General features: G+C 63.4%; 51 protein-coding genes and 1 tRNA gene (1 of these 52 cut by a window edge). 33 read left to right on the top strand and 19 right to left on the bottom strand.

The features are described from left to right. On the bottom strand, positions 1–2,059 hold the 5' portion of the coding sequence (locus AQZ50_RS04730) for an outer membrane protein assembly factor BamB family protein (RefSeq protein WP_067743254.1). 107 nt of this gene lie to the left of the window's left edge; the window shows 2,059 of its 2,166 coding nt (coding positions 1–2,059); it begins with the start codon at positions 2,057–2,059; its stop codon lies off the left edge, out of view. After that, on the bottom strand, positions 2,056–2,937 hold the full coding sequence (locus AQZ50_RS04725) for a DUF8021 domain-containing protein (RefSeq protein ID WP_231730109.1): 882 nt from the start codon (positions 2,935–2,937) through the stop codon (positions 2,056–2,058). Before AQZ50_RS04725 ends, AQZ50_RS04730 begins: the two co-directional genes overlap by 4 nt. Positions 2,938–3,034: 97 nt before the next feature. On the opposite strand from AQZ50_RS04725, the gene AQZ50_RS04720 reads away from it, so the two are divergent. Both AQZ50_RS04720 and AQZ50_RS04715 read left to right on the top strand, forming a co-directional pair. Beyond that, complete coding sequence (locus AQZ50_RS04720) at positions 3,035–3,424, top strand: nuclear transport factor 2 family protein (protein ID WP_067743249.1); 390 nt, start codon at positions 3,035–3,037, stop codon at positions 3,422–3,424. A gap of 16 nt (positions 3,425–3,440) precedes the next feature. Continuing rightward, complete coding sequence (locus AQZ50_RS04715) at positions 3,441–4,181, top strand: SDR family NAD(P)-dependent oxidoreductase (RefSeq protein WP_067743247.1); 741 nt, start codon at positions 3,441–3,443, stop codon at positions 4,179–4,181. Here AQZ50_RS04715 and AQZ50_RS04710 read toward each other — a convergent pair. After that, positions 4,178–5,647, bottom strand: a complete 1,470-nt coding sequence (locus AQZ50_RS04710; protein ID WP_156427239.1) for an aldehyde dehydrogenase — start codon at positions 5,645–5,647, stop codon at positions 4,178–4,180. The genes AQZ50_RS04715 and AQZ50_RS04710 overlap by 4 nt on opposite strands. Positions 5,648–5,712: 65 nt before the next feature. Then, positions 5,713–8,208, bottom strand: a complete 2,496-nt coding sequence (locus AQZ50_RS04705) for a TonB-dependent receptor (protein ID WP_067743244.1) — start codon at positions 8,206–8,208, stop codon at positions 5,713–5,715. A 324-nt stretch (positions 8,209–8,532) separates the two neighbouring features. On the opposite strand from AQZ50_RS04705, the gene AQZ50_RS04700 reads away from it, so the two are divergent. From AQZ50_RS04700 to AQZ50_RS04685, 4 genes are all read left to right on the top strand, one after another. After that, a complete protein-coding gene (locus tag AQZ50_RS04700) occupies positions 8,533–10,047 on the top strand; it encodes an aldehyde dehydrogenase family protein (RefSeq protein WP_067743242.1) in 1,515 nt (504 codons plus the stop codon). 86 nt (positions 10,048–10,133) lie between these two features. Further along, entirely contained in the window at positions 10,134–11,006 is an 873-nt protein-coding gene (locus tag AQZ50_RS04695) for an amidohydrolase family protein (RefSeq protein WP_082703413.1), read from the top strand. Then, the gene (locus AQZ50_RS04690) at positions 10,999–11,808 is read left to right on the top strand and encodes a glutathione S-transferase family protein (protein WP_067743239.1); all 810 of its coding nucleotides are present in this window, start codon (positions 10,999–11,001) and stop codon (positions 11,806–11,808) included. Before AQZ50_RS04695 ends, AQZ50_RS04690 begins: the two co-directional genes overlap by 8 nt. 4 nt (positions 11,809–11,812) lie before the next feature. Beyond that, the gene (locus AQZ50_RS04685; RefSeq protein WP_067743237.1) at positions 11,813–12,535 is read left to right on the top strand and encodes an alpha/beta fold hydrolase; all 723 of its coding nucleotides are present in this window, start codon (positions 11,813–11,815) and stop codon (positions 12,533–12,535) included. Here the strand turns inward: AQZ50_RS04685 and purU are convergent, their stop codons facing one another. Continuing rightward, positions 12,536–13,405: a formyltetrahydrofolate deformylase gene (gene purU / locus AQZ50_RS04680; protein ID WP_067743864.1), complete on the bottom strand. Its 870-nt coding sequence runs from the start codon at positions 13,403–13,405 to the stop codon at positions 12,536–12,538. 118 nt (positions 13,406–13,523) lie between these two features. Between purU and AQZ50_RS04675 the strand changes: the two genes are divergently transcribed. Continuing rightward, on the top strand, positions 13,524–14,924 hold the full coding sequence (locus tag AQZ50_RS04675) for a vanillate/3-O-methylgallate O-demethylase (RefSeq protein WP_067743234.1): 1,401 nt from the start codon (positions 13,524–13,526) through the stop codon (positions 14,922–14,924). Between the two features lie 61 nt (positions 14,925–14,985). Next, a complete protein-coding gene (locus AQZ50_RS04670; protein WP_067743231.1) occupies positions 14,986–15,864 on the top strand; it encodes a methylenetetrahydrofolate reductase in 879 nt (292 codons plus the stop codon). 22 nt (positions 15,865–15,886) lie between these two features. Here the strand turns inward: AQZ50_RS04670 and AQZ50_RS04665 are convergent, their stop codons facing one another. Next, positions 15,887–16,807, bottom strand: coding sequence for an SDR family NAD(P)-dependent oxidoreductase (locus AQZ50_RS04665; protein WP_067743228.1), 921 nt, complete (start codon positions 16,805–16,807; stop codon positions 15,887–15,889). Continuing rightward, entirely contained in the window at positions 16,804–17,736 is a 933-nt protein-coding gene (locus tag AQZ50_RS04660) for an SDR family NAD(P)-dependent oxidoreductase (protein WP_067743225.1), read from the bottom strand. The genes AQZ50_RS04665 and AQZ50_RS04660 overlap by 4 nt, the downstream gene beginning before the upstream one ends. Before the next feature lie 179 nt (positions 17,737–17,915). Between AQZ50_RS04660 and AQZ50_RS04655 the strand changes: the two genes are divergently transcribed. Genes AQZ50_RS04655 through AQZ50_RS04640 form a run of 4 tightly spaced genes read left to right on the top strand, consistent with a single transcriptional unit; the run spans position 17,916 to position 23,351 of the window. Then, a complete protein-coding gene (locus tag AQZ50_RS04655) occupies positions 17,916–19,253 on the top strand; it encodes an MFS transporter (RefSeq protein WP_067743222.1) in 1,338 nt (445 codons plus the stop codon). Then, on the top strand, positions 19,253–20,683 hold the full coding sequence (locus tag AQZ50_RS04650) for an NAD-dependent succinate-semialdehyde dehydrogenase (RefSeq protein WP_067743219.1): 1,431 nt from the start codon (positions 19,253–19,255) through the stop codon (positions 20,681–20,683). Before AQZ50_RS04655 ends, AQZ50_RS04650 begins: the two co-directional genes overlap by 1 nt. Before the next feature lie 5 nt (positions 20,684–20,688). Beyond that, positions 20,689–21,744: an amidohydrolase family protein gene (locus AQZ50_RS04645; protein WP_067743862.1), complete on the top strand. Its 1,056-nt coding sequence runs from the start codon at positions 20,689–20,691 to the stop codon at positions 21,742–21,744. Then, positions 21,741–23,351, top strand: coding sequence for an MFS transporter (locus AQZ50_RS04640; protein ID WP_067743216.1), 1,611 nt, complete (start codon positions 21,741–21,743; stop codon positions 23,349–23,351). Before AQZ50_RS04645 ends, AQZ50_RS04640 begins: the two co-directional genes overlap by 4 nt. 80 nt (positions 23,352–23,431) lie before the next feature. On the opposite strand, the gene AQZ50_RS04635 is transcribed toward AQZ50_RS04640, so the two are convergent. Next, positions 23,432–24,901, bottom strand: coding sequence for a lignostilbene-alpha,beta-dioxygenase (locus AQZ50_RS04635; RefSeq protein WP_067743860.1), 1,470 nt, complete (start codon positions 24,899–24,901; stop codon positions 23,432–23,434). A 58-nt stretch (positions 24,902–24,959) separates the two neighbouring features. On the opposite strand from AQZ50_RS04635, the gene AQZ50_RS04630 reads away from it, so the two are divergent. Genes AQZ50_RS04630 through yghU form a run of 3 tightly spaced genes read left to right on the top strand, consistent with a single transcriptional unit; the run spans position 24,960 to position 27,806 of the window. Beyond that, positions 24,960–25,433 carry a Saro_0803 family transcriptional regulator gene (locus AQZ50_RS04630; protein WP_067743213.1) on the top strand — a complete coding sequence of 158 codons (474 nt, stop codon included), beginning with the start codon at positions 24,960–24,962 and terminating at the stop codon, positions 25,431–25,433. 55 nt (positions 25,434–25,488) lie between these two features. After that, complete coding sequence (locus AQZ50_RS04625; RefSeq protein ID WP_067743209.1) at positions 25,489–26,841, top strand: MFS transporter; 1,353 nt, start codon at positions 25,489–25,491, stop codon at positions 26,839–26,841. A 59-nt stretch (positions 26,842–26,900) separates the two neighbouring features. After that, entirely contained in the window at positions 26,901–27,806 is a 906-nt protein-coding gene (yghU, locus tag AQZ50_RS04620; protein ID WP_067743857.1) for a glutathione-dependent disulfide-bond oxidoreductase, read from the top strand. Between the two features lie 41 nt (positions 27,807–27,847). Here the strand turns inward: yghU and AQZ50_RS04615 are convergent, their stop codons facing one another. After that, positions 27,848–28,345, bottom strand: a complete 498-nt coding sequence (locus AQZ50_RS04615) for a MarR family winged helix-turn-helix transcriptional regulator (protein ID WP_067743206.1) — start codon at positions 28,343–28,345, stop codon at positions 27,848–27,850. Between the two features lie 205 nt (positions 28,346–28,550). Between AQZ50_RS04615 and AQZ50_RS04610 the strand changes: the two genes are divergently transcribed. The 4 genes from AQZ50_RS04610 to AQZ50_RS04595 all read left to right on the top strand — a co-directional run bounded on the left by AQZ50_RS04610 (position 28,551) and on the right by AQZ50_RS04595 (position 31,818). Further along, positions 28,551–29,945: a syringate O-demethylase gene (locus AQZ50_RS04610; RefSeq protein WP_067743203.1), complete on the top strand. Its 1,395-nt coding sequence runs from the start codon at positions 28,551–28,553 to the stop codon at positions 29,943–29,945. A gap of 128 nt (positions 29,946–30,073) precedes the next feature. Continuing rightward, positions 30,074–30,784, top strand: a complete 711-nt coding sequence (locus AQZ50_RS04605; protein ID WP_067743201.1) for a nuclear transport factor 2 family protein — start codon at positions 30,074–30,076, stop codon at positions 30,782–30,784. Positions 30,785–30,850: 66 nt separating this feature from the next. After that, on the top strand, positions 30,851–31,264 hold the full coding sequence (locus AQZ50_RS04600) for a nuclear transport factor 2 family protein (protein WP_231730108.1): 414 nt from the start codon (positions 30,851–30,853) through the stop codon (positions 31,262–31,264). A 41-nt stretch (positions 31,265–31,305) separates the two neighbouring features. Continuing rightward, positions 31,306–31,818, top strand: coding sequence for a DUF3237 domain-containing protein (locus tag AQZ50_RS04595; protein ID WP_067743199.1), 513 nt, complete (start codon positions 31,306–31,308; stop codon positions 31,816–31,818). A 1-nt stretch (position 31,819) separates the two neighbouring features. On the opposite strand, the gene AQZ50_RS04590 is transcribed toward AQZ50_RS04595, so the two are convergent. Both AQZ50_RS04590 and AQZ50_RS04585 read right to left on the bottom strand, forming a co-directional pair. Next, positions 31,820–32,758 carry an SDR family oxidoreductase gene (locus tag AQZ50_RS04590; protein ID WP_067743851.1) on the bottom strand — a complete coding sequence of 313 codons (939 nt, stop codon included), beginning with the start codon at positions 32,756–32,758 and terminating at the stop codon, positions 31,820–31,822. Next, positions 32,755–34,215 carry a lignostilbene-alpha,beta-dioxygenase NOV2 gene (locus AQZ50_RS04585; RefSeq protein WP_067743196.1) on the bottom strand — a complete coding sequence of 487 codons (1,461 nt, stop codon included), beginning with the start codon at positions 34,213–34,215 and terminating at the stop codon, positions 32,755–32,757. Before AQZ50_RS04585 ends, AQZ50_RS04590 begins: the two co-directional genes overlap by 4 nt. Before the next feature lie 462 nt (positions 34,216–34,677). Between AQZ50_RS04585 and AQZ50_RS04580 the strand changes: the two genes are divergently transcribed. The 6 genes from AQZ50_RS04580 to AQZ50_RS20330 all read left to right on the top strand — a co-directional run bounded on the left by AQZ50_RS04580 (position 34,678) and on the right by AQZ50_RS20330 (position 41,180). Further along, positions 34,678–36,120, top strand: coding sequence for a tyrosine-type recombinase/integrase (locus AQZ50_RS04580; RefSeq protein ID WP_067743193.1), 1,443 nt, complete (start codon positions 34,678–34,680; stop codon positions 36,118–36,120). 4 nt (positions 36,121–36,124) lie between these two features. Next, positions 36,125–36,883, top strand: coding sequence for a hypothetical protein (locus tag AQZ50_RS04575; protein WP_156427224.1), 759 nt, complete (start codon positions 36,125–36,127; stop codon positions 36,881–36,883). 67 nt (positions 36,884–36,950) lie between these two features. Then, positions 36,951–37,169 (top strand): helix-turn-helix transcriptional regulator, encoded by a 219-nt coding sequence (locus AQZ50_RS20335; protein WP_156427223.1) that lies wholly within the window; start codon positions 36,951–36,953, stop codon positions 37,167–37,169. A 3-nt stretch (positions 37,170–37,172) separates the two neighbouring features. Continuing rightward, positions 37,173–37,742 (top strand): hypothetical protein, encoded by a 570-nt coding sequence (locus AQZ50_RS04570; protein WP_156427222.1) that lies wholly within the window; start codon positions 37,173–37,175, stop codon positions 37,740–37,742. Positions 37,743–37,889: 147 nt separating this feature from the next. Further along, positions 37,890–39,956, top strand: coding sequence for an AAA family ATPase (locus AQZ50_RS04565; protein ID WP_067743184.1), 2,067 nt, complete (start codon positions 37,890–37,892; stop codon positions 39,954–39,956). A gap of 558 nt (positions 39,957–40,514) precedes the next feature. After that, a complete protein-coding gene (locus tag AQZ50_RS20330) occupies positions 40,515–41,180 on the top strand; it encodes a hypothetical protein (protein WP_156427221.1) in 666 nt (221 codons plus the stop codon). A 304-nt stretch (positions 41,181–41,484) separates the two neighbouring features. Here AQZ50_RS20330 and AQZ50_RS04560 read toward each other — a convergent pair whose 3' ends face one another. Continuing rightward, complete coding sequence (locus AQZ50_RS04560) at positions 41,485–41,763, bottom strand: hypothetical protein (protein ID WP_067743180.1); 279 nt, start codon at positions 41,761–41,763, stop codon at positions 41,485–41,487. A 672-nt stretch (positions 41,764–42,435) separates the two neighbouring features. On the opposite strand from AQZ50_RS04560, the gene AQZ50_RS20880 reads away from it, so the two are divergent. Next, positions 42,436–42,675, top strand: a complete 240-nt coding sequence (locus tag AQZ50_RS20880; RefSeq protein ID WP_156427220.1) for a hypothetical protein — start codon at positions 42,436–42,438, stop codon at positions 42,673–42,675. 331 nt (positions 42,676–43,006) lie between these two features. Here the strand turns inward: AQZ50_RS20880 and AQZ50_RS04555 are convergent. Continuing rightward, a tRNA-Pro gene (locus AQZ50_RS04555) sits at positions 43,007–43,083 on the bottom strand. A 228-nt stretch (positions 43,084–43,311) separates the two neighbouring features. On the opposite strand from AQZ50_RS04555, the gene yajC reads away from it, so the two are divergent. The 3 genes from yajC to secF are packed head-to-tail and all read left to right on the top strand — an operon-like array spanning position 43,312 to position 46,276. Then, positions 43,312–43,656, top strand: a complete 345-nt coding sequence (yajC, locus tag AQZ50_RS04550) for a preprotein translocase subunit YajC (RefSeq protein ID WP_067743178.1) — start codon at positions 43,312–43,314, stop codon at positions 43,654–43,656. Between the two features lie 30 nt (positions 43,657–43,686). Next, positions 43,687–45,291 carry a protein translocase subunit SecD gene (secD, locus tag AQZ50_RS04545; protein WP_067743176.1) on the top strand — a complete coding sequence of 535 codons (1,605 nt, stop codon included), beginning with the start codon at positions 43,687–43,689 and terminating at the stop codon, positions 45,289–45,291. Positions 45,292–45,307: 16 nt separating this feature from the next. Beyond that, complete coding sequence (secF, locus tag AQZ50_RS04540; RefSeq protein WP_067743174.1) at positions 45,308–46,276, top strand: protein translocase subunit SecF; 969 nt, start codon at positions 45,308–45,310, stop codon at positions 46,274–46,276. 30 nt (positions 46,277–46,306) lie between these two features. Here secF and AQZ50_RS04535 read toward each other — a convergent pair whose 3' ends face one another. The 3 genes from AQZ50_RS04535 to AQZ50_RS04525 form a co-directional block, all read right to left on the bottom strand. After that, positions 46,307–47,506 (bottom strand): glycosyltransferase, encoded by a 1,200-nt coding sequence (locus AQZ50_RS04535; RefSeq protein ID WP_067743172.1) that lies wholly within the window; start codon positions 47,504–47,506, stop codon positions 46,307–46,309. 5 nt (positions 47,507–47,511) lie between these two features. Beyond that, entirely contained in the window at positions 47,512–48,084 is a 573-nt protein-coding gene (locus AQZ50_RS04530; RefSeq protein ID WP_067743170.1) for a helix-turn-helix domain-containing protein, read from the bottom strand. 127 nt (positions 48,085–48,211) lie between these two features. After that, on the bottom strand, positions 48,212–50,020 hold the full coding sequence (locus tag AQZ50_RS04525; RefSeq protein WP_067743848.1) for an ABC-F family ATP-binding cassette domain-containing protein: 1,809 nt from the start codon (positions 50,018–50,020) through the stop codon (positions 48,212–48,214). A gap of 238 nt (positions 50,021–50,258) precedes the next feature. Between AQZ50_RS04525 and AQZ50_RS04520 the strand changes: the two genes are divergently transcribed. The 4 genes from AQZ50_RS04520 (at position 50,259) to AQZ50_RS04505 (ending at position 53,387) form a co-directional block, all read left to right on the top strand. Continuing rightward, positions 50,259–50,567 (top strand): PepSY domain-containing protein, encoded by a 309-nt coding sequence (locus AQZ50_RS04520; protein ID WP_067743168.1) that lies wholly within the window; start codon positions 50,259–50,261, stop codon positions 50,565–50,567. A gap of 117 nt (positions 50,568–50,684) precedes the next feature. Continuing rightward, positions 50,685–51,362 (top strand): response regulator transcription factor, encoded by a 678-nt coding sequence (locus tag AQZ50_RS04515; protein WP_067743165.1) that lies wholly within the window; start codon positions 50,685–50,687, stop codon positions 51,360–51,362. Between the two features lie 97 nt (positions 51,363–51,459). Beyond that, positions 51,460–52,785, top strand: a complete 1,326-nt coding sequence (locus AQZ50_RS04510) for a sensor histidine kinase (RefSeq protein ID WP_082703408.1) — start codon at positions 51,460–51,462, stop codon at positions 52,783–52,785. A 200-nt stretch (positions 52,786–52,985) separates the two neighbouring features. Beyond that, positions 52,986–53,387, top strand: a complete 402-nt coding sequence (locus AQZ50_RS04505; RefSeq protein ID WP_067743162.1) for a hypothetical protein — start codon at positions 52,986–52,988, stop codon at positions 53,385–53,387. Positions 53,388–53,923: 536 nt separating this feature from the next. On the opposite strand, the gene AQZ50_RS21235 is transcribed toward AQZ50_RS04505, so the two are convergent. From AQZ50_RS21235 to hemW, 3 genes are all read right to left on the bottom strand, one after another. Beyond that, a complete protein-coding gene (locus AQZ50_RS21235) occupies positions 53,924–54,262 on the bottom strand; it encodes a transposase (RefSeq protein WP_369801386.1) in 339 nt (112 codons plus the stop codon). Between the two features lie 143 nt (positions 54,263–54,405). Continuing rightward, positions 54,406–55,299, bottom strand: a complete 894-nt coding sequence (locus AQZ50_RS04500; RefSeq protein ID WP_067743160.1) for a tyrosine recombinase XerC — start codon at positions 55,297–55,299, stop codon at positions 54,406–54,408. Beyond that, a complete protein-coding gene (gene hemW / locus AQZ50_RS04495; protein ID WP_067743158.1) occupies positions 55,296–56,450 on the bottom strand; it encodes a radical SAM family heme chaperone HemW in 1,155 nt (384 codons plus the stop codon). Before hemW ends, AQZ50_RS04500 begins: the two co-directional genes overlap by 4 nt. Positions 56,451–56,466: the final 16 nt, after the last annotated feature.

The following is a 56,466-nucleotide window of genomic DNA, read 5'->3' as shown; positions in this document are numbered from 1 at the left end:
CATGGATCGCATCGGCATCTTCGGGCCGCAGCACGTCATCCCAGCGGGGCATTCCCGCCGATTGATAGAGCCCGTCGAGCACGATCCGGCGGAATGCGGTATGGGTCGCGGCGTCCATCCGGCGCAGATCGGGCGTGATCGAGCGCGGCTGATTGGCGTGGCACAGCGCGCAGCCGGTGGTGAAAAACAGCGCCTGTCCGCGCGCGATCGTTGCGGGCGTGACGCCTGTGGCCTGCGCCGGGGCAGGCGGCGCAACTTCCAGCGGCGGCAATGGCGGCGGCAGCGGAACCGGCGTGCCATCGAGCCGGAATACCAGCAGCCGCCCCGCATTGCCGCGCCGATAGGCCGCAGCATAGCGCGGGACATAGGGATAGCCGCCGCCGCCCCAGGCCGCCATGACCGCGATATATTGCACCCCGCGCACGGAATAGGTCATCGGCGCGGCAAGGATCGAGCTGCCGGTCTCGATCGCCTTGATCAGCCGCCCGTTGCGCGCATCGAGCACGCGCAATTCGCCCGACAGCGTGCCGTGAACGACAAGGCCCGAAGCCGTGGTCAAGACCCCGCCGCGATCCTGCCAGCCGCCGGTCGGATCGGCCCAGACCGTGCGCCCCGTCAGCGGGTCGATCGCGCGGATTTCGGCATGGGCCGGATTGGCGAGCACCTCCTGCCAGGCGGGCAGTGCCTTGACCGCCGTCTGGACCGGCGCAGGCAGAGTGGGCAACGCTTGCGCAAGGTCGGCGGTAAAGATCAGCGCCGCGCCGGTGTTGAGCCCTTTGGCGGCATAAGGCTTTGGTCCGGGCGGGACAAAGATCAGATTGCCCATGTCGAGCACCGCGCCGTACCACAGCCCGGTCGCCGGATTGTATGATCCCGGATGCCAGTTGCGCGCGCCCGGCGTTGCTGGAAAAACGATCTTGGGCCCTGCCGAAATGTCGGCGGCGGCGGGGTCGAGTTCGGGCAGGCCGGTTTTGAGGTCGATGCGCCGGGCCCAATTGACCCGCACGATCGGATTGGCGCGCAGGACTTCGCCCGTGGCCCGGTCGATCACATAGAGAAAGCCGTTTTTGGGCGCGTGCAGCACGACCGACCGGTCGCGGCCGTCGAGCGTCAGATGTGTCAGGATCATCGGCGCGGTGGCGTCGTAATCCCACTGATCCTCGGGGCTTTCCTGATAGAACCAGGCCATTCGCCCGGTTTTTGCATTGAGCGCGACGATCGAGGAAACATAGAGATTGCGCCCGCCTTTGGGGCTGCGCAAAGTCAGGCTGTAGGGCTCGGCATTGCCCGTTCCGACGAGCACGAGGCCGGTTTCGGGATCATAGGCGATCGCATCCCACGGCGATCCGCCCGCGCCCATGTCCCAGCGGCTCGCCGGGTCCCAGGTCTTGACCGCCGCATCGAGCTCGGGACTGTCCTGCGGCCCGAGCCGGGGATCGCGCGGCGTGATGTGAAACCGCCAGCGCAGCGCGCCGGTGCGCCGGTCATACGCGGTGACATAGCCGCGCGCGTCATAGTCCGATCCGGCATTGCCCAGCACGACCACATCACCGGCAATCTCTGGTGCGCCGGTCGAGCTGAGGCCGCGTGTGTGATCCTCGATGCTGTCGACTTTCCACACCACTTTGCCCGTCCGCGCATCGAGCGCGTAGAGCCAGCCGTCGAGCGCGCCGACATAGACGAGGCCCCCGGCAACAGCGACGCCGCGATTGGCCATGTCGCAACAGACCCAGCGGTTGACCTGCATGTCGATTTCGGGTTCGAAGCGCCAGATTTCGCGGCCTGTGGCAGCGTCGAACGCATAGACCCGGCCCGCAACGCCGCTGGTGTAAAGCGTGCCGTCGACCACGACCGGCGTCGCTTCGAGCACGCGGTCGGTGCCAAGATCGGCCTGCCAGGCAAGGCCCAGTCGCGCGGCATTGCCGGGATCGATTTGCGTGAGCGGCGAAAAATGCGTCTTGCCCGCATCGCCGCCCGGACTGGTCCAGTCGCCCGGCGCCGCGCCCAGCGGAGCGGCGGCCAGCGCCGTCAGGACCAGGGCGGTAAGTGCGCCTTTCATCGGCACGTTTCCCACGGGCTGGGCATGCGATAGGGCACCGTGATGAAATTGGCCTCGATCTGGCAGATCATGCCGTGATCGATCTTGAACAGTTCGGAAATGTAAAAGCTGTGCGGGCGGCGCACCGGGCTTTTGACCGTGCGCCCGTCGGTCAGTTGATAGGTGTCGAGCCGCCCCGAATGATCGATGAAGCCGAATGCCAGCACCAGCCCGCGCTCTTCGTCGACGAGGGGAAAGCGCCGCGCGCGCAAGGCATCGTCATAGCGATAATTGCCCATGCGGAACTGCGCCTCGCAGCCCAGCGCAGAGACCGGCACGATTTTGGCGAATTCGGGATTGCAGGTGGTCTGCACGCCGTTTTCGACGCGCTGGCAATCGGGGTGAAAGCGGGTGTGGATCGTCCCGTCGTTCAATTGTAGCGTATCGAAATAGCCGTTCGACAGGTGCACCATCTCGTCGCGCGGGCAGGGCGCGATTGCATCGGCCTCAAGGATCGGCTTGGTCCAGTAACGCGGGTTTTCAAACTTGATGCCGCTGTCCGATTGGCGAACGATGCACAGTTCCGCCTCGGTCACGGCGCCTGCAGCATCGACTTTGAGCCGCAGCGTCAGCCCGGATTCCTCGATCGCCTCGATCACCGTGCCGAAATAGCCGACCTGTCCGGTGCGCGTGTCGGCAAAGCGCAAGGCATAATCGCCAAGGCCGATGATCGTGCCCCAGACCCCGTCACCGATGTCGAGCATGACATTGTTTTCCGACGTCAGCGCGCCATCGGCCCAGTTGACCGCATCCGCGTTTCCGGATCGCAGCGCGTCCAGAAAGCCGTCGAGCACGGCGTAGAGCGCCTGCCGGTCCATGATCTCTCCCGAATGTGTCATTGAGGTCTTGTCCCGACCTTTGCGTTACCGTATCAAATGTTATAAATAGCGCAAGCGCCGATTGGCCTTGCGCGCAGGGAGAAAAGGGGCCCGCCGCATGAGCCGCACGCCGATCGAACAAGCCAATCTGGCGCATGTTCTTGCCATGTACGAGGCGGTGCTGATGCCGCTCGATTCGTCTGCGGTCGATCGTTTCATTGCGCAGCATTATGTGCAGCACAGCTCGCTTGCCGAACCGGGGCGAGACGCGCTCAAGCGCTGGCTCGATGATCGGCGTGCCGATTCGCCCGAGGCGCGCCAGACGATTCATCGCGCCTTTGTCGATGGCGACCATGTCGTCGTCCATGTCCATGTCGTGCGTTGGACGGGCGATCGGGGGCTCGCGGTGGCGGACATCTTTCGCCTCGAACGCGGAATGATCGTCGAACACTGGGATGTGATCCAGGAATTGCCCGAACACCCGGTCAATCCCAATCCGATGATTTGAACAAGGAACGCGGGCGATGCGCTTTGAGGACAAAGTGGTGGTGATTCTGGGCGGCAATGCCGGGATCGGTCTGGCGGCGGCGCGGCTGTTTGCAGCCGAAGGCGCGCGGCTGGCGCTGACCGGGCGCAATGCGCAAACGCTGGCGGCGGCGGCCGCAGAGACGGGCGCGCTGATCCGTGTGGCCGACATCGGCGATCCGGCGCAAAGCGCGGCGGTGCTCGGCGAAATTGCCGATGCGATGGGGCCGATCGACGTGTTGTTCTGCAACGCCGGGGTCGGAGGCTTTGCGCCGGTTGCCGATGTCACCGAGGCATTTTGGGACACCATTCATGCGGTCAATTTGCGCGGCGCGTTCTTTGCCTTGCAACAGGCGCTGCCGCTGATGCGCGATGGCGGGGCGATCGTGGTGACGGGCTCGATCGGTTCGGTCGCCGCGGTGCCCGGCAATGTGGCCTATGCTGCGGCCAAGGCGGGGCTTCGCGCGGTGGTGCGGATCGTTGCCAAGGAAGTGTTGGCGCGCCGCATCCGCGTCAACATGATCAGCCCGGGGCCGACCGACACCGAGATTTTCAAGCGCGACGCGCCCGAGGCCCGGATTGCCGCGATGCGCGCCATGCTGTCGGACGTGGTGCCGATCGGGCGCATGGGCGAGGCCGGGGAAGTCGCCCGCGCCGCGCTGTTCCTCGCCAGTGCCGAGGCCAGCTTCATCAACGGCGTCGATCTCTATGTCGACGGCGGCTGTCTGGAATTGCGCTAAACGCCAGCGGGAACCGCATCGAGCAGCATGGTTTTCATTTCGAGATAGGGGTGCAGCCCTTCGGGCCCGCCTTCGCGGCCGATGCCCGATTGCTTGAATCCGCCGAACGGCAGGCCGAAATCCATGCGCAGCCCGTTCTGGCCAAAGCCGCCGGTGCGCACGCGGCGACCGATCCGCCAGGCCGCGTCGGCATCGTGCGTCAGGACAGAGCCGTTGAGGCCATAGCGGCTGTCATTGGCGATGGCGATCGCGTGATTGTCGTCGTCGGCGGGGATCAGGCAGAGCACCGGGCCGAAGATTTCTTCTTGCGCAATGCGGCTGGCGTTGTCGACATGCGCGAACAGGGTGGGTTCGATGAAATAGCCGTGGTTGAGATGCGTCGGGCGCTGTCCGCCGGTAATCAGATCGGCGGTCTTGCGGCCTTCCTCGATAAAGCTTTCGACGCGCTCCAACTGCCGCTTCATGGCCAGAGGGCCCAATTGCGCCGCGCGATCGTCGCTGTGGCCAATGCGCACGGCGCGCATTTCGGCGGCGATCGCTTCGGCCAGTTCGTCATGCCGCGCGCGTGGCACGACGACACGGCTGAGCATGGCGCAGACTTGCCCGCTCATCATCGTGATCGTGCCGGTCAACAGCCGCGCGGCGTCGGCGATGGCAAAATCGTCGCGCACGATGGCTGCCGATTTGCCGCCCAGTTCGAGCGTGCAGCGCGCCATGCGTTCGGCGCAGACCATGCCGATGCGCTGCCCCGCCAGTGTCGATCCGGTAAAGCTGACTTTGTCGACGCCCGGATTGCACACGAGATGATCGCTGGCCTCGCGATGCGCAGGTACGAGATTGACGACACCCGGCGGAATGCCTGCCGCTTCGGCGGCTTCGGCCAGGATATAGGCCTCCAGCGGGGTCTCGGGCGAAGGCTTCATGATCACCGTACACCCGGTCAGCAGCGCATAGGCCAGCTTGTTGGCCATGATCCCGAACGGCGCATTCCACGGCGCGATGGCGGCGACCACGCCGACCGGTTCGTGAACCACCAAAGCGCAAGCGGCGGCCAGGCTGGGGCGCTGTTCGACAAAGGCAAACGCTTCGGCAAAACCGGCGATCTGATTCAGGGCGGCAAGGCTGCCCGCATGCATCGGCCCGGCAAATGCGGCCAGGCCACCCATCTGCGCGGTCCAGGCGCGCGCCAATTCGGGCACGCGCGGCTCGAGATGCGCGATCATGCGGCGGAATGCGGCAATCCGCTCGGCGGGCGCCATGTGCGGCCATGGGCCATGGTCAAAGGCGTGGCGCGCAGCGGCAACCGCGCGGTCCACGTCGACGTCATCGGCTTCGGCGACGCGCGCGATCACTTGTTCGGTGTCGGGCGAGATCAGGTCGATCAGCCGGTCGCTGTGTGGCGGCATCCATGCGCCGCCGATGAACACGCGTTCGGGATGGCGCAGCGAAACGCCGGTGGGCAGCAATGTCATGGAAAAATCAGGCCCCGCTGTGGCGGTCGGCGGGTGCATCGCTGCACCCGCCGATCTGTTCAGAACGATTTCTTGACTGTCACGGCCCATTCGCGCGGCCGCCCGGGCGATCCGGAAATGGCCCCGGCGCCTGCACCGGTCAGGTCGAACTTCGACGTGTAGTAGTATTTGTCGAACACGTTGGTAACGGCGAGCGCGATCGACAGACCCTTGGCCTTGTCGTGCCAGGTGATGCGCGCATTGGCGAGCGTATAGGCGCCTTCCTGGCCATAGAGCGCCGAGGGCGAACCCGCTGCCGCGGCGAGCACGTTGCCGATCTGGCTGCCCTGATAGCTGATGTCGAAACGCGGGGTCAGCGTGCCCGCCTTGCCGAGGTCTGCCTCATATTGCGCGCCGACGTTCCATTTCCATTGTTCCATGCCGGGAGGCATCTTGCTGATCAGGTCGATGACCGAAGGATCCGACGAACAGGCCCCGGCGCCGAGGCCGACCACTTGCGGATTGACGCAAGTCCATTTCCAGTCCTGATACGACAGCGAACCGTCGATCTGCAGCCCGGCGACCGGGCGCAGCAGGACTTCGGCCTCGACCCCCTTGGAATGGGCATTGCCCGCGTTCTGCGGCAGGGCGCAAGGGCCTGGACCCCCGAATTGCGGGCATGACAGCAAGGTCAACTGCGCATTCTTGAAATCGAGATAGAACACATCGAGATTGAGCCGCAGCTTGCGGTCGAGCAAGTCGGTCTTGGCGCCCAATTCATACGAGGTAACGTTTTCCGGGCCAAAGCCAACGACTTGCGCGGCGTTGAACGGACGCGGATCAACCCCGCCGGCCTTGTATCCGGTCGCGACAGAGGCATAGACCATCGCTTCGGGCGAGAACCGGTAATTGACGGCAACGCGGTAATCGACCCGGCTCTTGGCGAACGTGTCGCCCAGCCCGTTGAACGGCAGAAACGGATTGGGCGTAACCCCGTCGAGTTCGAGCCGGTAGAACGTATAGCTTTTGGAGTCATGCGTGTAGCGCAGCCCGGCATTGATCGACAGCGCGCTCGTCGGCTGGAGATCGAGATTGCCATAGACCGCTTGCGACTTGGTGCGGATGGGGTCGTTCTGGATGAACTGCAAAGGTTCGACCGGCAGTGGTCCGGCTGCGACATAGCGGATGTCCTGCAGCGCGTAGTAATTGGCCTTTTCGTCCGAAACGAAGCCGCCGACGGTCAGATTGGTGATGCTGTTGATCTTTGCATTCAGGCGCAGTTCCTGGCTGAACGACCAGTCGGTGACATCGTTGGCGCCAAAGCCGACATTGGCCGGCGACAAGTCGTTGTCGACGCTGAAGGTGTTTTCAAACGAGCGATAGGCCGTGATCGATGTCAGCTTGATCGCATCGGTCAGGTTGTAGAGCACTTTGCCCGACACGCCCCAACTGGAATAAATGCTCAGTTCCGACCCCGATGTCGCCTGAAACGGGATGCCGTTGAGCGCCGGGATCAGACCGGCGACGAAGGTGCTCGCGCTTTGTCCGGTGGTGTCATAGTTGCAGAACGGCCCGCAGATGAAGCGGCTGTCATAGGGCAGGCCGTTGGATGTCTGCACATTGGGATTGGTGTTGTTGGCATAAAGCAGCACTTGCGCCGCATTGTGATGCTGATCCTTGGTATAATCGCCGCTGATCGTGACATCGAGCCGTTCATTGGGATTATAGCGCAAGATGCCGCGCACGGCTTTATAGCCGACATCGCCTTCCTTGTATTTCAGGCAATTGGTCCCGCCGGTCGTCGAGGGAACGCCGCTCGACGGGTTCATGCAGCCATAGTCATAGACGTTTACATAGCCGTCCTGATCGGCATAGGCGCCTGATACGCGGCCAAACAGGCCCTCGGCCAGCTTGAAATCGGCACTGGCGGAAAGATTGATGCGATGGCGGCTGCCATACGTCGCCGAGACATAGCCGTCGGTGTCGCCCGAGGGCGCCTTGGAAAAGAACTTGATCGCGCCGCCTTCGGAATTCTTGCCGGTCAATGTCCCCTGCGGCCCGCGCAGCACTTCGACGCGGTCGACATCCATCAGGTCGAGATTGGCGCCGGTCAGGCGCGGGAAATAGACGTCGTCGATATAGATGCCGACGCCCGGCTCCATCGCCGGGTCAAAGTCGCCCTGGCCAAGCCCGCGGATCGAGGCCACCACCGAATCGCCGAACGCCGCCGATGCCGGGCGCAGCACGACACTGGGCGCGCTGTCGGAAATGCTGGCAAGGCTGCTGGCGCTGCGCGCTTCCAGGCTGGCGCCGGTCAGCGCGGTGATCGCGATCGGCGTGTCCTGCAGTTTCTGCGAATGAAACTGCGCGGTGACGATGATTTCCTCGATAGACGCGGCTTTGGTGTCCGGGGCAGCCGGGGGGGCATCGCCCGCCTCTGCGGCGTATGCGGGCCCGGCGAGCAGCGTGCCGATCGCCAGCACGAGCAGCGACGAGCCCATCAGCGATGTCAGTCTGGTTTTGCATGGCGACAGCGAACAGCCGTCGGCGCTATGCAGCATCGTTTCAGCGTGCATCTTCAATTTCCTCTCCATCGCGGCGCCTCTTTGTTCAGGGCACCTGCTTTTTGTATGTAGCGCATACAACAATTCGCTTGGCAAGAGGCAGATCGAAGGGGCGCGGCATTGCGTGCGATTTTGCAGCAAAAAGATCACATATGATAGGGTCTGCGGTGCGCGCGAGCAGGGTCTGGCCATGGCGCGGCGCTCCGCGCCCCGGCGAATCGGGGTTTGGACCCGGGACATGATTCGCGGTTGCAACGATCCGTGAAGTTTGTATGCATTGCCTACAAATCACGTGTCGCGCACCAAGCGCGGACGAAGCCTGAAAGAGGATGACCGATGAACGACATCGCCACCATCAGCTATGTCCAGCCCGCCTATTCGCCCGCCGCGGCCAAGGCACTGGCGCGCAAGCCGCAGCTGTTCATCAACAACCAGTGGGTCGATTCGAGCCATGGCGCACTGATCGAAGTCGAAGACCCCTCGACCGGGCGGATCGTGTCGCATGTGGTCGATGCGTCCCCCGCCGATGTCGACCGCGCAGTTGCCGCCGCGCGCGCCGCCTTTGACGACGGGCGCTGGTCGGGCCTGCCGCCGATGGCCCGCGAACGGATCATCAACCGGCTCGCCGACTTGCTCGAAGCGCATGCCGACGAATTTGCCGAACTGGAAGCGATCGACAACGGCAAGCCCAAGGCCATGGCGGGCGCCGTCGACATTCCCGGCGCGATCAGCCAGTTGCGCTTCATGGCCGGCTGGGCGAGCAAAGTCGCGGGCGAAACCACCGCGCCTTATGCGATGCCGGCGGGTACGGTGTTCAGCTATACCGTCAAGGAACCGGTCGGCGTCTGCGGCCAGATCGTGCCGTGGAATTTCCCGCTGTTGATGGCCACGCTGAAGATTGCTCCGGCGCTCGCGGCGGGCTGTACGCTGGTGCTCAAACCCGCCGAACAGACGTCGATCACCGCGCTGCGGCTGGCCGATCTGGTTGTCGAGGCGGGCTTCCCGGCGGGCGTGGTCAACGTGATTACCGGGCTCGGCCATATCTCGGGCGACCGACTGGTCAAGCATCCCGATGTCGACAAGATCGCCTTCACCGGATCGACCGAGATCGGCAAAGTAATCAACCGCAATGCCACCGAAACGATGAAACGCGTGACGCTCGAACTGGGCGGAAAGTCGCCGGTGGTGATTCTGTCCGATGTCGATGTGGCGCAAGTTGCCGCCGGCGCTGCGGGCGCGATCTTTTTCAATTCGGGCCAGGTCTGCGTCGCGGGATCGCGTCTGTTTGCGCACAAGTCGGTGTTCGACAGCGTGCTCGAAGGCATGGCGGCGACCGCGCCGTTCTGGGCGCCGCGCCCTGCGCTCGATCCTGCCGCGCACATGGGGCCGCTGGTCAGCAAGGAACAGCATGATCGCGTGATGGGCTATATCGCGGCGGGCAAGCGCGATGGCGCCAGCGTGGTCATGGGCGGCGACGCCCCGGCCACCGATGGCGGCTATTATGTCAATCCGACGATCCTTGCCAATGTGAACCCGCAAATGAGCGTGGTGCGCGAGGAAATCTTCGGGCCGGTCGTCGTGGCGCAGCGTTTCGACGATCTCGACGAAGTGGCGAAAATGGCCAACGATACCTGTTTTGGCCTTGGTGCCGGGATCTGGACGCGCGATGTTTCGGCGATGCACAAGCTCGCCGCGAAGATCAAATCGGGCACGGTCTGGGGCAATTGCCACGCCATTATCGACACCGCGCTGCCTTTTGGCGGCTACAAGCAATCGGGGCTCGGTCGCGAACAGGGCCGGGCGGGGGTCGAGGCCTATCTCGAAACCAAGACCGTGATTATCCAGATGTGAGCCCTGGACGGTCGGGGCGGGCTTGCGCTTGCCTCGACCGGGTGCTTGGTTGCCGGCATGGCCGCGCGTTTCCTGGAGTTTGCCTCATGCCGATCGATCTGTCCCGCATTTCCGCCATCGACGTCCATGTTCACGCCGAAGTGTCGTGCCACGATCCCGAAGACCCGGTGATGGGCCAGTATTTCGACGCGGCCAGCACCTATTTCAAGGCGCCCCGCGAACGGCCGAAAATCCCTGAAATCATCGAGCTTTACCGCGCACAGCAGATCGCATTTTGCCTGTTCACGGTCGATTGCGAAAGCGGGATCGGCGCCAAGCGCGTGTCGAACTACGAAGTCGCCGAATATGCCGCGGCCAACGATGACATCTGCATCCCGTTTGCCTCGATCGACCCGCACAAGGGCAAGCTCGGCGCGCGCGAGGCGCGCGATCTGATCGAAAACCATGGCGTGCGCGGCTTCAAGTTTCATCACATCATGCAGGATTGCCTGCCTGCCGACCGCATGGGCTATGCGATCTATGAAGTGATCAACCACTATAAATTGCCCGCGATTTTTCACACCGGGCATTCGGGTATCGGCACAGGAATGCGCGGCGGCGGCGGGGCGCGGCTGAAATATGGGCAGCCGATTCTGGTCGACGACGTTGCGGTCGATTTCCCCGACATGAAAATCATCCTGGCGCATCCGAGCTGGCCGTGGGTCGATGAAAGCCTGTCGATGGCGCTGCACAAGGAAAATGTGTTCATCGATCTGTCGGGATGGAGCCCGAAGTATTTCGCGCCGCAGATCATCCAGTATGCCAACACGCAATTGCGCAAGAAGATGCTGTTCGGCAGCGATTTTCCCCTGATCCATCCGGCCAAATGGATCGAGGCGGCGCGCGCTGTCGGGTTCAAGGAAGACGTGCTGCCGCTGATCATGAAAGACAATGCCGCGCGCGTGCTCGGGCTTGGCTGAAGGCCGGGCGCGCGACGACGGCACGGGAGAGGACAAGCCTGTGAGCCTGATCTATTACCACGCCGAACCGGCGGCCAATTCGCTGAAATCGATGATCTGCCTCAAGGAAAAGGGGCTCGATTTCGAAAGCGTCTATGTCGATCTGCACAAGTTCGAACAGCATTCCGACTGGTTTCTGGCGATCAATCCCGAAGGCCAGGTGCCGGTGCTCGTCCACGATGGCGCGGTGATCACCCAGACCACCGTGATCAACGAATATCTTGAAGACGTCTTTCCCGAAGTGCCGCTTCGCCCCGCCGACGCGGTGGGCAAGGCGCGCATGCGGTACTGGAACAAATTCGTCGACGAACATGTGATGAACTATGTCTCGATGCATGGCTGGCATCGCATGGTCGGGGTGATTGCGCGCGGCATCGAAAGCGGCGACTTTGAAAGGCTCGTCGAGCGCATTCCGCTGCCCGATCAGCGCAAGAAGTGGCAGACGGCGCGCTCGGGCTTTTCCGAAGCGGACCTGGCCCACGCCATGGACAAGATCGTCTATGCCTGCGCCAAAGTCGACAAGCAGCTCGAAACCAATGCCTGGATCGCGGGCGATATGGTCTCCACGGCAGACGCCAATTTCTACGCGATGTGCGGCATGATGGTCGAACGCATGTTTCCCGAACTGGAAGCGGCGAAAACCTGGCCCCGGCTGATCGACTGGCGCGATCGGATGACGGCGCGGCCGGGCGTGAAGGCGGCGCTGGAAATGCCCGATCATACCAATCCGGCATTGCGCACATTCACCGGCCACGCGCGGTAAAGCCATGGCGACATTCGTCCTTATCCATGGTTCGTGGCACGGCGGCTGGTGCTTTGACGGGCTGCGTCATCGGCTGGAAGCGGCGGGGCATGATGTCATCGCGCCCGATTTGCCCGGCATGGGCGGTGACGAGGCGGCGCTCGATGCGGTGACGCTTGACGGCTGGGCCGAATTCGCGGCCGGCCTGTGCCGGTCCGCGAGCCGGCGTCCGGTGATCCTTGCCGGACACAGCCGGGGCGGTCTGGTCATCAGCCAGGCCGCCGAAAAGGCGCCCGAGGCGATCGATACGCTGGTCTATATCTGCGCGATGATGCTGCCCGACGGCATGTCGCGCGCGCAGTTCAAGCAACTCGAAGGGCCGAACCCGGCCTTCGATGCGCTGATTTCGCCGACGTCCGGCGGGCATGGCACACGCATCACCGGCGCCGATCCGGCAGCCGTGTTTGCCCAGTTGGCACCGCCCGAGCTGGCCTCGGCCGCGATGGCGCGGCTGGTCGACGAACCGCACCGGCCGCGCTCCGTTCCGCTGCAACTGACGCCCGAACGCTATGGCCGGGTGCCGCGTGTCTATGTCGAATGCACCGACGATCGCACCATTCCGCTGGCGAGCCAGCGGCGCATGCAGCATCTGGTGCCCGGGGCGCGGGTCGAAACATTGTGGGCGGACCACAGCCCGTTTCTATCGCGCCCCGAAGCCTTGGCCGCCATTTTGCTCGCGCTGGCCTGATCAGTCGCGGAACACCACGGTCTTGGCGCCATTGACGAGCACGCGGTCTTCAAGATGCAGGCGCACCGCCTCGGCCAGTACGCGCCGTTCGATATCGCGACCGCGGCGCACCAGATCGTCGGGGCGATGGGCGTGGGTGATCGCTTCGACATCCTGATGGATGATCGGGCCTTCGTCGAGATCGCCGGTGACATAGTGCGCGGTTGCGCCGATCATCTTGACCCCGCGCGCGTGTGCCTGATGATAGGGCTTAGCGCCCTTGAATCCGGGCAGGAACGAATGGTGGATGTTGATGCAGCGCCCTGACAGGAATGCGGCCATTTCGTCCGAGAGGATCTGCATGTAGCGCGCCAGCACCACCAGTTCGGCGCCGGTTGCCGTGACCACGTCGCGGATGCGCGCTTCCTGTTCGGCCTTGGTGTCGCGGGTGATCGGGAAATGGTGATAGGGGATGGTATCGATCAGCGAGATCGCCAGCGCCTCGCGCGGGTGATTGCCGATGATGGCGACCACATCCATGTTCAGTTCGCCGATGCGATTGCGATAGAGCAAGTCGCCCAGGCAATGGTCGAATTTGCTGACCAGCAGCACGACCTTGCGCCGCGATGTCTTGTCGCGCAGCGTCCAGTGCATCCCATATTGCGCGGCAAGTGACGAAAATCCATCGCGAATCACATCAATTGCGACCCCGCGCGGATCATATTCGACGCGCATGAAGAACGAGCCTTCGTCCTGATCGTTGAACTGTTTCGCCTCGACGATGTTGGCGCCGGCTGCGGCGAGAAATCCGGTCACGGCGGCGGTTATTCCGGGCGTGTCGGCGCATGACAGCGCGAGAATTTGGTAGTCCGGGGCGGTATCCAGGCTCATTTTTTTGTACCTCTCCTTGCGACCCGCGCTGAGGATGGCGCGGCCACTTTCCATTTGCATGGGTGTCAATTTATAGTATGCGTTGCATACAAATTGCAACCGTACGGAGAGGGAAAACGTGTCCGCCACGAATCTTGATCAGCTGCTCGCGCAGCAGAGCAGCATTGTCGACATGCTGCGCAATTCGCAGCTCGGCGCCTATGTCTATCCGGTGGTCGCGCCCGAGTTCTCCAACTGGCGTTCGGAGCAGTGGGCCTGGCAGCACAGCGCGGTGCTGTTCGACCAGTCGCACCACATGGTAAACCTCTATATTCGCGGGCGCGACGCGGCGAAGCTCCTGTCCGACACGATGATCAATTCGTCCAAGGGCTGGACCGTCAACAAGGCCAAGCAATATGTGCCGACGACGCCCTATGGCCATGTCATCGGCGATGGCATCATCTTCTGGGAAGAGGCGGAATCGTTTACATACGTCGGCCGCGCGCCCGCTTCGAACTGGCTGCGCTATCATGCCGCGACCGGCGGCTATGACGTCGAGATCGAGCTTGATGACCGTTCGCCGATGCGTCTGATGGGCAAGCCTGCGCATCGCAAGGAATGGCGCTTTCAGATCCAGGGCCCGCAGGCCTGGAACGTGATCGAAAAGCTGCATGGTCGGCCGCTCGAACAGCTCAAGTTCTTCAACATGTCGACGATGCACATCGCCGGGCACACCGTGCGCACGCTGCGCCACGGCATGTCGGGTGCGCCGGGTCTCGAAATCTGGGGCCCCTATGACACGCAGGAAGAAATCCGCGCCGCGATTCTCGAAGCGGGCAAGGAATTCGGCCTGATCGCCTGCGGCAGCCGCGCCTATCCGTCGAACACGCTTGAATCGGGCTGGATTCCGTCGCCGTTGCCCGCGATCTATACCGGCGAGAAGCTGAAAGGCTTTCGCGAATGGCTGGGGCCCGACAGCTATGAAGCGACGGGTTCGATCGGTGGCTCGTTCGTGTCGAAATCGATCGAGGACTATTACCTCAATCCGTGGGAACTGGGCTATGGCCCGTTCGTCAAGTTCGACCATGATTTCCATGGGCGCGAGGCGCTCGAAGCTATCGATCCGGCGCAGCAGCGCAAAAAGGTGACGCTGGCGTGGAATCCGGAAGACCTTGCCAAAATCTGGGCTTCGCTGTTCAATCCCGATGGCGAACAGTACAAGTTCTTCGATGTGCCTTTGGCCAATTATGCCTCGTCGAATTACGACCGCGTGGTCGATGCCGGGGGCAAGACTGTCGGCCTGTCGATGTTCACCGGCTATTCCTACAATGAAAAGCAGGGGCTTTCGCTTGCCACGGTCGACCCGGAAATCCCGTTCGGGACCGAGCTGCGCGTGGTCTGGGGCGAAGAGAACGGCGGCACGCGCAAGACCACCGTCGAGCCGCACAAGCAGATCGAAGTGCGCGCGATCGTCAGCCCCGTGCCCTATTCGCGCGTCGCTCGCGAAACCTATCAGGGTGGCTGGCGCACCGGGCGCTGATATGGGCAAGCCCCGGTGCCGGCGCAAACACCGGGCCGGGGCTGCCGCACGAGAGGGTGCCATGGCTATTGTGCAGATCCATCCCAATTGGGACAAGCCGCCTGCGATCCTGACACACGGGTATTCGCTGGAAATGACGGCAAAGGACAAGCCGTCGTTGCAGGACGCCGCGCCGCTGATCCCTGCCGAAACGCCGATCGCGGTGACCTTTCTGCCGGGCGAGGACGCTGCCGCGCGCGTTGCCGCAACGGTTGCCGTGCGCGAACTGGGATTCGAGCCGATGCCGCATTTCTCGGCGCGGCGGATCACGTCCGAAGACGATTTCGAAGGCTATCTTCACGCGGTCGTGCGCGAAGCAGGCGTGCGCCGCTGCTTTGTCGTAGCGGGCGACCCGCCCGAGCCGCAGGGCCCCTATTTCGACACGATGGCGCTGATCGCGACGGGCGCGTTCGAGCGCGCCGGGATCAAGGCAATCGGCATCGGCGGCCATCCCGAAGGCCATCCCGAGATGACCGTCGAGCAATGCTGGGACGTCTTGACGCGCAAGGTTGCCGAAATCGAGGCGCGCGGCATGGCGCCGCTGGTGGTGACGCAATTCGGCTTTGACCCCGATGCCTTTCTCGAGTGGCTGGCCGAACTGCGCCGGCGCGGTATCGATGCGCCGGTGCGGCTCGGCGTGCCGGGGCCGGCGGGGATCAAGCGCCTGTTGTCGTTTGCCGCGCGTTGCGGCGTGGGCGCGTCGGCCAGCGTCTTGCGCAAATACGGCATTTCGGTCGCCAACCTGCTGGGCAGCGCCGGGCCGGACAAGCTGGTTGATGCATTTGCTGCAGGGATCGGGCCGCAGCACGGGCGGGTTCGGCTCCACTTCTATCCGTTTGGCGGGCTGCGCAAGACGGTCGAGTGGATCGCCGATTACGAACGGCGGCAGGGGCAGGCCTGAGCCAGCCCCTGCCGAGAGGCCATCAGAAATCCGCCGCGCGTGACTTTGCGCGGGCATCGGCAAAGGCCTTGGCGCGGATCGCTTCGAAGGCGACTCGCTGGTCGTGGCCGGGGTCTTTGGGATAGTCCTGATATTCGGCGATGATCTCGTCGAAAATGGTGCGCATCTCTTGCTTGTGATCGGGGTGGGAGAAAATGTGCAGGCGGTTGGCGCGCATCGCCTCGATCACCCGTGCGCCGATCACGTCGGGCTCCATGCCGAATTCGTGCACCCCGGCAAGGCGCTCGACCGCGCTTTTGTCGACCGCGCGTGCGCCGGATTTGAGCGAGTCGGGCCGGATGTCGTCGCTGGCATAGATATAGCTTTTGACCAGGCCCGGACACAGTACCGAGACGCCGATGCCATATTGCAGCAGCGAATAGTGCAGCGATTCCGAAAGGCCGCGCACGGCAAACTTGGTGGTGTTGTAAATCCCCGGTGTGCCCGCGGCGAGGAACGCGGCCATCGAGGCGGTGTTGACGATGTGTCCGCCTTCCTGTGTCCCGGCCTTGACGCGTTCGACCATGCGCGGGACAAATGTCATCACCCCGTTGATCACGCCATGCAGATTGACCCCGAGCAGCCAATCCCAATCGTCATAGCTGCTTTCCTCGATCGGCTGAAACAGGTTGACCCCGGCGTTGTTGCACACAATCGAGACCGGGCCGAACCTGGCCTCGACTTCGTCGGCGGCGTCGCGAAATCCCGCGCGGCTCGACACGTCGAGTTCGACACCCATGACTTCGCGGTTATCCAGCGTCTTGAGCGCGCGGTCGATCGCATCGCGGCGGATGTCGGCGATCGCGACTTTGCATCCTTCGTTGAGCAATTGGCGGACAAGGCCGATGCCGACCCCGTTGGCCCCGCCCGTGACAAAGGCTGTGCGTCCGGCAAAGTGTTTCATGCGGCGGCTCCTGCGATCTGCGTGGCGCGAATGCTCTTCTGGCGGTCGATTTCGGCGGTGATGGCCGGGTTGCGGAACAGCATGGCGAAAGTCGCCTTGTATTCCGGGTTTTCGGGCAATTGCGTCTGCACGGCCGCCGTGGTTGCCTCGCCGCGCTCGCGCACGCCATCGAGAAATTCGCTGTGGGTCAGGATATAGAGCTCGTCGGCCAGAATGCCTTCGAGCACGCGCGCGCCGACGTCTTCCTTCGTCTGGTAAAGGTGAAAAAACTGTCCTCCGGCCTGGCGCCGCTTGTCGGCAGCGGCATAGCCGGTATCGGACAGGGCTGCGGGGCGCGTCTTGCCCGCATCGGCAATGTTCGATTGGACCGCGCCGGGGCAGAATGCCGAACAGATGACGCCGCGCGGTTCGAGTTCGGGGCGCATGCATTCGACCATGGCGACGACGGCCGCCTTGGTGGCCGAATAGATTGCCGTGCCGCCGACAGGGACGAGCGCCGACATCGAGGCGGTGTTGACGATATGCCCGCCTTCGCCATGGGCGAGGATGCGCGGCAGGATTTCGACCACGCCGTTGATCGTGCCGCCCAGATTGACCCCCATGACCCAGTCCCAGTCGGCATGGGTGGCAAGCTCGGTCGGCCCGACCACCGCCACCCCGGCGTTGTTGACGAGCAAGTGGATGCGGCCAAACCGCGCCTCGGCCGCATCGGCGGCGGCGGCATAGGCGGCACGGTCGGTGACATCGAGGCGGAGCGCCAGAACGCGGTCGTCGGCGGCCAGCTCGGCTCGCGCCGAATCGAGATGATCGTCACGGATGTCGGCAATCACCACATTCATCCCCGCGCCCAGCACGGCCTTGGCAATGCCCAGGCCAATGCCGCTCGCGCCGCCCGTGATAAAGGCGGTTTTTCCTTTCAGATCCTGCATTTCCCGCTCCCATGCTGCGGGCATGACGGAGGGGTCATGCCGTTTGCGAGGTGATTTGTGTTTTTTCGCCTTTGACTATTCACCATGCGGCGATTGTATGCAAGACATACACTATCAAATGGGATGATCGCACGCTGACAGGCGGGACGGTCGCCCGAACAGGGGAAGAGAGATTGGCCATGGCAGGCGGCACGCATCGCTATTCCGATGCCCCGGCGCGATACTGGGCGCTGACGGTCATCGTGCTGGCGACATTCGTGACGTTTTTTGATTCGGTCACGTTCGGCATGCTGGCCGAGCGCATCAAGCATGATTTCGGCCTGAGCGATGCGCAATTGGGGTTTCTGGCCGGGCCTGCAGGGGTGATCGCGTTCTTTTTCGTGGGCGTTCCGCTGGCGCGGCTGGCCGATATTTTTCCGCGCAAATGGGTGCTGGCGGGTGGATCGGTGGCGGTCGGCGTGGTGATCGCGGCGGGCGGTGTGGCGCAAGGGCTGGGGCAGTTTGTGGCGTCGCGCGTGTTTCTTGCCGCCAGCGGGTCGGCGCATGCTCCGGCGTCCTATTCGTTGCTTGCCGATGCGTTTCCGCCGCGCCGCCTGACGCGGGCCTTTGCCTTGCTGCAATTCGGCTTCATCGGCGGGACCACGCTGGGGCCGTTTATCGGCGGACGGCTGGTGATGGCGAGCAGGGGCTGGGAAACGCATGTCGGCCGCTGGCATCTGTTTGGCTGGCAATGGATCCTGATCGGGTGCGGCGTGGCGGCGATGGCGGTCGGTCTGTTGTTCCTGACCGTGCGTGAGCCGGATCGTGCGGCGCAGTTGCAGCGCGGCGGGGCGCATGACGGGCTCGCCGCGATGCTCGGGTGGCAGGCGTTTCGCGCACTGGCCGAGCGGCCGCGCCTGTTTGTGCCGTTGTTTGGTGCGCTGGCCTTGTCGGCGCTCGATGTGTTCGGGCTGCAATTCTGGCGCACGCCGTTTCTGATCCGCACCTATGGCTGGAACGAGGGGCAGATCGGCGCGGCGATGGGGCTTGCCGTGCTGGTGGGGTCGCTGGTCGGGCTGGTGCTGGGGGCGGTGCTGGTCGAAGTGCTGGCGCGGCGCCATGCCGACGCCAATGTCCGCGCGGCGGCGATCTGCTTTGCCGGGACGAGCGTGGCCGCCATCCTGTCGCCGATGATGCCGCGCGCGGAATGGTCGCTGGCGCTGATGGGCGTGGGGGTGGCATTCGGCATTGCCGGGGCAGTGCCGCAAAACGCCGCGGTGCAGCGCGTCGTGCCGCCCGCCATGCGCGCGCAAGTCACGGCCATCTATCTGTTCATGTTTACCTTTTTTGGCGCGATGGGCAGCTTTCTGGTCGGGGTGGTGCAGGACCGGGTGGTCGGCGATCCGCATCGGCTATGGCTGACTCTGGTGCTCTGCGCGGGGACGCTGCTGCCGGCGGCGACACTGCTGATGGTCCTGGCCATGCGCCCCTACGCGCAGGAAATCGAACGGCTTGAAGCCCTGGAGCGAGCGAAGTGATGAACGACTATCCTGCGGTATCGATGATCATTGCCGGCGAACGTGTCACCGGCGGGGGGCGGCGCACCCATGCCGTGATCAATCCCGCCAATGGCGAGGTCATCGCGCAACTGCCGCTGGCCGAGCCTCCTGATCTCGACCGGGCGCTCGATGCCGCCGCGCGCGGCTTTGCCCGCTGGCGCAAATCGACTGCGCCCGAACGCGCCGCCGTGCTCGAAGGCGCGGCGAGGTTGCTGCTCGAACGGCAAGAGGCGATTGCCCGCGCCGCCGTGCTCGAACAGGGCAAGACACTGGCCGAGGCACGGATGGAAGTGCTGATGGTGGTCGGCCTGTTCCGGTTTTACGCGGGCGAATGTCAGCGGATCTATGGCCGCACGCTGGTCCGCCCCGAAGGGCAGCGCGCGACGGTCACGCATGCGCCTGTCGGCCCGGTCGCGGCCTTTGCGCCATGGAATTTCCCGATCGGCAATCCGGGGCGAAAGCTCGGCGCGCCGATCGCGGCGGGCTGTTCGGTGATTTTGAAAGCCGCCGAGGAAACCCCGGCTTCGGCGCTGGCCGTGCTTCAGGCACTGCTCGATGCCGGGTTGCCCGGCGATGTTGCGCAGGCGGTGTTCGGCGTGCCCGACGAAGTCAGCCGCCATTTGCTGGGATCGCCCCTGATCCGCAAAGTGTCGTTCACCGGCTCGACCGTGGTGGGCAAACATCTGATGCGGCTGGCCACCGACAACGTGCTGCGCACGACGATGGAACTGGGCGGGCATGGTCCCGTACTGGTCTTCGCCGATGCCGATCTCGACCGCGCGCTCGATACGCTGGTCCCGCACAAGCTGCGCAATGCCGGGCAGGTTTGCGTCAGCCCGACGCGGTTTCTGATCGAAGAGAGCGTGTTCGACCGCTTTGCCAGTGGTTTTGCCGAGCGCGCGGCGGCCTTGCGCGTGGGCGACGGGCTCGATCCGGAAAGCCGGATGGGGCCGATGGCCAATGCGCGGCGGCCCGAGGCGATGGAGCGGCTTGTCGGCGAGGCGCGGACGCATGGCGCGCGTGTCCTGACGGGCGGCGAGCGCATCGGCAATCGCGGCTATTTCTTCGCGCCGACCGTGCTTGCCGAAGTGCCCGTGACGGCGGCGATCATGAATGAAGAGCCGTTTGGCCCGGTCGCCATTCTCAACCCGATGGCGGGCGAGGCGGCGATGGTCGAGGAAGCCAATCGCCTGCCCTATGGTCTGGCTGCGTATGCCTGGACCGAGGATGCGCGGCGCCAGCGGCGGCTCGCTGCCGAAGTCGAGGCGGGGATGCTGGGGCTCAATACCACGATGATTGCCGGCGCCGATGCTCCGTTTGGCGGGGTCAAATGGTCGGGGCACGGCGCCGAGGACGGCCCCGAAGGGCTGCACGCCTGTCTGGTTACGAAAACCGTTCACGAAGGATGATCGTCATGTCCCATGATCTGAAGACCGGCGGCGACCGGGGGTATTTGCGCATCGCCACCGAGGAAGCCTTTGCCACACGCGAACAGGTGGACGTGTTCCTGCGGATGATCCGCGATGGTCAGGCCGACCGGGGCATGGTCTCGCTATGGGGATTTTACGGGCAATCGCCGTCGGAACGTGCCACGCAAATCCTGGAGCGGCTGCTCGATCTGGGCGAGCGGCGCATTGCCGATATGGACGCGACCGGCATCGACAAGGCGATTCTCGCGCTGACCTCGCCGGGGGTGCAGCCGCTGCTCGATCTGGACGAAGCCAAAGGCGTGGCACGGCGCGCCAACGATCATCTGGCGGCGGCCTGCGCGCGCTATCCCGACCGGTTTATCGGATTGACCGCCGTCGCGCCGCAAGACCCGGAATGGTCGGCGGCGGAAATCCGGCGCGGCGCGCGCGAGCTTGGCTTCAAGGGGGTGCAGATCAACAGCCACACCCAGGGGCGCTATCTCGACGATCCGTTCTTCGATCCGATCTTTCGCGCTTTGGTCGATGTGGGCCAGCCGCTCTATATCCATCCCGCGACGCCGCCCGACAGCATGATCGGGCCGATGCTCGAAGCCGGGCTCGACGGTGCGATTTTCGGATTTGGCGTGGAAACGGGGATGCATCTGCTGCGGCTGATCACCATCGGCATTTTCGATCGCTATCCCGATCTTCAGATCATGGTCGGGCACATGGGCGAGGCTCTGCCCTATTGGCTCTATCGGCTCGATTACATGCATCAGGCGGGGGTCCGCTCGAAGCGCTATGAACGGATGAAGCCGCTCAAGAAAACCATCGCCGACTATTTCCGCTCCAACGTGCTGGTCACCTGCAGCGGCATGGCGTGGGAGCCGGCGGTGCGTTTCTGCCAGCAGGTCATGGGCGAAGACCGGGTGCTCTATGCCATGGACTATCCCTATCAATATGTCGCCGACGAAGTCCGCGCGATGGATGGCATGGACATCGCCCCCGCAGCAAAGAAGCTGTTTTTCCAGACCAACGCCGAACGCTGGTTCAAACTGTGACATTGCCCCGGCGTCCGGCGCGCGAGGCGTGGATCTGTCTCGCGCTGGTCGGCGCGATGCAGTGTCTGTCGATGCTCGATCGCAATATTCTGGCGATTCTCAATCCGCGCATCAAGGCCGACCTGCATATCGGCGATGCCGAAATGGGGCTTCTCTACGGTACGGTCTTTGCGTTGTTTTATGCGGTGTTTTCGCTGCCGTTGGGGCGTCTGGCCGATGGCTGGCGGCGCGGCTGGCTGTTGGCGATCTGTATCGCGCTGTGGTCGCTGGCGACCGGGCTCGCCGGGTTTGCCGGGGGATTTTCCATGCTCGCGTTGTCGCGGCTGGGCGTCGGGATCGGCGAAGCGGCAGGCCAACCGGCGGGGACCAGTCTGGTTTTTGATTATTTTCCCAAACATCGGCGCGGATTGGCGCTGGCGGTGATGGCGGCGCTGCTTGCGGCGGGATTGGGGCTGTCATCGGTGCTCGGCGGGGCGGCGGCGGATGGCTGGGACCATGCGTTCGGTCTGGGGCATGCCGCGCCGTTGGGGCTGAAAGGCTGGCAATTCGCGTTTCTGCTGGCCGCGCTGCCGGGCGTGCCGCTGGCGATCCTGCTGGCGCTGATGCGCGAGCCGGTGCGCGGAATGAGTGACGGGATCGTCAGCCCGCCCGATCCCGCGCCGTTTCGGGCCGCCTTCGCCGTGCTGATCGCGGTGCTGCCGATCGGGGTGTGGTGGACATTGGCGCGCAAGCGGGCCGGTTTTGGCGTCATCGCGCGCAATGGTGCGGCGCTGGTGGCGATTGCGGCGGCGATGATCGTGCTCGCGCGGGTCTGTGCCGCGCTGTCGCCGCGCCCGCCGCTGCATCTGGCCGGGCTGAGCGTCGATCCCCATGCGCTGCAATGGACGATTGTCGGCATCGGCGGCTATGTCGTGGTCAATTTCCTGCAATCGCTGCGCTTGTCCGACCGGGCGACTCATGCCGTGGTCACGGGTTCGCCCGCGTTGTGGCTGTGCCTGATCGTGGGGTCGCTGCAGACGACGATCAATTACGGGATCATGGGGTTTACCCCGGCGTTTTTGATGAAGACCTATCATCTGGGCGCGGGCGAAGTCGGCGTGCGGTTTGGCCTGCTGTCGGCGGCGATCGGGATGATCGGGCCGATGCTGTCGGGGCCGCTGTCCGACTGGCTGGCGGCGCGCGCCGGGGCCGGGGGACGTGTGGGCTTTGTCGTCGTGGCGCTCGGGCTGTCACCGTTTGTCGGATTTGCGGTCTATACCGCGCCCGATCCGGCGGCATTCTACATGCGCTTCACGCTGTACAGCCTGATCCTGACGATGTGGCTGCCGCCGCTTTATGCGGTGCTCTACGAACAGGTCCTGCCGCGCATGCGCGGGCAGACGGCAGCGCTTTATATCCTGCTGATGACTATCCTCGGGCTTGGCGTCGGGCCTTATTGGGTGGGCATGGTCGCCGATCGCACGCACGGCAATCTTGGCCTCGCCATCCTGTCGGTCAACGCGCTGGCGCCGCTGATCGTCGTGCTGTTGCTGGTGCTGTGGCGCCGCGCCGAGCGCGATGCGGCGGGCGCCGTGGGGCGGGCGAGGGCTGTGGGAGAGCCGGTTTAGAATGTGCCATCAATAGCCATTCCCGCGTGTGCGGTATTGACGAGAGATGATGGATCGCCTGATGCCGCCCCAGTCTCCGATTATGCCACAAGCCCGATCGTATCCCCATTGGCCCAGTTGCCGTGCAGGCCAAAGCGCAGGCGGATCGGGATGTGGACGGTGGCGACCGGGCCCTTGGCGATGTCGAGCGAGTCGAAGATCAGCAGGTCGCTGCGTGCGTCGTCGAGGCGGTTGCACGCTTGCACGATCCAGCCGTCGCCTTCGGGCGCGTCGGGTGCGCGGGGGACGAAGCATGGTTCCTGCAGGCTGCTGACCGGGCCGCACCACCAATGGGATTCTGCGCCGGTTTCGAAATCCTTGTGGAACAAGCAGTTCATCAACAGGCCTCCGGCGCTGCCGCCGCGCAGTTCGACCGGGCGGGTCATGTCCATTTCGAGGAACCAGCCGTGGCGCGTCTTGCGTCCGGCAAAGCGGTCGTCGATGCGCGGAAATTCGGCGGACACTTCGGAGAGGCGGTTGATCGCGGTAAAGCTGTCGTCGTTGCTGGCCGTGTCGACGACCCATTCGGTCGGCTTGCTCATCGCGGCCTGCGGGTCGAACGGGGCGCCATGCACATCGGGGAAGAACGGGAACATGTTGTTCTTTGCCTCGCAGGTGACGAAATGGATTTTGCTGCCCTCTTGCCAGGCGTTGAGCACGTGGCTGGCAAAGCAATTGTCGCGGCGGAACCAGCGGATGTCGGCATCGGTGACGCCGTCGCGGCGGGGGATCAGGCCGAGATAGACCGGCATGGTCGTGTCGAACCCGAAATGGGGCAGGCCCTGTTCGAGCCGTTCCGGGCTGCCGATCGAGGGCACGATGTGGAGCACGAGATAATCCTGCGTGATCCCGAAATCGTGCATCATGCAGTAATAGGGCGCCTTGAACCACACTTCGCGGATCAGCGTGCCGTCGGGCGCGACTTCCATATAGGTCACATCGTCGCTGCACAGACCGCCGGCGGCATAGCCCATCGCGACCATGTTGCCGTTGGCGTGATCGATCTTGGGATGCGCGGTAAAGGTCTGCCCGGTCATGCGCCCGCCAAACTTTTCAAAACCCAGCGTTTCCATGCTGACCGGGTCCATCAGCAGCGCCGGGCTGTCTTCTTTCATCGCCCAGAGTTTGCCGGCAAAGATGAAGGCATTGGTGTTGGCGGTCGAGCGGATCTCGCCGGCAACTTCGGGTGCGTCGGTCAGGGGATTGCGATAGGCGCCAAACAAGGCATGGCCCGCCGCATGTTCAAGCTGCCACTTGCGCGTCTTTGCCCAGCGCTGGCGGAAATCGACCTGACCGTCGTGGATATGAAACCGGGTGATCATGCCGTCGCCGTTGAACGCGATGTCGTCACCGAGTCGGGGAGGGAATTGCGGATCCGGCTGAACGCGGTAGAACGCACCGGACATGCCCGGCGGTATCGTGCCTTCATGCGCCAGATCGGCGATGTCGGCTTCGATCCGCGAGGGCGTGTTGAATCCGGTAAATGCAGGTGTCTGTGGAAAATGGGCCATGGACATCGCTCTCAAATGTTATTGTATGCTGCACTGACAATCCTCCAGGGAATCGTGGATGGCAAGACCAAAAGAGACACTTGTACCGACCACCCCGCATGTCGCGGGCGACGATGACATTGGCGAAATCCGCTCGATCGTCGGGTTTCACATCCGCCTTGCGCATGGCGCGACCTATCGCCATTTTACCGAGACGTTCAGCCATATCGATCTCACGCAGAAACAGGTTTCGGTCCTGTGGCTGGTCGATGATCATCCCGATATTGCCCAGACCGACCTTGCCCAGCGCATGCGCATGGACCGGGCGACGACGATGGCGATCGTCAACCGTCTGCAGGATCGCGGCTATCTCGTGCGCGGGGCATCGCTGACCGACCGCCGCAAACAGACGCTCAATCTGACCGATGGCGGGCGGGCTGCGCTGGTGCAGGCCAAAGACGCGATCCGCGAGCACGAACGCTGGCTCAAATCGCGCTTTACCGACAAGGAAATCGACGTTCTGATCGAGATGCTGACGCGGATACACGAATAGTTTGCGGCACGAATATTTTATGGCCTGATAACAATAACAATGGGAGAGTACGTCAATGGGTCAGCCAAACGCTGCGGCGTTGATCGAAGAGTCGCCGATGCGTGCGCGGCAATGGCTGGCGGTCGGTGTGACCGTGCTGCTCAACGCGCTCGACGGCTTCGATGTCTTGTCGAGCGCGTTTGCCGGGCCGGGGATAAAGGCGGAATGGCATCTGGGGCCCGACGGGCTCGGGATCGTGCTGTCGATGGAGCTGATCGGCATGGGGGTGGGCTCGGTCGTGCTTGGCGGCATGGCGGACCGTTTCGGGCGACGGCCGGCGATTCTGGCGTGCCTGATGCTGATGGTCGTGGGCATGTTCGGCGCGGCGACGGCGTCTTCGGCGCCAATCCTGTCGGCCTGGCGCGTGCTGACCGGGCTGGGCATCGGCGGGATGCTGGCGGCGGTCAACGCGCTGACTCATGAATTGTCGAATGCGGCACGGCGCAGCTTTGCCATGGCGCTGATGGTGATCGGCTATCCGCTGGGGGCATTTCTGGGCGGACTGGTCGCTTCGGCCCTGCTGGCGCAGCATGGCTGGCGGATTGTGTTCGCGCTGGGCGGAGGGATGACGCTTGCGCTGATCCCGCTGTTTGCGATGCTGGTACCTGAACCGCCCGCGTGGTTGGCGCGGGCCTGCCCGCGCGATGTGCTGGCCCGGATCAACCGTTCGCTGGCTGCGCTTGGCCATCCGCCGGTCGATGTCATGCCCCTGCCGCCCGCCGTGGCGCCGTGTGCAGGGCTCGGCGCGCTGTTTGCCCCCGCGCATCGCCGCGTCACGCTGCTGGTCGCGTTTGCTTATGCGGCGCATGCCATGGCGTTCTATTTCGTGCTGAAAATGGCGCCGGCGATCCTGTCTGACCCGCAATTTGCCGGGCTGCACTATTCGCGTGCCGAAGGTGCGCGGGCGCTGGCGTTTGCCAATCTTGGCGGGGCGATCGGCGGCGGCACGTTCGGCTGGTTGATGCACCGGTTCGGCACGAGGCGGGCGACTCTCGCCGGGCTTGCGCTGTCCTTCGTGATGGTTTCGGCCTTTGGTCTGGGGCAGCCGAGCCTTTCGGCATGGATTGTCGCGGTCGCGTTGATTGCAGCCGTGACCAATGCGACGATTGTCGGGTTCTATGCCGTGTTTGCCAGCCTCTATCCGCCCGAAATCAAGGCGACCGGCACCGGCTTTGCGCTGACCGTCGGGCGTGCGGGCGCGGCGTTGGCGCCGATCCTGTCGGGCACGCTGTTTGCGCATGGCTTGCCGCTCAGCCTTGTCGCGGTGATCATGGCGAGCGGATCGCTGATCGCGCTGGTGCTGTTCATCGGCCTTCCGGCGCGGCGCACCGATGGCCATGCCATCGATATGGCGATGGCCGACTTGTAATGCGCGTGCGTCAAACCATCTGAAGAAAAACCATTTCCTCAAAACTCAAGGATATGATCATGGCCAGTGGTGATCCAGCCGACAACTTGCCTGCGGGTTACGTCCCGCCCGCCGTGTGGACTTGGGACAAACCTTCCGGCGGGGCTTTTGCCGCTATCAACCGCCCGATTTCCGGCGCGACGCATGACAAGGACTTGCCGGTCGGCAAGCACCCCCTGCAACTCTATTCGCTGGGCACGCCCAATGGCGTCAAGGTGACGATCATGCTCGAGGAATTGCTCGAAAAGGGGCATTCGGGTGCGGAATACGATGCCTGGTTGATCAACATCAGTCAGGGTGATCAGTTTTCCAGCGGGTTCGTCGCGATCAATCCCAATTCCAAGATCCCGGCCATGCTCGATCGCTCGATCGATCCGCCGGTGCGCGTGTTCGAATCCGGCTCGATCGTGTTTTACCTGGCGGAAAAGTTCGGTGAATTTCTGCCGACCGAAGTGCACAAGCGTGCCGAAGTGATGAACTGGCTGATGTGGCAGATGGGCAGCGCGCCCTATCTCGGCGGCGGCTTTGGCCATTTCTATGCTTATGCGCCGATCAGGATCGAATATGCGATCAACCGCTTTGCCATGGAAACCAAGCGGCTGCTCCATGTCCTCGATACGCAGCTGGGCAAATGCGAATATGTTGCGGGCGATGATTATACCATTGCCGACATCGCCAATTTCACCTGGTACGGCAACATGGTCGGCGATGCCTACAGCGCGCAGGAATTTCTGTCGGTGCACGAATATGCCAACATCCGCCGCTGGGTCGATCTGGTCGGCGCGCGTCCGGCGGTGCAGCGCGGGCGCATGGTCAATCGCGGTTTTGGCGATCCTGCGGCATGCCTGCGCGAACGCCATGATGCGCGCGATTTCGAGGTGAATACCGAAGAAAAGGTCCAGGCGCGCGGCGGCACGCGGATATGATTGTCGGCGGGAGTTCGGCCTTGGCCGGGCTCCCGCTGCGGTCAGTCGGGCGTGTGGAGCTTTACCCCGACGTGGTGATCGCGGATCCAGGCGATCAGTTGCGCGTTGACCTTGTCGGTCAGGGCGGCAAGCTGCTGGCGCTGGCGCAAGGTCAATGTGCCGATCACGGCCTCGGCCACGACATCGACATAGGGCAAAGTGCGGGCATAGGCATCATGTCCCGAGGCGCTCAGCCGCACGGGCCGCCGCCGCCGGTTGTCGGGATCGACGATATCCTCGATCCAGCCGCGATCGCGCAGGCTGGCGATGGCGCGGCTGACATTCATCGGCGGCAGCCCGGTGATTTCGACAAGATCGTGGCCGGCCAGGTCGCCTTCGCCGGCCAGCGCCATGATCACGCGCAATTCCGTCGCGTTGATCTCTGCGGGCTCGCAGACTCCGTCGCGCATCGGGCCGGAAATAAAGCTGCCGAGCTTGAGCAGGCGAACCAGAAGATCGGCAGGCTGGGGCGCTTCGTGTGGCAACGACGGTTTGGTCATGGGGCAAAAGCTAAGACACAGCCCGGCGCCGCTGACAAGAGGGGCACGCGCGCAAACACGGCGCGCAGCGCACCGTTGCGGGATCGGCCCGCCGCACAGAACCGCGATTTTGACGCTTGCAATTTGTATGTATTGCTAACAAATATGCGGTCAAGCGCAAGCGCCAAACCGGCGCGGCGCATCGGGAAACGGGAGAGAACCGACCATGACCACCAATCTCGAATCAATCCTTGCCGACAATCAGGTCGACACCGTCACCTGGCTGCGCAATCAGCAAGTCGGGCCCAATGCCTATCCCGGCGTTCCGGCCGAATATACCAATTGGCGTGACGAACAGCGCGCGTGGAACGAAACCTGCGTCCTGTTCAACCAGAGCTATCACATGGCCGAACTGATGGTCGAAGGGCCCGGCGCGTTCGATTTTCTGCTTGGCCTGGGTATCAACAGTTTCAAGGGTTTCATCCCCGATCGCGCCAAGCAATATGTGCCGGTCACGCCGTATGGCCATGTCATCGGCGATGTCATCCTGTTCTATCTCGCGCCCGAAAAGTTCAATCTTGTCGGACGCGCGCCTACGCTCAACTGGGTGCTGTTCCATGGGGAAGGGCGCAAGGATGTGACGCTCACCTATGATGAGCGCACGGCAGCGCGGCCCGACAAGGAAAACCGCCGCCATTTCCGCTTTCAGTTGCAAGGCCCCAATGCGGCGGCGGTATTGACCGATGCGCTGGGTGCGCCCGCGCCCGACCTCAAGTTCTTTCATATGACGTGGATCGAGATCGCGGGCAAAAAGGTCCATGCGCTGCGCCACGGCATGGCCGGGCAGCCGGGCTATGAATTGATGGGCCCGTTTGAGGATCATGACGCGATCCATGCCGCGCTCGTCGCAGCCGGGGCAAAGCACGGGCTCAAGCTCGTCGGCGGGCGGACTTATTCGTCCAACACGCTTGAATCGGGGTGGATTCCCTCGCCGCTGCCGGGGATCTATACCGGCGAGCTCAATCGCCCCTATCGCGAATGGCTGTCGGACGACCAGTATGAATCGCGCTGTTCGGTCGGCGGCAGCTATGTGCCCGATAGCGTCGAAGGCTATTACACCACGCCGTGGGATCTGGGCTACGGCGCCTTCGTCAAGTTTGACCACGATTTCATCGGCCGCGAGGCGCTGGAAAAGATCGCCGCAGGGCCGCATCGCAAGAAAGTCACGCTGGCGCTCGATGACGAAGCCGTGACCGAAGCGATCTTTGCCCAGTTCGGCAACGACGGATTGCGCCCCAAGTACATGGAATTCCCCAGCGCGGTTTATTCGATGCACCAGTTCGACCGGGTGGAGCAGAACGGCAAGCTGGTCGGGCTGTCGACCTGGATCGGCTATACCACCAATTACGGCAAGATGATCACGCTTGCCATGGTCGATCCCGACTATGCCGAGCCGGGCACCGAGATCGATCTCGTGTGGGGCGAACCCGATGGCGGCACGTCAAAGCCGACGGTCGAAAAGCACCGCCAGATCACCATTCGCGGCGTCGTCGCGCCGGTGCCCTATTCCGAAGTCGCGCGTACCAGCTATGCGCCGAGCTGGCGTACAAAGCAGGCCTGAATGACGTGCCGTCTTGCCTTGCGGGGCAAGACGGCATAGGCTCCAATAATAACAAATGGTATGGTTATCGAGCCGTGCCAAAACAAATGGGCCAAAAAGGGCCAAAAAGGGCCAAAAAGGGGATGCCAATGACGGACGTGACCGCGCTCGAAGCGCGGATCGCGCGGCTCGAACATGAGCTGGCGATCCAGCAGGACATCGAACAGATCCGCAAGGTGCAATACACTTACGGCTATTTCATCGACAAATCGCAATACAACGAAGTCGTCGACCTGTTTTCCGACGAGGGCGAAGTCTGGTTCCTCGGCGGCATCTATCGCGGCAAGGCCGGGGTGCGGCGGCTCTATATCGAGCGGTTTCAGGGCACGTTTACCCAGGGGCACAATGGCCCGCGCTATGGCTGGCTGCTCGATCATCCGCAATTGCAGATGGTCATCGATGTCGCCCCCGACCGCCGGACGGCGACCGTGCGCGGCCGCTCGATGATGCAGGCGGGCCTGCATGAAAGCGCCGAAGGGGCCCAGCGCGCCTGGTGGGAAGGCGGGATTTATGACAACCGCTATGTGCGCGAAGACGGCGTGTGGAAAATCGCCCGTCTCGGCTATTTTCCGTTCTGGCACGGCACCTTCGCCGATGGCTGGGCAAAGACGCCGATCGACTATATCCCCTTTACCAAGACGCTTTACCCCGAAGATCCGCTCGGCCCCGACGCCTTTGTCGAGCCGACGCCGCGCCTGTGGCCCGCGACCGACATCGTGCCGTTTCCCTATCCGCACCCGGTAACCGGCAAGCCGATCGCCATCGACAACAGCCGCGCGCGCGAGGGTTTCAAGGATTGAACATCAATGGCCCCTCCCCGAGCGGGGAGGGGCGTGCAACGGGCGATGTTTGCAGGGCGGAAAACCATGAATCAGCACATCGAACGCGCGCTTGCCACGCTCATGGCCGAACGGGCGATCGAGCGGCTGATCATCGACTATGCCGCGCGCAACGACGCGGGCGACTGGGATGCGCTCGCGGCGCTGTACCTGCCCGATGGGCGGATGAGCCGACCGACCGCGCCCGACGTGTTCATCGCCGGGCCGGAGGCGATCCTCGCCGCGTTTCGCAGCCGTCCGCCGCGTGTCACGCGCCATATCGTCGCCAATATCCGGGTGACGGTGACGGGCGATACGGCAACCGCGACCAGCCAGATCCTGCTGTTCAACGCCCCCGGCGCGCCGCCGCTGGTGGGCAGTTATCACGACCGTCTGTTGCTGACAGAGGGCGGCTGGCGCTTTGCCGAGCGCGCGGGGAGCCTGGATTTTCCCTTGACCTGAAGCTTTTCCCTTGACCTGAAGCTTTGAGGATTCGTCGCTGCATGACTTATTCCACGCTCGATACCCCGCGCCTTGAATTCATATTCGAATGTCGGCTGATGTTTACCCGGGTCTTTGCCATTCCCGATGTCCACGACGGCGGGTTTCGCTCGGCGGTATTGGTCGATGCGGGGCATTTCGAAGGGCCGGGGCTCGACGGGAAAGGGTTCCGCGGCCGCGCCATTCCCAATTCAGGCGGCGACTATGCCCATTTTCGCGCCGACGATACCGCCGTGTTTGACGCGCGCTATCTGCTCGAAGTCGATGACGGCACAGTGATCTATATGCAGAACCGGGGTTTCCTGTGGGGCCGCGCGCCCGATGCCATGGCGCGGCTGCGCGCCTGGGCTTTCGAGGGCGGGGCGCCGGTCGCGCACGAAGACTATTACTTGCGCGCGCAGCCGACGTTCGAAACGCCAAAGGGGCGCCACGACTGGATGACGCGCCATGTTTTCGTCGGCGTGGGCGAGCGCAAGCCCGACGGCAATTGCGTGCGGTATTATGCCCTGACCTGACCTATGCCCTGACGTGAGCCGCCGCGCGCAGCATCGCGGCATGGGCTTCGATCATGGCGCGCGTGCTGCGGGGCGGGCGCCCGAGCAGGCGCGCGACATCCTGGCTGCAGATCGCCAGATAGCCCTCGCGGATCGCCCGGCCAAATGTCACCATGTCGTCGCTGTTCCACGGAATGGCGCCGACATAGTGATCATCGACCGGGCGGCGCGGAATGCCCATCGCATCGAATATCGCATATTGCGCGGCATCGTCGATCGCCGCGTAGCGCAGCGGTACGCCGGTCACGTCCGCCATGATCGCAGCGACTTCGGCAAAAGTCTGCAGTTCCGGCCCGGTGATGTCATAGCTCTGCCCGGCATGGCCTTCGCCGGTCAGCACGGCAGCGGCGCACAGCGCGCAATCCTCGCGCCAGACCATGGCTTCGCGCCCGTCGCCCGCATTGCTGATCCATTGCCCGCTGGCCATGACGCCGGGCCCGGCCATGACGATCATCGCGTCGGCGTAATGCGCATCGCGCAGCATCGTCCAGTCCAGCCCGCTGGCCTTGATCAGGCGCTCGGTCTCGCTGTGATCGTGGCGCACTTCGGCGGGGTTTGCCGGATCGTCGATGCCGATGAAGCTGGTATAGACGAGATGGCGCACCCCCGCTGCGCGCGCCGCATCGATCGCCGCGCGATGCTGCACCACGCGCGCGCCGACGCGCGTGCCCGAAATCAGCAGCAGGCGATCCGCGCCCGCGAAGGCCGGGCGCAAAGTCTCGGGCCGGTCATAGTCGCCCTGCCGCACGGTGCAGCCCGCCGCGGCATAGTCGGCCAGCCTGTCGGGATTGCGCGTCATCAGGATCAGGTCTTGCGCCCGCCCGGCGGCAATCAGCGCGTCGATGACAATCCGCCCATAATGCCCCGATGCGCCGGTGATCGCGATCCGCTCCATCGTCATGCCGCCCACCAGCCATGGACTTGCGGGCGCAATCGATGCGGCATGGCCACACGCGCAACCGGCCCGGCGGCAAGATCGCCGGCATCGATGATCCAGCATTCGTGGGCAAAGCTGTCGGGCCCGGCCTGATGGTCGACCACGCTCAGCAGCCACCCCTGATGTCCCGGCCTCTTCGAAGGCACATGGACCGGCTCATTGAAGCAACTGCCCATCGGCAAGGCCAGCGCTTGCGGCGGTGCCCCGGTGAAATCGAGCCGCAGCAGCATGTCGAACATTGCCCCGACCGGCCCGCCGGATACCGGGGGGGCGCGCCGTTCGGGGTTCATCGTCAACATCCAGCCATGGCTCTGTTGCCGACCCTGCCGATCGGCGGGAATCACCGGAAAATCGCCCGGCGGGCCGATCACCGTCTCGCTGATGGTATCGCCGGGGCCTTTGGGATCGACGGTCCAGCGCGCCAGCCGCCCGTTGAGATCGCCTTGCGCCATCGCGATCCCCGAAGCCTCGCGGATAAACGGAAAGGCATTTGAATCCGACAGGCACTGGTCGAAATGAATGCGCCCCGCTTCATCCTCAAAGGCGTTCATCATGTGATAGCACGACACGCCCCTGGGGCCGCGAAACCAGCGCATGTCCGATACATCGCCATAGCGGGGCATGACGCCCAGCCAACTGTCGAGATCCTGATGATGCACCCAATGGTCGCCGCCCGCTTTCAACCGGTCGAGATCGGCAGTCGTCGGATAGATCGGAAACAGCGCGTAATTCCGCGTGATCGCGAAATCGTGCATCATCGCGCAATAGGGCGCCTCGAACCACTGTTCGCGCACCAGCTTGCCGGTGCGATCGACGATGAAATAGGAAATCGTCGTGCTGGCCAGCCCCGCCGCTTCATAGCCAAAGGCAAACAATTCGCCGGTTTCGGGATCGATGCGGACATGCGCGGTCATCGTTTCGGAGCGCAGCGCGCCGTCGAAGTCGTATTGGCCAAGCGTTTCGAGCGTAACCGGATCGACGCGATAGGGCCGCCCGTCCTCCTTGGTCATCAACAGGTGCCCGGCGTGCCAGACCGGGGTGGTATTGGCGACGGTGCGGTCGATGCTCTTTGCTTCGGGCCGATCGGTAAAAGGATTGCGATATTTGCCGAACAGCGCGCGACCGGCGGCCTGTTCGGCAAGATGGCGCGCGGTGCCGACATAGCGGATCGCGGTCGAAACCTTGCCCCCGGCAAAACGGATCGCCGAAATCATCCCGTCCGCCGACAGGATCGCGCCTGCATCGCTGACATACGGGGGAAACGCCGGATCGGGCACGGCGCGAAAGAACGTGCCCGCGACATCGTCGGGAATCGTGCCGGTCACGACCAGATCATCGACCGCATACTCGGCGCGCTGCGGAGTGTTGAGCCCGATATAGTTCGGCTCGTGCGGAAAACCGCCGGGATTTGCGTCTGCCATCGATCCTCTCCTTGCGGTCTGTCCGCGAGGGTTCATTTCCCCACGACGCCGCATTTATAACATCTGTTATAATTGTCGGGGATTTTTCGACCCATTGCAAGCCGCAAACGCAAACCGCCCCGCGCGCAAGCGCCGGGGCGGATCAGGGATTTCGTCTGAAGGATCAGGGCCTGCACTCAGGCCGCCGCCATGACCGGAAAACCGAAAGCTTTGCGATCAAAGCGTCATGGCGAAAGTGTCGTGGGGGAAAAGTAAATTGGTCGGGACGAGAGGATTCGAACCTCCGACCCCCACACCCCCAGTGTGAGAAATGCGCTTTTCAGATCATACGCTTAGTCCGTAGGCTAATGAAAAATAGACATTTATGATGTCAGCAATTGCCGGGACGTGCTTACATATGCTATCGCGGTGCTTACATGGTGCTTACACAGCGACCATGTAAGCACCGAAACGAGGCCCCCGATGGCAAAGCGTGTCCTGACAAAAACCGCGATCGATGAACTGCCCGTTACGGGGAAGCAGAGCTTCCTCTGGGACGTCAATCCGCCTGGCTTTGGCGTGCGGATCAGTCCCGCCGGGGTCAAATCCTACATTTACCAATTCCGCATCGGTGGGCGTGCTGGCGAGAACAAGCGGACGACGATCGGCCGCCACGGCGAATTGACCGTGGAACAAGCGCGCAAGCTCGCGCACAGGCTGGCGGAAAGCGTGCGCGGCAAGGTCGACCCGGTGGAGGCAGAGCGCGAGGCGCTGCGCCAGAAGGCCGAACGCAAGGCGACTGAAAAGGAGCTGGCCTTCGACGCCTATAGCGCGACCTACCTGAAGAACCGGGTAAAGCCCGAAGGGCTGGCGTCCTATGGCAACATCGAAATGGTTTTCCGCCTTCACGCGATTCCGGTGCTGAAATCGAAGCCGCTGCCCGCGATCACCAAGCGCGACATGGTGGCAGTGCTCGATAGCATTCCCGCCGAAAGCCTTGCCTTGCGCCGATCGACCTATGCCATCCTGAACCGGTTGATGAACTGGGCAGTTGGCCGCGGCGATTTGCGCGAAAACCCGATGGCCGGAATGAAGCGCCCGCCGGCACCAGATAGCCGCGACCGGGTGCTGGGCGACGATGAGCTTGCTTTGGCGCTGCGAGCCGCGCGCGCAATGGCCATGCCGTTCGGTCCCTTCTATCAGGTCATTTTCGCCACGGGGCAGCGCCGGGACGAGGTTGCCGGTCTGTCATGGGCCGAACTCGATCGGGCCAAGGCGCTTTGGACTTTGCCGGCGAGCCGCACCAAAAACGGCGAAGCGAATCTTGTGCCGCTGAATCGGCACGCCATCGCCGCGCTGGACCAAGCGGCGGCGGCCAGCGTCGCCGCACAAGCCGTCACTGAACTGGAACGGGACGCCAACACGCGCGGGCGCAAAATCCTGCTCACCGAACGCTCAAGGGTTTCGGGTGAGGCTAAGGCAGCCGCGCTGGCGGAATACCTTTCAGGCGCCCGCAAATGGCCAGCCAAGGGCCTTGTCCTGTCGGGCACCGGCGAAACCCCGATCAGCGGCTATTCACGCGCCAAAACCCGATTGGATGCCGATATGCTCGCGCTGGCGCGCAAGGACGCGCAAGCGGCAGGCGATGATCCCGAGGCAGTCGAGCTTGACCCTTGGCGCCTTCATGATGCGCGCCGCACGCTTGCGACCGGCCTGCAACGGCTGGGCGTTCGCTTTGAGGTGACAGAAGCGGTCTTGAATCACACCGCTTGGGCCAGCCGGTCTGGCGTGGCTGCCGTCTACCAGCGCCACGGCTGGGGGCCTGAAAAACGCGCCGCGCTCGATGCCTGGGCCGATCATTGCGACCGTGCGGTTTCGCCGCCGGCCGCCTCTGGCAACGTCGTTGCTATGCGGTTGGGAGTCTGAGGCAATGGCCGAACCCGAACTGTTCTTGATCAGAGGTAAGACGTTTCGCCTTCGCCGGTCTTCGGATAGCCGTTGGTTTGCCGAATGCATCGAGCCGCATTGTTGCCGAGTGGCATTTTTCGACTCCCGACAATCTCTAATCGACCTACTTACCAACGAAGCCTTGGCGGGGGACGAGCCGTTGGAATCCGACGAACAATGGCACGCGCGAGAACTGGTCGAAGCGGCGCAATTTCAAACTCTTCCACCCCTGATGGTGCCATGGGGCACGAAAGACGATTTCCGCATGCTGTGGGCCAAAATCGCGCCGTTGTTCGGGCCAGCGTTCCAAGGCGCAACCCGGCTGGACGATGAAGAGCAGGCCGAAGCTGTGCGGCGCCTGTTTCGGCTAGCCCACCAGCTTGCTTGCGAGGGTGTTCGTACACCGGAAATGGATGAATTCGCGCTTTGGGTAGGGCGCCAAATCTCCGAGGCGCCAGACCCGGAATCCGCACTCGGGTCGCTGATGTCTGTGCCCGGCCGTGGACGGGATGCAACACCCCTTCGGAACGCCGAGGCCGCTGCTCAAGTCGATCTACTCCGAATTGAAGGCAAAGCTGGTAAGCTGGACGATGAAACAGGACGCCCGATAAACAGGGAAAGGGCGGAGCGGATAACTGCCAAAATGTTTGGCGTGTCGCCCGATCGAGTCAGCAACATGGTTGACGATGCCAGAACGCGCCGACGACGCAAAGCCCACGAGATTAACCCCGTTAAAGGCTGAATTAACGGGTGGGACTTTGCTGCCAATTGCAGACATTTACCCGTCACCTGCAACAATAGGTGACGACATGGAAAATCTTGATGGTTTGAAAATTCGATCGGTCCGGGAAGCTGCTGAGCTTTGCGGACTTTCGGTGTCCCGAATGAATCGCTTTCGTTGCGAGGGGGACGGGCCAAAATATTGCCAGCTTGGCACCGGCAAGCGCGCGCGCATCGGCTATCGCCTTATTGATCTGGAATCATGGCTCGAAAGCCGGGTGCGCAGCCACACCGGGCAGGGGGGCTAAGCCATGAGCCTGCATCCCTTCACTGTGCGGCATCCGGCAGGACATGACGTTTCGCTAACTCCGATCCTGATCGCGGGGACGCCAAAAGCGCCAGCATGGCTTTTTCTGGCGCCTGTTCAAGCGCCGACACTTTCGCCCCGCGAATTGTTTGCCGCGTCGCTGCGCTTGCTTGGAGAGGCCGTGGTCCTGGCCAATCGCTACGCGGTTTATCATTCTGATTATGAAGCGGAGAAGGCTGCTTGCTGCCCTGCGCGCCGTTTCGGCCGCGATCTGTGCGCGCGAGGGCAGCATATCGGCGTGCCGCCTCCTGTCGAAGTGCTGCGGCGGGACGGCTGGCCGATTTATGAAGTCTTTCAAGCGACCTACCGCCCCGATTGGCTGGCACACGACATAAGAGGCTTTGCACTCGCAGGCGGGGAGCCTGGCGGGCAACTCGCTGCCGTCGCCCATGCGCACATTGTCCGGCTGGGCGCGAAAGCAACACAAAGCCCCGTGGATGCCGGGCTTTGGCCATCGGAGGCCTGCGGCAAGTTTCGTGCGCGCCAGCGGCCGACGGAACGGTTCCCAGACTGATCTTTACAACGGAAAGGCGCCGCACCGGGCAAGGTGCGGCGCCCTGAAAAGGTATTTCAGCTTATGCCAAATTTAGCACCCCCGCCGACGGCGGGCAACGGCTCGCCGTCACTTGACGCTCCACCGCACGAATTCGCAATCTGGCTTGTGCAAAAAATCCCCGGCGCCCTAGTGTTCCCTATCGAGCCCGGCGGCAAGCGGCCCCTTCATAGGGGCTGGCAGCAAGAGGCGACGCGGGACATCGACGTTATCCGCCGTTGGGGGATCGATCATCCCGACGCCAATTTTGGCCTGACAAATGTTGTGGGCATTGATCTGGATCGTAAAAACGGTGCGGACGGCGTGGAACTGTTCGGCAGATGGGCAAAGGCGCTTGCGCTGACGCGCGACGAACTATTTACGGCGTTAACGGTGACAACAGCGACGGGCAGCGCGCACGCCATCTTTGCATTGCCCGGCGGTTTCGACGCGCTTGCGCTGACCAACATCCGGCCAGCGGCGATCGGTGATCGGCCCGACGGTCCAGATGGCCGCCCGTTGGGGAGCGGAATCGATCTGCGTATCGGCATGAAGGGCTATTTGGTTGCGGCGGGGTCTATCCGCGAATTGCCAGTGATTGGCGACGACGGCGAACCGTCAATCCATCCCGTGACAGAAGAACCCCTGACCGAGCCTCGGCGCTACCGGGTCCACAATGTGCCACCGGGGATAATAGGGACTCCGCCTCCCGCGCTGTTGGCCGACATCAAGGCATCGGTAGCGCGCAAGAAGACAGAGCGCGAGGCCCCTTTGGCTCTGGCCAAGGTGGCAGAGTTTGACAGCGCATATGGCCTCGCTGCTCTCACGGCGGAATGCAAAACGGTCCGCGAGACGTCGTCCGGTGGGCAAAACTCCACGTTGAACGCCTCCACATTCACAATCGGCCGGCTGGTAGGTGGCGGAGAGCTGACCCTTGAAACCGCACGGGAGGCGCTGATCGAAGCCGGGCTGGCGATGCTGGGTGATCCGCATAGGGGTGATTGGTCCCTCGACGAAATTGCCGCACTTGTCGATCGCGCGTTGGCTGACGGGATTGCGAAGCCCCGCAACACGCCTGGTATGGACATTGCCGCGACGTTCGGCGGCGTGGACGTTCCCGAGTCCCCAGCGCCGCATTTACCGGCGGGCGGAGCGTCGCGCTTCTGCCTCCGGTCGCTCGACGATTTGGAGCACGAGGCCCCGCGCAAGCAAGTTATCAAGGGGCTGATCGCCCTAGGGGATTTGGTTTGTATCTTCGGTCTGCCCAGCACCGGCAAATCTGTCGTGGCGCCTTATTTGGCGTGGAGAGTCGCACAGGGCGTGCCGGTTTTCGGTATGAAAACAGTCGCAGGCCCGGTGATCTATGCGAGCGCAGAAGACCCGCACGGCATGTGCCAGCGGCTCCGCGCCCTGCGCAAGGTGTACGGCGACGTGGTTTCCTTTCACCTTGCTACCGGCCTTGCGGGTATGATGGCGAACCTCAATTCAGCCGAGATGCAAGACTTGCTCGCGTGCATTGCGCGGCTGAATCCTGTCCTTGTCGTGATCGACACCCTGGCGGTGGCATTCCCGATCGACGAGAACGCGCCGCAAGGTATGGGCGCGGTCGTGCAGATTTGTCGCTTGATTGCCGATCAAGGTCCAACGGTTGCATTGGTTCACCACTGCCCGAAAGGTGACACATCGACACCACGCGGGCACAGCAGTCTGAACGGCGCTCTTGATACGTCTGTAAGAGTCGATCCGGCGGACACGGCTGGCGTGATCCGGTGCGCCAGCATGAAGAATCGAAATGGCTTTCCCCGGCGCTTTGGCTTCAAAATTCGGAGTGAACTGCTTGGTCATGACGAAGACGGCGATCCGATCACCGCGCCAGTCTGCGAAGAATTCGATTTGCGCAACCTTCCCAAAGACGCGAAGCTGTCCGGGGCCAAGCTGGACGCGCTCGCCGTCCTCGATGATCTGGCCGGCGGTGGTGGCAGGGTTGCAATGGCAGACTGGCGCGCGCGCTGCATCATGCCGGGGGTGCTTTCGGAATCGGCGGACGCGAAAGCCCGCGCGGACACGTTCGGACGCGCCAAGCGCGAACTGCTGCGCGCGGGGCTGATCACGATCTTGGTTGACGGGGCCAGCGAGTGGGTTGCCCGAAAGAGTGATCTGGAAAACTTCGGTCCGGTCGAAATTCCCGATTTTTAAACCGACGCGGCAGACCCGCTGCGTTGCGACGCGACAGCGACAGACCCATAGGGGTCTGTCGCTGTCGGTCGCTTCCTTCGCCTTGCCCGGATAGCTGCCGCTTCGCTGTCGCCAAGCTGTCGCGTCCTGTCGCCAACCTATAAAAATCCCAGAAATCTGGGTTTTCCCCCCGCTGGCCTTTGTCGCCTGCCTGTCGCGCACCGTATGGCCCGCCGGGTTGCGCTCTAATTGCGCATCAAGCGGTTTCGTTCATGTTAGTACCTTTTTATATGAACCGCATAGTGCGCGGGCGCGAAGCCGCCTAGCCAGAAGACTTCGCGCACATGTAGCCTCCCGGCTATAATCCCCCTCGCCAAGCTGCCCGCTGTCGTGCAATACGGCTCAACCGCTCGGGTCTCGTAAGCCTTAGCGGTGCACGAAAGTGTGCAGAGCATGGAACCGCCTATGTCGGGCGGCTCCCTGAATACAATAGCCTCCTGGCGAATACGGGAGGCGTGCTGCCCCGTGCTCGCACGTTACGAACCACCCGGCACCAGCCGGCAGTGATTGGGGGACCAGATGCGCGTTCTCAGGTCTTTGACTTTAACCCTCGCGGTTGGCGCGCTGGGGGCGATCCCCGCGTTTGCGCAAGATTCGAATACAACTTGTACGACGCTCTACAACACCACCCATTGCAGCACATCCACCATTCCAAATCAGCCAAATGGCGGAAGTGGGAGGGGGTTTGGTGCTTTCGTCGACAGCTTCAGTAAGGGATGGGACGCCGCGCAGCGGTTGGCAGAACGGCGAGCAATGCTCCGCCAGCAGCGGCTACAAATCGAACAGCAGGAAGCGTTGGTCGAGCAGCAACGTCAACTTGCCCGGCAACAGGCGCAGCTTGGCCAGACGCAAGCGCCCGCAACTGCCTCTCCCTTTGCGGCCAATCCCGATCCAAAGGCACCGTTCACGCTCGCCTGTCGGTTCAGCATCGGCACTGCGACACAGGATCAAACATTTTATGTGCAGCCTGCGCTTGGGCTGGTTGGTCAAGCGCCCGGGGTCGTCACCGACACCACAATACAGGTCGAGGGTCCGTACCAAGCAGCCCAAGGCGCTGGGCAACAAAAAACCAACCATACGCTCCGGGTTACGATCAGCCGTATCAACGGCGCTGCAAACGTCGCCTATGATGGCTCTGCCGTTGGCACGGGCATGTGCGCGAGGGCCGCGGTCCGGGCGTTTTGAATTTCTTGTGCGTCAGTATTTGACACAAATCTTTTCTAGGGCAAGCATGTTTGGCGGCGCGGCAAAGGGGGCTTGGCAATGAATGGCAAAGCGATCGGCGCATTGGCGTTGGCAATGGCTGCCATTCTCTCTGGCTGCGATGGCAGGGCATCACCGGGCGCAACCTCAAGCAATGCGGCAGCGGACGCGAGTCCTACGCCGGCGCCTCAAGTTGGGCGCTTTGTAATCTATCACTCGCCGCACGTTGAAGCAGACACGGTATTGCTCGACACGGCGACCGGAGATTCATGGCGCCAAGAGACTACTAGCGGTCACGATCTAACAAAATCAGATGTGGAATGGGTTCCCATTCCGCGTTTGAGCCCGGCGCCAGCTCCGGACACAGCGCCAGCGCCAGATCCCGCACCAAGTGAAGCTCAATGAAGCAAATTCGCGGCTTGGGTTTAGCCCTTGGCTTGGCGGCCAGCATATTCCAGAAATTGGCGCGCCTTTTGGAATCGCCCTTCAAAATGATTTGGCCGCCCGAACCGGCACCGGTTTCCCAAGGTTGGGTTTGCAAATACGTCACCCGCGCGCGCTGCATACAACGCCCCGGCCGACCTGCCCATCGTCGTGCAATGCGTCTTCGCTGCTCAAGTCTGAACAGTCTTAGCGATGGATTTAGGAGTGTCGAACACGGAACTGCCTACGTAGGGCGGCTCCCGGAATGTAGTACCTCTCGTAGAAAATACGGGAGGCATGCTGCCCCGTGCTCGCATGTGTTCAACCACCTGGCACCAGCCGGACGCGGTGTTGCCCAAACGACGGGAGGCGGCCTATGTTAAACCGAGTTGGGCTTATAATCGTCACTGCCGGGACGGCGCTTGCACTATTTCCAGACGTGTGTGCCGCTGCACCCTTTGTGTTCGCATGCAAGGTGCACGGCGCACCGGGCTTGGTTGATCCGAGCCACGGGCAAGTGGTTGACCTTCCGGTTTTGGTCAGCCCGGAGAGTGGTACGGTTAACAGATTACCGGCAGCCATTACGGACGGGTTGGTCACTTGGGTCGACAATTCTGGGGGGCCGTCCAACACACTCAGCTTTGCCTTAGACCGAAAGCGTTTGGTGTTGGGGGTGTACGACGACACCGGCAGAGAATTAATGGTCGGCGCATGCGTTGCGCCTGGTTCGCAATCAGCGCCACCGCCGTCGCCGCCACCACCTCCGAGGCCCCAAGCGTTCTCCTTGGCTTGCAGGCTAGAAGTTGTCGGTCCGATGATGTCTGGCCACAACACTAGCGCCTCTGTTTCGTTTTATGTGGACCCAGCCGCCGGGACGGTAAATGGCTTATCCGCAGCCATTACCGACGCGCAAATCCGTTGGAACGATGCGACGAGCAGAAACGCCAATACGACGGTTATCGACCGGGCAACGGGCGGTATCGTCACGCTCTCTAGCCGCAACATTCCCCTTTTGACTGGCAACTGCCAATTGGCCACCAGTCGGCAATTTTGAATGAAGGCTTTGCCGTTGAGCGCGGTGGTCCGCACGGGCAAATTTCAAAAAACTGGCGCGGTTTTTGGGCGAGGCCTTCATAAATTTTGCCGTGCCGCCTCCCGGACCCGTTTCCCAAGGTTGGGCGCGCGATAGCGGCGGCTACAATGGCGTCGAATGGCCGACCGGCTGGCAAGGGGTGCACGAGCGCCGGGGCAGCCGCCACGGATCGCACCATCCAACAGGTGCGACAGACCCGAGGCGAATCCCGCCCGTGCTTACATAGTGCTTACACGCAGAAAGCCGGGACCCGATTGGTGTCCCGGCTTTCTAGCTAACCTATTGGTTTAATTGGTCGGGACGAGAGGATTCGAACCTCCGACCCCCACACCCCCAGTGTGATGCGCTACCAGGCTGCGCTACGTCCCGACCGGAGGACGCGCCTATAAGGAGGGTGTCGGAGGATGGCAAGCGGGTTGGGGCGACTATTTTCATATTGCCCGGATTAGCGGGGTGCGCGTGGCGGGTTCGCGCTTCGGTTTGCCATGGCGCGGCCAAGCTGCTAGTCGCGCATCCCAAGTCCGGGGGCATGGAAACAGGACATGTTTTCGTGCGTCCGGGGTTTTGATTCGCACCTGAGCTTCCCATAATCCAGTCATGAACGGACCCGCCTTGCTTTCCATCCTCGACCAGGCCGCTGCCCAGACCGCCGGCGATCCGCCAGCCTATATCCAGTTCCTGCCGCTGGTGGCGATGGCGGTGATCTTCTATTTCCTGATCCTGCGCCCGCAGATGAAGCGGCAGAAGGATCTGCAGCAGAAGATCGCGACCATGAAAAAGGGCGATCAGGTGGTGACCGCAGGCGGCCTTATCGCCAAAGTGATCAAGGTCGATGAAACCACCGTCGATCTGGAAATCGCGCAAGGCGTGAAGGTTCGCGCGGTCAAGTCGACGATCGGCGAGATCGTTCCGCCGGGCGGCACCGTCGTGGCGAACGACTGACCGGACTTTCGAGAGACAGGTACGTAAACGATGCTCGATTTTCCGCGTTGGAAAGTAATCCTGATCTGGGCTGTGGCGCTGGTCTGCGCGCTGTCGGCGCTGCCCACGGTCGCCGGTATGGCCGGATTGCGCTGGCCCGCCGGACTTCCCGAACCCAAAGTCAATCTTGGGCTCGACCTTGCCGGCGGCAGCCATATCCTGCTTGAGGCCGATCCGACCCAGGTCCGCACCCAGCGGATCGAGGCGATGGAAGAATCGGTGCGCAACAAGCTGCGCATGATGGCTCAGCCGGTCCGCATCAGCGACATTTCCAACAACAACGGCTCGCTCAATTTCCTGGTCGACGATCCGACCAAGATCGACGCGGTGCGCGAAGCGGTCCTGCCGCTGACCAATGGCGCCGGGCTGACCGGAAAGCGCGACTGGACGATCAACGTTGTCGACGGCAACCGCTTCGTGCTGGCGCCGACGCAGGAAGGCATCGATCAGGCGGTGACGCAGGCGATGGACACGGCGGTCGAAGTCGTGCGCAAGCGGATCGACGCGCTGGGCACCAAAGAGCCGACCATCATCCGTTCGGGCGCCAACCGCATCGTCGTGCAGGTGCCCGGTCTGCAGGATCCGCAAGCGCTCAAGAACCTGCTTGGCCAGACCGCAAAGCTTGAATTCAAGCTGGTCGATCAGTCCGCATCGCCTGCCGATGTGGCGCAGGGCATTGCCCCTCCGGGCGATGAAATTGTGCCTTATGCCGAAGGCAAAGGCGGTGTCGCGCCCAAGATCGCGGTCAAGCGGCTTGGCGGGATTCGCGGCGATCAGCTGACCAATGCGCAATTGTCGAACAACCCGCAGACCAATGCGGCGACGGTCACGATCACGTTCAACAGCGATGGTGGGGCGCGCTTTGCCAAGCTGACGTCGGCCAACGTGGGCAAGCCTTTTGCGATCATTCTCGACGGCAAGGTCTTGTCCTCGCCGGTGATCAACGAAGCCATCCTGGGCGGCAGCGCGGTCATTTCGGGCAATTTCACGGTCGACAGCGCCAGCCAACTGGCGATCTCGCTGCGTTCGGGCGCCTTGCCGGTCGATCTCAAAGTGGTCGAGGAACGCACGGTCGGGCCCGATCTCGGCGCGGATTCGATCCGCAAGGGGATGATCGCGATGGGCGTCGGTACGCTCGCGCTGGCGGTCTTCATCCTGGTCACGTATGGCCGCTTCGGCGTCTATGCCTGCGTCGCGCTGGTGCTCAACATGTTCATGATCCTGGGGGTCATGGGCGTTGTCGGCACCACGCTGACACTGCCCGGGATCGCCGGTTTCGTGCTGACGATCGGCGCGGCAGTCGATGCCAACGTGCTGGTCTACGAACGCATCCGCGAAGAGCGTCATCGCGGTCGGCGCGTCGTGCAGGCCGTGGAAATGGGCTACAAGGAAGCGTCACACGCGATCTTTGACGCCAATATCACCAATATCATCGCGGCGACCTTGATGTTCGCCTTTGGCTCGGGGCCGGTGAAGGGCTTTGCCGTGGTGCTGATCATCGGCATCGCGACCTCGGTGTTTACCGCTGTCGTCATGACCCGGATGTGGGTGTCGCAATGGTTGCGCCGCGCCCGCCCGGCCGATCTGAACCTGTAAGAGGAGGCGAAGAGACATGAAACTCCTCAAGCTCGTTCCCGACCATACCAACATCCATTTCCTCAAATGGCGCGTGCCGTTTTATGTCATCAGCATGCTGCTGGTGGCGGCATCGTGGGGGCTGGTGCTGACCAGGGGGCTCAATCTCGGCGTCGATTTCATCGGCGGCCAGATGATCCGCGTGACGTTTGAGCGCAGCGCCGAGGCGCCGGTCGGCGTGCTGCGCGACGAAGTGACCCGGCTCGGCTATGGCGAGCCCGAGATCCAGCGCTTTGGCAAGCCCAACGAAATCTCGATCCGCATGAAGCTGCCCGCAGGCGCGGAGCATGATTCGACGCTGTCGGACAAGATGGCGCGCACGATCACCACGGCGGTCAAGCAGGCGCATGCCGATGCGCGGATCGACGGGGTCGATTCGGTTTCGGGCAAAGTGTCGAAAGAGCTCGGGTGGGATGCGTTCCGCGCGCTCGGGCTCGCCGCCCTGTTTGTCGCGGGCTATATCTGGCTGCGCTTCGAATGGCAGTTCGGGATCGGCGCTCTGCTCAGTCTCGTGCATGACGTTTCGTTGACGCTCGGGATGTTTGCACTGACGCAGCTCGAATTCGACCTCAATATCGTTGCCGCGCTGCTGACTCTGATCGGCTATTCGCTCAACGACACGATCGTCGTCTATGACCGCATCCGCGAAAACCTGAAAAAGTATCGCAAGATGCCGATTCCGGAGCTGCTCGATCTGTCGGTCAACGAAACTTTGGCGCGCACGATCGTGACGTCGCTGTCGATGCTGATCACGCTGGTTGCATTGCTGCTGTTCGGCCCGCAGGTGATTTTCGGCTTTACCGCTGCGATCACGCTGGGGATTTTCGTCGGAACGTACAGCTCGATCTATATGGCCGCGCCGATCCTGATCTGGCTCAAGGTCTCGTCAAAGAGCTTTGTGCCGGGCGATGCCTCGGGCGATGTGCCGGCGGCCAAGCGCGCGTAAGGCGGACGCCTCCCCGATCCGGGGAGGCGTTTATCGAACGATCCCGGTATAGATCGCGCTGAGTGCAGCGGCGTTCGCGTCCCAGCTGAAGCGGGCGACGGTGGCGGCGACTTCGCTTTGCGGCATGCGCGCGGCGAGAACTTCGCGCAAGGCTGCGGCAATCGCCTTGGGCTCGCGCGCGACGATCCGGCCCGCGTTGGGGCTGTCGACCAGTTCGCGCGCGCCGCCGACATCGGAAATGACGATCGGCGCGCCGCAAGCGAGCGCCTCGATCCAGGCATTGGCGAGCCCCTCGCGCTCCGAAGGCAGCACCATCGCCTCGGCTGCGCTCAGCAGCAGCGGCAGATCATCGTGACCGAGATTGCCGGTAAATATCACGCGTTGGCCAAGGCCCGCACTGGCCGCCTGTCGGCGCAGCGCCGCCTCATCGGGACCGGCGCCGACCAGGACCAGCACGACATCATCGGGCAGCTCGGCCAGCGCGGCAATCGACAGCGCCTGGCCCTTGATGGCAATGAGCGAGCCGACGCTGGCGATGATCCGCGCGTCTGCGGGAAGCGCCAGCGCAGGGAACCGGGCCGCGAGCTGCGCGCGCGCCTCGTCGCGCGGGCGCGGCCGGAACCGGGCATGATCGAGCCCGGTGTAATGGACCCGGATACGCTCTTCGGGCAGGCCGAGCGCGACCATGTCGCGGCCGAGCGCCTGTGAGACGGTCAACAGCGCGCGCGTCTGCTCTGCGGCGGCGCGGATCTGCGCCAGACAGGCGGGCAATGTGCCCCAATAGAGGATGTCGCCGCCGCGCGCCTTGATCGCCAGCGGCAAGCCCAGTTCGCGCGCAATGCGCGCGGCGGCCGGGCCGTCGGGATAGAAGAATTGCGCATCGATGAGGTCGAAGGGCCGTTCGGCATGGAGACGGCGCGCCAGCGGCAGCACGGCGCGCGTGATCAGCGCGGGGTTGAAACGCCCGGACAGGCCGGGGATCAACGCAAAGCGCGGATGATGGACCGTGATCGCGCCGCCTGTTTCGCGGGCGGGCGCTTCGACGGCAGGCGTCGTGCGCAAGGCCGCATAGCGCTTGAGCGGCAAGAGCGGGGGCAGGCCGATCGGATTGATCACCGTGACATCCCAGTCGCCCCGGCGCGCCATGGTTTCCAGCTGAGTCTGGACAAAACGCCCCCAGCCCGGACGGGTCGGCGCCGGGTAGAGAGTCGAAAGCGAAAGGAGGCGCAATCTGGTCAGAGCCGGCGTACCAGCATTTCGGCAACGCCCAGCCAGTGGGGCCGGTCGATGACCACTTGCCGCTGACCGATGCCGGGCGGCAGAATGGCGATGCGTTCGCCGTCGCGGTCGATCATCCGGCCAAAAGCAAAGCGGCCTCCGGGGCGCGGGGCGAGCACATCGCGATTGAGCGCGCGGGGGAACTCTTCGGGTTCGACCTGGCGCAGCCAGATCTGGTCGCCGGTGCGATATTCGCCTGCGCTGGCCTCGACCGAGACGACGACCAGCGTCGCTTCGCCGCCGGGCACGATCGGAAAGATCGCTTCGACAGGGCGCGCCACGGCCTCGGCGCCATTGATGCCCAACCGCGCGATCAACATCGGGGCGATGCCGCCTTCGGCCTTGACCAGCATTTGCGGATCGACCTCAAGCGCTTCGGCGATGCGGTTCATCCACGTCAGCGACAGCGAGCGCATACCCGTCTCCAGTCGGCCGATCGTCTGAGCGGTCGTCGGTGGGTGGCAACGGGCGGCCACTTCGGCAAGAGTGAGTCCCTGTTGCCGACGAATGTCGCGGATGCGGTTGATCATCTTTTGCTCTCAGCTGGCGGCGCGGCTCGCATTGCAAATAGTCCTACAATATGGACAATCTAGCAAGAGTGCGGTGCAGTCCCTTTTTGTTTGACCGCCTGTCCGCGTTATCGCCAGGGTAAATCTGCTATCCTTCGACCAGTTCGGCAAGTTCGAGCCAGCGCAGTTCCGCCGCTTCCTTTTCGGCGCGCAGTTTATCGAGTGCTGCGGTGATCCGGGCAAAGCGTTCGGGATCGCGGGTATAGAGCGCGGGATCGGCCAGATCCGCCTCGCCTTTGGCAAGAGCCGCGTCGATTTCCTCGATTCGGGCGGGCAGCAAGTCGTAATCGCGCTGATCCTTGTACGACAGCTTGGCCTTGCGCGGGGGAGGGGGCGGGGGAGGCGGCGCGGCGGTCGTTTGGGCGGGGGCCTTGGCCACGGGGCGCCCCTGCTGACGTTCGCGGCGCAAGCGGTCCCAATCGGCATAGCCGCCCGCGACAACGTCGACCCGGCCCGATCCATCGAGCCCCAGAGTGATCGTGACGGTGCGGTCGAGAAAATCGCGGTCGTGGCTGACGATCAGCACGGTGCCGTCGTAATCGGCGATCACTTCCTGCAGCAAGTCGAGCGTTTCGAGATCGAGATCGTTGGTCGGCTCGTCGAGCACGAGCAGGTTCGATTTGCGCGCAAATTCGCGCGCCAGCAAAAGTCGCGAGCGTTCGCCGCCCGACAAGGTGCCGACGCGCGCCTCGACCAGGCCGGGATCGAACAGGAAATCCTTGAGGTAGCCCTGAATATGCTTGCGCACGCCGCGCACGTCGATCCAGTCGCCGCCTTCGGCCAGGACATCGCGAATGCGCTTGTCGGGCGCCATCAGGCTGCGCTGTTGATCGATCATCACGCCTTCGAGCGTTTTGGCGAGCGTGATCGTGCCGCTGTCGGGCGCCAGTTCGCCGGTCAAGAGCTTCAACAGCGTGGTCTTGCCCGCGCCGTTTGACCCGACGACGCCGATGCGGTCGCCGCGCGTGATGCGCAGGCTGAAATCCTTGATGATCGTGCGGCCCTCTGGCCCGTCGCCGCCGAATCGCTTGGTGACATGGTCGGCGACGATCACCGCCTTGCTTTTGGCGTCATCGGTTGCCAGCGCCAGCTTGGCGGCGCCCTGCGGGGTGAGCATGGCGGCACGCTGCGCGCGCATTTCGCCCAGCTTGGCAAGGCGGCCCTGATTGCGCTTGCGCCGCGCGGTCACCCCGCGCTGCAGCCAGTGCGCTTCGAGCTTGAGCTTGGCATCGAGCTTGTCGGCGGCGCGGGCCTCTTCGGCATAGACCGCTTCCATCCATGCCTCATAGCCGCCAAAGCCGATGTCCTTGCGGCGCAGGCTGCCCCGATCGAGCCACAGCGTTGCGCGGGTCAGCCGTTCGAGAAAAGTCCGGTCGTGGCTGATCACGACAAAGGCGCCGTTATAGCGCTGGAGCCAGGCTTCGAGCCATTCGATCGCCGCGAGATCGAGATGGTTGGTCGGTTCGTCGAGCAGGAGCAAGTCGGGCTCGCTCGCCAGCGCGCGGGCGAGCGAGGCGCGGCGACGTTCGCCGCCCGACGCGCTTTCGGCCTGGCGCGACAGATCGATGCCCAATTGATCGGCAATCGCCTCGACATCGTGGCGCGCGGGCGCATCGGCGCCGTGCAGCGCGAAATCCATCAGCGTGTCATAGCCGGTAAAGAACGGATCCTGCTCCAGCGTGACGATGCGCGTGCCGGGCTGAACCGAGCGCTTGCCGCGATCGGCCTCGACCAGACCGCCGATCAGCTTCATCAGCGTGGTCTTGCCCGCGCCGTTGCGCCCGATCAGCGCGAGCCGGTCGCGCGGGGCGATGGAAAGATCAATGTCCTGGAACAGCCAGCCATTGCCCTGGAGCAGGCCGAGGCCTTCCCAGCTGAGGATCGGTGCGATTGCCATATAGGGGCGCGCATAGAGCATCGCGCAAAAAAGTGGGAACCGGTTTTTTGCAAATCGCGATGCGGCCACGAAAACGAGCATCGCGCAAAAAAGCATGCCCTGAGCGCAGCCGAAGGGTGGGAACCGGTTTTTTGCAAATCGCGATGCGGCCACGAAAATGAGCATCTGGGAAAACGCGAATAGCCTTGCGTCGCTATTCACCATGCGTTCAATGCCTGCGTGCTAGCGGGGGCACGAGATGAAGCGGATTCGATTGATCCTTTTTGGGGCGCTTGCGGCGCTGGCCATTGCGCCTGCGGCCCATGCCGACGGGCGGCCGCAGCATGACGAGCAAAACGAGGCGCGACGCGATTTGCGCGCGGGCAATGTCCATTCGCTGCGCGACATCGAACGCCGCGTGCTGCCGACGATGCCGGGGATGCAGTATCTCGGCCCCGAATATGACCCCGAGGCGATGGCCTATCGATTGAAATTCATCCGCGACGGTCGGGTCGTGTTCGTCGATGTCGACGCGCGCACGGGTCAGGTGCGCGGTAAAACGCGGTAGTTCTGAACAACAGGCAACCGCGCCGTTCCTTGACCGTTCAGGATCGAGGGGGCAAGGAACGGGGCATGAACTGCAAAGGGCCGGATCGGCCCGGCGTAAGAGGGGCACGAGAATTTCATGCGGATCCTGATCGTCGAGGACGAACCCACGCTTGGCCGCCAGCTCAAATCGACGCTGGAAGCGAACGGCTATGCCGTCGATTTGTCGGTCGATGGCGAAGACGGGCATTTCATGGGCTCGACCGAGGAATATGACGCCGTCGTGCTCGATCTCGGCCTGCCCGAGATCGACGGGCTGACCGTGCTCGGCATGTGGCGCAAGGAAGGCCGCAAGTTTCCCGTGCTTGTGCTGACCGCGCGCGACAGCTGGTCGGACAAAGTCGCCGGGCTCGATGCCGGGGCCGACGATTACCTGGCCAAGCCGTTTCAGACCGAGGAACTGATCGCCCGGCTGCGCGCGCTGATCCGCCGCGCATCGGGCAATACCAGTGCCGAGCTGATCGCGGGCGATGTGCGGCTCGATACCCGCTCGGGCCGGGTCACGCTGGCGGGCGAGCCGGTCAAGCTGACCGCGCAGGAATACAAGCTGTTGTCCTATCTGATCCACCACAAGGGCAAGGTGGTCAGCCGGACCGAATTGATCGAGCATATCTACGATCAGGATTTTGACCGCGATTCCAACACGATCGAAGTCTTTGTCACGCGCATCCGCAAAAAGCTCGGTCCCGATGTGATCACGACGATCCGTGGCCTCGGTTACAGCCTCAACGACCCCGCCCAGTCGCCCCGCGGCTGATCCGGCAGCGCCCGGCGCGCCGGAGGCGCCATCGGGCGCCGGTGAAGGCGCGCGCGCGCATATCGGCCCGCATCATACGGGGTCGCTGCGGCGGCGCATGTTGTTCATCGCGTTTGCGTGGATTCTCGTCCTGCTGCTGGGCGGGGGGATCGCGCTCGATCAGACGCTGACCGGGCTGGTCACGCGCAATTTCGACGATCAGCTCGGCTATATGCTGACAGCGATGGTCGCTTCGGCGGAAATCGGCCCCGAAGGCGAAGTCTATTTCAGCCGCCCGCTTGGCGATCAGCGCTTCCTTGAACCCAACAGCGGCCTCTATTGGCAGATTTCGGGGCAGGGGCACGACGAATTCCCCTCGCGCTCGTTGTGGGACCGCACGCTCAAGCTCAAAGACGACCATTTCGACAATCAGCCGCATATCTATGACAGCGCCCAGTTCGAAGGCGAACCGCTGCGCGTGATCGAGCGCTCGGTGATCCTGCCGGGCAGCACCACGCTGTGGCAATTTGCCGTCGCCGCCAGCCGCACCGAGCTTGATGCGCAGATCCATCGCATTCGCGCGATTCTGGTGTGGTCGTTCGTGGTGCTGGGGCTGGGGCTGATCGCGATGGCGGTGGCGCAGACCTATTATGGCCTTGGCCCGTTGCGCCGCGTGCGGCAGGCGATCGTGCGCCTGCGCGAAGAGGGCGGATCGCAACTGACCGAGCCTTTGCCGTTAGAAGTGCAGCCGCTGGTGCTCGAACTCAATGAATTGCTCGCGCATTCGGAGCGGCAGGCCGAAGAAGCGCGCACCCATGCGGGCAATCTGGCCCATGCGCTGAAGACCCCGCTGACCGTGGTGACCAATGCCGCCACGGCGCAGGCGGACGATCTGGCCGAAACGGTGCGGCGCGAGGCGGCGGTGATGCGTCGGCAGGTCGATCACCATCTCGCCCGCGCCCGCGCCGTCGGACGCCGCGCCATCGGGCAGTCGCGCGCGACCGTGCGCGACAGCGTCGAGGCGGTGGTGCGCGCGGTCGAGCGGCTCTATCCCGATGTCCGGCTCGATCTCGACGGCAATCGCGAGGCGCAAGTGGCGATCGAGCGGCAGGATCTGGACGAAATCCTGGGCAACCTGATCGAGAATGCCGCGAAATACGGCGGCGGATCGGTGTTCATCACGATCGAGGCCAAGACCTCCGACGCGCGCTATTGCGACATCTGGATCGAAGACGACGGCCTGGGCATCCCCGAATCCGCGCGCGACCGCCTGTTCACCCGTGGCGCCAGGCTCGACACCAGCAAACCCGGCACAGGCCTTGGCCTCGCCATCGTGCGCGATGTCGCCGAGCTCTACGGCGGGTCGATTACGCTGGGCGAAAGCGAGGATCTGGGCGGCTTGCTGGTCACGCTGCGCCTGCCACGGGCGCGTCAGGCGAAGTAGGCGCCTATAAGCCCCTCCCTTTCAGGGGAGGGGTTGGGGTGGGGCCACGCCCCAATCGCCGCGCAATCCGGAGAGGCCCCACCCCCGGCCCCTCCCCTGAAGGGGAGGGGGGAAGAATCGCAATCATTGCCTTGTGACATGAAGCATCCCCGCCGCCATGACCGCTTGATCTCTTGCCAAACTCGGTGGAAGGTGATGGCATGGAACCACATACTCGCGCCATGATTGCCGCCGCCGCCTTTGCCTGTGTCACGGAAAAGAAGGTCGCCGGTATCTATGATCACGCTGCAGGGCGGGACTTGCAGATCGCTGCGGAAAAGCGCGGCGATCAGCTTCAAGGCTTCGACGGCGACCGCGGCGTGAAGTTTGGCGGGACGTTGCCCGAAATCTACGATGCCGGCGACAAGGCATTCGTGTCGTTCGTCATCGATGGCACGAAAGTCCAAGGCTACGACCGGGGCTCATCAAGCTTTTATACCGCTCAGGTCACCGATGCCGTCGTGCAGGTCTTCGACCACAGCCAGAACGCATGGTTCGCCTACGACATCCAAAATGCTGAATCGGCCAAGAGCTACTATCGCAACCCAGAGATCAGCCGCTAGCGCCCGCTACGCGCCCATCGGCGTCGTTCATAGGTTCAAGGCTACCCCCGTTAGCGGACGCGCGCCGAATTGCGTATTATGTCCCCGGAACTACGGAACTCCCAATGTCCCCGGAACTCCCATGTCCCCGGAACTCCCACCAAGATCTTAGAATCAGAGCATTAAAATGCGACGGGAAAAACTGCAGCGTCAAGATTGAGCTATATAAAGTAGATGATGCGAAATACCACGTCGTAAATCAATATAAATGCTTTACCTACAAGGGTGCTAAATTTGGTGATACCTCAGATTGGATTTTTGATGATATTACATGCGTCTATAATGACGCATCTATTTTAGTTATCAACAAAACGCATGTTGTTCCGACAAGTATATTAATAGACGAAGGCTATATTATTGACAGAAGCACGGGGGAATACACTGGTTATTCAAATTATACCTATACTGACAACGGGTTTAAGATGATGAGCAGCTTCTCTGGAAATTGCGCAAAAGGCGCAGACCTGGAAACTATCAAAAAATTCTAAGAGGCTGACTCATAATGAAGTGGCGTGATTACAGAGGTTTGCGATTCTGCGGGTGATTCGGTTGACGGATGCGATGAACAGCCATGTGGTGGCGCTTTCGATGGTCCGTTCGAAGTCCTTGGCGAGACGGCGGTTCCTGTTCAGCCAGGCGATGGTGCGTTCGACGACCCAGCGGCGCGGCAGCGAATTCCGGGGCCAGCGAATTCCGGGGCCACGAATTCCGGGGCCAGTATACCTAATTCTCAGGTAAAAATGGCGGGTTCCCGGCTCAAGGTCGCGCACTGCTTGCGCGGAAATGGCCACTTGCCGCCGCTCCCTGAAAAGCGGTGTCCAAGGATGGGGCTCCATGCCGCGTTCGCGTCGGAAGACATTCACTTGCCCACGCGGCGAGATGAGCCGTTGATGCAGCGCGCGGGTCAGGACAGTAACGGGATGCAAGGGCCGATGGCCTTTGCCCGCCGGAGGCCCTTAATCACCTACCAATTCCCCGCCTAAGCCCGAGGATGCGCGCCCCGATAGACTTCGAGCAGGCGTGCGGCGTCGACGCGGGTGTAGATTTGGGTTGAGGACAGGCTGGCGTGGCCGAGGAGTTCTTGCAGGCTGCGCAAGTCGGCTCCGGCGCCGAGCAGGTGGGTGGCGAAGCTGTGGCGCAGGGCGTGGGGGGTGGCGCTGGGCGGGAGGCCGAGCAGGGTGCGGGCGCGGGCCATGACGCGGCGGATCATGCCGGGGGCTAGCGGGCCGCCTTTGGCGCCGCGGAAGAGGGGTTCGGTGCGGGGGAGGGGCCAGGGGGTGAGTGCGGCGTAGCGTTCGATGGCTGCGCGGACAACGGGGAGGAGGGCGACCAGTCTTTGGCGTCCGCCTTTGCCGGTGATGACCATGCTGTCGTTCATGGGGAGGATGGCGGGGGTCAAGGACAGGGCTTCGCCGATGCGCAGGCCTGCGCCGTAGAGCAGCAGGAGTACCGCCATGTCACGGGCGGCGATCCATGGCTCGGTGGCGTCTTCGCCGACGGTTTCGGTGAGGTGCAGGGCTTCGTCGGGGGTGATCGGGCGGGGCAGGCCTTTTTTGACGCGGGGGCCGCGCAGGCGGGGGGCGGCGGCGGGGAGGCCCGCTTGCCCGCGTGCAAAGGCGAGGAAGGCCTTGAGCGCGGAGAGTTCGCGCGCGGCCGAGACCTGGCCGATGCCTGTGGCGCGGCGTCCGGCGAGTTGGGTGCGCAGGGCTGCGACATCGAGCGCGGCGAGGGCTGCCCAATCGCATGGGCCCTCGTCCAGCGCGGTCAGCAAGCGGCGCGCGGTGGCGACGTAGGCGCGCACGGTATGGGGCGAGCGGCGGCGGGCATGCGCGAGATGATCGTGCCAGGCGGCGAGGATGTCCGCTTCGGTCATGAGGCGACGAGGTCTGCGGGGACGAGTTCGCCGAGCAGCGCGTCGAGCAGCGGCATGCCTTGCGCGGTGACGGTCAGGCGCGCGCCGTCTTGGGCGATGAGCCCGAGATCGCCGTAGAAGCGCGCCTTGTCGGCATCGATCAGGGTGTCGCGCGGCAGGCCGAAGCGCGCGGACAGCGCGCCGAGATCGACCCCTTCGCCAAGGCGCAGGCCCATCAGCAGCGCTTCGCTCGCCTGTTCGCCGGGCAGCAGGGGCCGTTCTTCGGCGAGGCCATGGCCGATGCGGTCGATTGCGGCGAGCCAGTTTTCGGGCTTGCGGTGGCGGGTGGTGGCGAGATTGCGGCGCCTGCCATGCGCGCCGGGGCCGATGCCCACGTAATCGCCATAGCGCCAATAGGTCAGGTTATGGCGGCTTTCCTCGCCGGGGCGGGCGTGGTTGCTGATTTCATAGGCGGGCAGGCCGGCGGCGGCAGTCAGGTCGCGGGTCAGCGCGAACAAGTCGGCCCCGGCGTCGTCGTCGAGCGGGGTCAGGGTGCCTTCGCGGACGAGCGTGGCAAAGCGTGTGCCGGGCTCGATGGTCAGTTGATAGAGCGAGAGGTGCCCGGTGCCGAACGACAGCGCGCGCGCCAGTTCCGCCGCCCACAGGGCCGGGGTCTGGCCGGGGCGGGCATAGATCAGATCGAAGCTGACGCGGCGGAAATGGCGCTGCGCGACATCGAGCGCGGCGAGGCCTTCGCGCGCGTCGTGGAGGCGCCCCAGAAAGCGCAAGGTTTCGTCATCGAGCGCCTGCAGGCCCAGCGAGACGCGGTTGATCCCTGCGGTTGCCAGCGCGGCAAAGCGCGCGGCTTCGACCGACGAAGGATTGGCTTCGAGCGTGATTTCGATGTTGGGATCGAAGGCCCAGTGCTGCGCGGCGGCGGCGAGCAGGGCTTCGACCAGCGCGGGGGGCATCAGCGAGGGGGTGCCGCCGCCGAAAAAGATCGAGGTCAGCCGACGTCCGGGGGTGAGCGCGGCCTCGTGCGCCATGTCGGTCAGCAGCGCCTGTTGCCATTGGGCGACGTCGACCCGATCGCGGACATGGCTGTTGAAATCGCAATAGGGGCACTTTGCGAGGCAGAACGGCCAGTGGATGTAGAGCGCCAGCGGGGTCATGCGCGTCCTGTCGTAT

This window comes from Novosphingobium sp. Fuku2-ISO-50 (assembly GCF_001519055.1).
In the GTDB taxonomy this organism is placed as follows: Bacteria; Pseudomonadota; Alphaproteobacteria; order Sphingomonadales; family Sphingomonadaceae; genus Novosphingobium.
Note: the sequence above shows the minus strand (reverse complement) of the source record. Positions and strands in the feature narration are given on the sequence as shown.

Bases quoted from the DNA above. Each gene is read 5' to 3' on its own strand.
- AQZ50_RS04590 (WP_067743851.1), bottom strand. From the start codon at position 32,758: ATGACGATGGAGCGGATCGCGATCACCGGCGCATCGGGGCATTATGGG.
- AQZ50_RS04715 (WP_067743247.1), top strand. From the start codon at position 3,441: ATGCGCTTTGAGGACAAAGTGGTGGTGATTCTGGGCGGCAATGCCGGG.
- AQZ50_RS04515 (WP_067743165.1), top strand. From the start codon at position 50,685: ATGCGGATCCTGATCGTCGAGGACGAACCCACGCTTGGCCGCCAGCTC.
- AQZ50_RS04585 (WP_067743196.1), bottom strand. From the start codon at position 34,215: ATGGCAGACGCAAATCCCGGCGGTTTTCCGCACGAGCCGAACTATATC.
- secD (WP_067743176.1), top strand. From the start codon at position 43,687: ATGCTCGATTTTCCGCGTTGGAAAGTAATCCTGATCTGGGCTGTGGCG.
- AQZ50_RS04630 (WP_067743213.1), top strand. From the start codon at position 24,960: ATGGCAAGACCAAAAGAGACACTTGTACCGACCACCCCGCATGTCGCG.
- AQZ50_RS04625 (WP_067743209.1), top strand. From the start codon at position 25,489: ATGGGTCAGCCAAACGCTGCGGCGTTGATCGAAGAGTCGCCGATGCGT.
- AQZ50_RS04605 (WP_067743201.1), top strand. From the start codon at position 30,074: ATGACGGACGTGACCGCGCTCGAAGCGCGGATCGCGCGGCTCGAACAT.
- AQZ50_RS20880 (WP_156427220.1), top strand. From the start codon at position 42,436: ATGATGTCTGGCCACAACACTAGCGCCTCTGTTTCGTTTTATGTGGAC.
- yghU (WP_067743857.1), top strand. From the start codon at position 26,901: ATGGCCAGTGGTGATCCAGCCGACAACTTGCCTGCGGGTTACGTCCCG.
- AQZ50_RS04685 (WP_067743237.1), top strand. From the start codon at position 11,813: ATGGCGACATTCGTCCTTATCCATGGTTCGTGGCACGGCGGCTGGTGC.
- AQZ50_RS04560 (WP_067743180.1), bottom strand. From the start codon at position 41,763: ATGCAGCGCGCGCGGGTGACGTATTTGCAAACCCAACCTTGGGAAACC.
- AQZ50_RS04705 (WP_067743244.1), bottom strand. From the start codon at position 8,208: ATGCACGCTGAAACGATGCTGCATAGCGCCGACGGCTGTTCGCTGTCG.
- AQZ50_RS04695 (WP_082703413.1), top strand. From the start codon at position 10,134: ATGCCGATCGATCTGTCCCGCATTTCCGCCATCGACGTCCATGTTCAC.
- AQZ50_RS21235 (WP_369801386.1), bottom strand. From the start codon at position 54,262: ATGGAGCCCCATCCTTGGACACCGCTTTTCAGGGAGCGGCGGCAAGTG.
- AQZ50_RS04655 (WP_067743222.1), top strand. From the start codon at position 17,916: ATGGCAGGCGGCACGCATCGCTATTCCGATGCCCCGGCGCGATACTGG.
- AQZ50_RS04600 (WP_231730108.1), top strand. From the start codon at position 30,851: ATGAATCAGCACATCGAACGCGCGCTTGCCACGCTCATGGCCGAACGG.
- AQZ50_RS04610 (WP_067743203.1), top strand. From the start codon at position 28,551: ATGACCACCAATCTCGAATCAATCCTTGCCGACAATCAGGTCGACACC.
- AQZ50_RS04700 (WP_067743242.1), top strand. From the start codon at position 8,533: ATGAACGACATCGCCACCATCAGCTATGTCCAGCCCGCCTATTCGCCC.
- AQZ50_RS04670 (WP_067743231.1), top strand. From the start codon at position 14,986: ATGGCTATTGTGCAGATCCATCCCAATTGGGACAAGCCGCCTGCGATC.
- AQZ50_RS04595 (WP_067743199.1), top strand. From the start codon at position 31,306: ATGACTTATTCCACGCTCGATACCCCGCGCCTTGAATTCATATTCGAA.
- purU (WP_067743864.1), bottom strand. From the start codon at position 13,405: ATGAGCCTGGATACCGCCCCGGACTACCAAATTCTCGCGCTGTCATGC.
- AQZ50_RS04575 (WP_156427224.1), top strand. From the start codon at position 36,125: ATGGCCGAACCCGAACTGTTCTTGATCAGAGGTAAGACGTTTCGCCTT.
- AQZ50_RS04720 (WP_067743249.1), top strand. From the start codon at position 3,035: ATGAGCCGCACGCCGATCGAACAAGCCAATCTGGCGCATGTTCTTGCC.
- AQZ50_RS04525 (WP_067743848.1), bottom strand. From the start codon at position 50,020: ATGGCAATCGCACCGATCCTCAGCTGGGAAGGCCTCGGCCTGCTCCAG.
- AQZ50_RS04505 (WP_067743162.1), top strand. From the start codon at position 52,986: ATGGAACCACATACTCGCGCCATGATTGCCGCCGCCGCCTTTGCCTGT.
- AQZ50_RS20330 (WP_156427221.1), top strand. From the start codon at position 40,515: ATGCGCGTTCTCAGGTCTTTGACTTTAACCCTCGCGGTTGGCGCGCTG.
- AQZ50_RS04530 (WP_067743170.1), bottom strand. From the start codon at position 48,084: ATGATCAACCGCATCCGCGACATTCGTCGGCAACAGGGACTCACTCTT.
- AQZ50_RS04665 (WP_067743228.1), bottom strand. From the start codon at position 16,807: ATGAAACACTTTGCCGGACGCACAGCCTTTGTCACGGGCGGGGCCAAC.
- AQZ50_RS04650 (WP_067743219.1), top strand. From the start codon at position 19,253: ATGAACGACTATCCTGCGGTATCGATGATCATTGCCGGCGAACGTGTC.
- AQZ50_RS04725 (WP_231730109.1), bottom strand. From the start codon at position 2,937: ATGACACATTCGGGAGAGATCATGGACCGGCAGGCGCTCTACGCCGTG.
- AQZ50_RS04520 (WP_067743168.1), top strand. From the start codon at position 50,259: ATGAAGCGGATTCGATTGATCCTTTTTGGGGCGCTTGCGGCGCTGGCC.
- secF (WP_067743174.1), top strand. From the start codon at position 45,308: ATGAAACTCCTCAAGCTCGTTCCCGACCATACCAACATCCATTTCCTC.
- AQZ50_RS04660 (WP_067743225.1), bottom strand. From the start codon at position 17,736: ATGCAGGATCTGAAAGGAAAAACCGCCTTTATCACGGGCGGCGCGAGC.
- hemW (WP_067743158.1), bottom strand. From the start codon at position 56,450: ATGACCCCGCTGGCGCTCTACATCCACTGGCCGTTCTGCCTCGCAAAG.
- AQZ50_RS04510 (WP_082703408.1), top strand. From the start codon at position 51,460: ATGTTGTTCATCGCGTTTGCGTGGATTCTCGTCCTGCTGCTGGGCGGG.
- yajC (WP_067743178.1), top strand. From the start codon at position 43,312: ATGAACGGACCCGCCTTGCTTTCCATCCTCGACCAGGCCGCTGCCCAG.
- AQZ50_RS04580 (WP_067743193.1), top strand. From the start codon at position 34,678: ATGGCAAAGCGTGTCCTGACAAAAACCGCGATCGATGAACTGCCCGTT.
- AQZ50_RS04645 (WP_067743862.1), top strand. From the start codon at position 20,689: ATGTCCCATGATCTGAAGACCGGCGGCGACCGGGGGTATTTGCGCATC.
- AQZ50_RS04635 (WP_067743860.1), bottom strand. From the start codon at position 24,901: ATGGCCCATTTTCCACAGACACCTGCATTTACCGGATTCAACACGCCC.
- AQZ50_RS04570 (WP_156427222.1), top strand. From the start codon at position 37,173: ATGAGCCTGCATCCCTTCACTGTGCGGCATCCGGCAGGACATGACGTT.
- AQZ50_RS04615 (WP_067743206.1), bottom strand. From the start codon at position 28,345: ATGACCAAACCGTCGTTGCCACACGAAGCGCCCCAGCCTGCCGATCTT.
- AQZ50_RS20335 (WP_156427223.1), top strand. From the start codon at position 36,951: ATGGAAAATCTTGATGGTTTGAAAATTCGATCGGTCCGGGAAGCTGCT.
- AQZ50_RS04500 (WP_067743160.1), bottom strand. From the start codon at position 55,299: ATGACCGAAGCGGACATCCTCGCCGCCTGGCACGATCATCTCGCGCAT.